General features: G+C 43.1%; 44 protein-coding genes (1 of these 44 running past the window's edge). 15 read left to right on the plus strand and 29 right to left on the minus strand.

Going from position 1 to position 46,545, the window contains the following annotated elements; translation table 11 throughout:
• Window positions 1-1,463, plus strand: partial view of a sigma-54-dependent Fis family transcriptional regulator gene (locus tag R7041_RS01720; RefSeq protein ID WP_206949661.1) — the 3' portion only. 304 nt of this gene lie to the left of the window's left edge; 1,463 of the gene's 1,767 nt are visible here — the last part of the coding sequence; its start codon lies off the left edge, out of view; its stop codon occupies window positions 1,461-1,463.
• 61 nt (window positions 1,464-1,524) lie between these two features.
• Here the strand turns inward: R7041_RS01720 and R7041_RS01725 are convergent, their stop codons facing one another.
• Window positions 1,525-1,662 carry a hypothetical protein gene (locus R7041_RS01725; RefSeq protein ID WP_005377165.1) on the minus strand — a complete coding sequence of 46 codons (138 nt, stop codon included), beginning with the start codon at window positions 1,660-1,662 and terminating at the stop codon, window positions 1,525-1,527.
• Between the two features lie 578 nt (window positions 1,663-2,240).
• Here R7041_RS01725 and R7041_RS01730 point away from each other — a divergent pair.
• Complete coding sequence (locus R7041_RS01730; protein ID WP_005377162.1) at window positions 2,241-2,444, plus strand: hypothetical protein; 204 nt, start codon at window positions 2,241-2,243, stop codon at window positions 2,442-2,444.
• 10 nt (window positions 2,445-2,454) lie between these two features.
• On the opposite strand, the gene R7041_RS01735 is transcribed toward R7041_RS01730, so the two are convergent.
• From R7041_RS01735 to zwf, 4 genes are all read right to left on the minus strand, one after another.
• On the minus strand, window positions 2,455-2,982 hold the full coding sequence (locus R7041_RS01735; RefSeq protein WP_033906174.1) for a hypothetical protein: 528 nt from the start codon (window positions 2,980-2,982) through the stop codon (window positions 2,455-2,457).
• 226 nt (window positions 2,983-3,208) lie between these two features.
• Entirely contained in the window at window positions 3,209-4,657 is a 1,449-nt protein-coding gene (gnd, locus tag R7041_RS01740) for a decarboxylating NADP(+)-dependent phosphogluconate dehydrogenase (RefSeq protein WP_005377160.1), read from the minus strand.
• Between the two features lie 38 nt (window positions 4,658-4,695).
• Window positions 4,696-5,412 (minus strand): 6-phosphogluconolactonase, encoded by a 717-nt coding sequence (pgl, locus tag R7041_RS01745; protein ID WP_017634562.1) that lies wholly within the window; start codon window positions 5,410-5,412, stop codon window positions 4,696-4,698.
• Window positions 5,409-6,911 carry a glucose-6-phosphate dehydrogenase gene (zwf, locus tag R7041_RS01750; protein WP_064368465.1) on the minus strand — a complete coding sequence of 501 codons (1,503 nt, stop codon included), beginning with the start codon at window positions 6,909-6,911 and terminating at the stop codon, window positions 5,409-5,411. The genes pgl and zwf overlap by 4 nt, the downstream gene beginning before the upstream one ends.
• Window positions 6,912-7,448: 537 nt before the next feature.
• Here zwf and R7041_RS01755 point away from each other — a divergent pair.
• Together R7041_RS01755 and R7041_RS01760 are read left to right on the plus strand one after the other, a co-directional pair.
• Entirely contained in the window at window positions 7,449-8,414 is a 966-nt protein-coding gene (locus R7041_RS01755; protein ID WP_005387160.1) for a helix-turn-helix domain-containing protein, read from the plus strand.
• Window positions 8,415-8,513: 99 nt separating this feature from the next.
• Window positions 8,514-10,649: a TonB-dependent siderophore receptor gene (locus R7041_RS01760; protein ID WP_064368466.1), complete on the plus strand. Its 2,136-nt coding sequence runs from the start codon at window positions 8,514-8,516 to the stop codon at window positions 10,647-10,649.
• A gap of 91 nt (window positions 10,650-10,740) precedes the next feature.
• Here R7041_RS01760 and R7041_RS01765 read toward each other — a convergent pair whose 3' ends face one another.
• Entirely contained in the window at window positions 10,741-11,427 is a 687-nt protein-coding gene (locus R7041_RS01765; RefSeq protein WP_017821355.1) for a response regulator, read from the minus strand.
• A complete protein-coding gene (locus tag R7041_RS01770) occupies window positions 11,424-13,043 on the minus strand; it encodes a sensor histidine kinase (RefSeq protein WP_033906179.1) in 1,620 nt (539 codons plus the stop codon). Before R7041_RS01770 ends, R7041_RS01765 begins: the two co-directional genes overlap by 4 nt.
• A 476-nt stretch (window positions 13,044-13,519) precedes the next feature.
• Here R7041_RS01770 and R7041_RS01775 point away from each other — a divergent pair, with 476 nt between their 5' ends.
• From R7041_RS01775 to R7041_RS01795, 5 genes are all read left to right on the plus strand, one after another.
• The gene (locus R7041_RS01775) at window positions 13,520-13,747 is read left to right on the plus strand and encodes a hypothetical protein (protein WP_005377125.1); all 228 of its coding nucleotides are present in this window, start codon (window positions 13,520-13,522) and stop codon (window positions 13,745-13,747) included.
• A 130-nt stretch (window positions 13,748-13,877) separates the two neighbouring features.
• The gene (locus R7041_RS01780) at window positions 13,878-15,293 is read left to right on the plus strand and encodes a TolC family protein (protein WP_206949660.1); all 1,416 of its coding nucleotides are present in this window, start codon (window positions 13,878-13,880) and stop codon (window positions 15,291-15,293) included.
• 3 nt (window positions 15,294-15,296) lie between these two features.
• Window positions 15,297-16,277: an HlyD family secretion protein gene (locus tag R7041_RS01785; protein WP_206949659.1), complete on the plus strand. Its 981-nt coding sequence runs from the start codon at window positions 15,297-15,299 to the stop codon at window positions 16,275-16,277.
• Between the two features lie 22 nt (window positions 16,278-16,299).
• Window positions 16,300-17,466 (plus strand): ABC transporter permease, encoded by a 1,167-nt coding sequence (locus R7041_RS01790; RefSeq protein WP_206949658.1) that lies wholly within the window; start codon window positions 16,300-16,302, stop codon window positions 17,464-17,466.
• A complete protein-coding gene (locus tag R7041_RS01795) occupies window positions 17,463-18,614 on the plus strand; it encodes an ABC transporter permease (RefSeq protein WP_206949657.1) in 1,152 nt (383 codons plus the stop codon). Before R7041_RS01790 ends, R7041_RS01795 begins: the two co-directional genes overlap by 4 nt.
• Window positions 18,615-18,915: 301 nt before the next feature.
• Here the strand turns inward: R7041_RS01795 and R7041_RS01800 are convergent, their stop codons facing one another.
• The 6 genes from R7041_RS01800 to aspT form a co-directional block, all read right to left on the minus strand.
• A complete protein-coding gene (locus R7041_RS01800; protein WP_017634569.1) occupies window positions 18,916-19,824 on the minus strand; it encodes a LysR family transcriptional regulator in 909 nt (302 codons plus the stop codon).
• A 142-nt stretch (window positions 19,825-19,966) separates the two neighbouring features.
• Window positions 19,967-20,395, minus strand: a complete 429-nt coding sequence (locus tag R7041_RS01805; protein WP_047102715.1) for a hypothetical protein — start codon at window positions 20,393-20,395, stop codon at window positions 19,967-19,969.
• Between the two features lie 17 nt (window positions 20,396-20,412).
• A complete protein-coding gene (locus R7041_RS01810) occupies window positions 20,413-21,582 on the minus strand; it encodes a patatin-like phospholipase family protein (protein WP_054579567.1) in 1,170 nt (389 codons plus the stop codon).
• Window positions 21,583-21,792: 210 nt separating this feature from the next.
• Window positions 21,793-22,650, minus strand: coding sequence for a pyridoxal kinase PdxY (pdxY, locus tag R7041_RS01815; RefSeq protein WP_005377109.1), 858 nt, complete (start codon window positions 22,648-22,650; stop codon window positions 21,793-21,795).
• Between the two features lie 125 nt (window positions 22,651-22,775).
• Window positions 22,776-24,371 carry a bifunctional aspartate transaminase/aspartate 4-decarboxylase gene (locus R7041_RS01820; protein WP_206949656.1) on the minus strand — a complete coding sequence of 532 codons (1,596 nt, stop codon included), beginning with the start codon at window positions 24,369-24,371 and terminating at the stop codon, window positions 22,776-22,778.
• 95 nt (window positions 24,372-24,466) lie between these two features.
• Window positions 24,467-26,182, minus strand: coding sequence for an aspartate-alanine antiporter (gene aspT / locus R7041_RS01825; protein ID WP_206949655.1), 1,716 nt, complete (start codon window positions 26,180-26,182; stop codon window positions 24,467-24,469).
• 426 nt (window positions 26,183-26,608) lie between these two features.
• Between aspT and R7041_RS01830 the strand changes: the two genes are divergently transcribed.
• The 6 genes from R7041_RS01830 to R7041_RS01855 all read left to right on the plus strand — a co-directional run bounded on the left by R7041_RS01830 (window position 26,609) and on the right by R7041_RS01855 (window position 34,825).
• Window positions 26,609-26,821, plus strand: coding sequence for a DUF1656 domain-containing protein (locus R7041_RS01830; RefSeq protein ID WP_005377106.1), 213 nt, complete (start codon window positions 26,609-26,611; stop codon window positions 26,819-26,821).
• Between the two features lie 10 nt (window positions 26,822-26,831).
• Window positions 26,832-27,695, plus strand: a complete 864-nt coding sequence (locus R7041_RS01835; RefSeq protein WP_005377105.1) for an HlyD family secretion protein — start codon at window positions 26,832-26,834, stop codon at window positions 27,693-27,695.
• Between the two features lie 13 nt (window positions 27,696-27,708).
• Window positions 27,709-29,064, plus strand: a complete 1,356-nt coding sequence (locus tag R7041_RS01840) for an FUSC family protein (RefSeq protein ID WP_206949654.1) — start codon at window positions 27,709-27,711, stop codon at window positions 29,062-29,064.
• Between the two features lie 302 nt (window positions 29,065-29,366).
• Window positions 29,367-31,022: a hypothetical protein gene (locus tag R7041_RS01845; RefSeq protein WP_064368471.1), complete on the plus strand. Its 1,656-nt coding sequence runs from the start codon at window positions 29,367-29,369 to the stop codon at window positions 31,020-31,022.
• 210 nt (window positions 31,023-31,232) lie between these two features.
• Window positions 31,233-33,272, plus strand: a complete 2,040-nt coding sequence (locus R7041_RS01850; RefSeq protein WP_206949653.1) for a carboxylesterase family protein — start codon at window positions 31,233-31,235, stop codon at window positions 33,270-33,272.
• Between the two features lie 101 nt (window positions 33,273-33,373).
• A complete protein-coding gene (locus R7041_RS01855; RefSeq protein ID WP_206949652.1) occupies window positions 33,374-34,825 on the plus strand; it encodes a phospholipase D family protein in 1,452 nt (483 codons plus the stop codon).
• A gap of 58 nt (window positions 34,826-34,883) precedes the next feature.
• Here R7041_RS01855 and R7041_RS01860 read toward each other — a convergent pair whose 3' ends face one another.
• The 16 genes from R7041_RS01860 to R7041_RS01935 form a co-directional block, all read right to left on the minus strand.
• Window positions 34,884-36,590, minus strand: a complete 1,707-nt coding sequence (locus R7041_RS01860) for an autotransporter assembly complex protein TamA (protein ID WP_206949651.1) — start codon at window positions 36,588-36,590, stop codon at window positions 34,884-34,886.
• 288 nt (window positions 36,591-36,878) lie between these two features.
• Window positions 36,879-37,343, minus strand: a complete 465-nt coding sequence (locus R7041_RS01865; protein WP_005377099.1) for a DUF2846 domain-containing protein — start codon at window positions 37,341-37,343, stop codon at window positions 36,879-36,881.
• A gap of 169 nt (window positions 37,344-37,512) precedes the next feature.
• Window positions 37,513-38,139, minus strand: a complete 627-nt coding sequence (locus R7041_RS01870; RefSeq protein ID WP_206949650.1) for a LysE family translocator — start codon at window positions 38,137-38,139, stop codon at window positions 37,513-37,515.
• A gap of 327 nt (window positions 38,140-38,466) precedes the next feature.
• Window positions 38,467-39,093, minus strand: coding sequence for a LysE family translocator (locus R7041_RS01875; RefSeq protein WP_206949649.1), 627 nt, complete (start codon window positions 39,091-39,093; stop codon window positions 38,467-38,469).
• Between the two features lie 129 nt (window positions 39,094-39,222).
• Window positions 39,223-39,576, minus strand: coding sequence for a DUF1428 domain-containing protein (locus R7041_RS01880; RefSeq protein WP_005377096.1), 354 nt, complete (start codon window positions 39,574-39,576; stop codon window positions 39,223-39,225).
• A gap of 97 nt (window positions 39,577-39,673) precedes the next feature.
• Window positions 39,674-40,279 (minus strand): hypothetical protein, encoded by a 606-nt coding sequence (locus R7041_RS01885; protein ID WP_206949648.1) that lies wholly within the window; start codon window positions 40,277-40,279, stop codon window positions 39,674-39,676.
• Between the two features lie 81 nt (window positions 40,280-40,360).
• Complete coding sequence (locus tag R7041_RS01890) at window positions 40,361-40,657, minus strand: antibiotic biosynthesis monooxygenase family protein (RefSeq protein WP_033907479.1); 297 nt, start codon at window positions 40,655-40,657, stop codon at window positions 40,361-40,363.
• A gap of 142 nt (window positions 40,658-40,799) precedes the next feature.
• The gene (locus R7041_RS01895) at window positions 40,800-41,087 is read right to left on the minus strand and encodes a putative quinol monooxygenase (protein ID WP_005377083.1); all 288 of its coding nucleotides are present in this window, start codon (window positions 41,085-41,087) and stop codon (window positions 40,800-40,802) included.
• A 186-nt stretch (window positions 41,088-41,273) separates the two neighbouring features.
• Window positions 41,274-41,867: an alanine--tRNA ligase-related protein gene (locus R7041_RS01900; protein ID WP_064368476.1), complete on the minus strand. Its 594-nt coding sequence runs from the start codon at window positions 41,865-41,867 to the stop codon at window positions 41,274-41,276.
• Window positions 41,868-42,009: 142 nt separating this feature from the next.
• Window positions 42,010-42,555, minus strand: a complete 546-nt coding sequence (locus R7041_RS01905; RefSeq protein ID WP_064368477.1) for a GNAT family N-acetyltransferase — start codon at window positions 42,553-42,555, stop codon at window positions 42,010-42,012.
• 253 nt (window positions 42,556-42,808) lie between these two features.
• Window positions 42,809-43,372 (minus strand): sugar O-acetyltransferase, encoded by a 564-nt coding sequence (locus tag R7041_RS01910; RefSeq protein ID WP_053306980.1) that lies wholly within the window; start codon window positions 43,370-43,372, stop codon window positions 42,809-42,811.
• Between the two features lie 143 nt (window positions 43,373-43,515).
• A complete protein-coding gene (locus R7041_RS01915) occupies window positions 43,516-43,929 on the minus strand; it encodes an RDD family protein (protein WP_054575060.1) in 414 nt (137 codons plus the stop codon).
• 141 nt (window positions 43,930-44,070) lie between these two features.
• The gene (locus R7041_RS01920) at window positions 44,071-44,679 is read right to left on the minus strand and encodes a pyridoxamine 5'-phosphate oxidase family protein (protein ID WP_005389306.1); all 609 of its coding nucleotides are present in this window, start codon (window positions 44,677-44,679) and stop codon (window positions 44,071-44,073) included.
• A 143-nt stretch (window positions 44,680-44,822) separates the two neighbouring features.
• Window positions 44,823-45,224: a DUF2007 domain-containing protein gene (locus tag R7041_RS01925; RefSeq protein WP_005377076.1), complete on the minus strand. Its 402-nt coding sequence runs from the start codon at window positions 45,222-45,224 to the stop codon at window positions 44,823-44,825.
• A 104-nt stretch (window positions 45,225-45,328) separates the two neighbouring features.
• Window positions 45,329-45,850, minus strand: a complete 522-nt coding sequence (locus R7041_RS01930; protein ID WP_005377075.1) for a GNAT family N-acetyltransferase — start codon at window positions 45,848-45,850, stop codon at window positions 45,329-45,331.
• 514 nt (window positions 45,851-46,364) lie between these two features.
• Window positions 46,365-46,545: hypothetical protein (locus tag R7041_RS01935; protein ID WP_318128588.1), on the minus strand; the 181-nt coding region annotated here is incomplete at its 5' end.

Here is a 46,545-nt window from a genome sequence, read left to right on the forward strand (position 1 = left end):
CTGGAGCATGCTGGCAAGAAAAGGTCAAAGGCACCAACGCGATTGGTACAGCTTTGGTTGAAGCAAAGCCCGTTTCTGTTATTGGTGATCAGCACTTTATCCAACACCATCGTTTTATTAGCTGTTCGGCTAATCCTGTTTTCGATCATCTTGGTAACCTCATTGGCGTATTAGATATTACAAGCGAGCAAAAGAGACATGACTTCTCAACGCAAGTACTAGTACAAAACATGGTCCAGCAAGTGGAGAATCAACTACTTAACTTGATTCCACAAGGGCATATTCGTGTGGATTTAGCGTGCGAAAAAGGTTTACTGAATAGTGGTTGGCAAGGAATTATCATTGCAAATGAAGACGGACAAGTTTTGGCTCACAATCAAGTAGCCTCTCAACTTTTTGCGCAAAAAAGTATCATTGGGCAATCCTTAGACGACATTCTATCCACTCGGGGAAATGAGCACCCTTTCGTTTTCAAAACAAAACCGCTTACCGATAAAGATAGCAAGGTCGAGTCTCGTGCTGTAGCGGCGTCCAATGATCTTCATTATGGCGACTCCGCTGTTGAGCACTGTTGGCAGCAAGCCAATCGCGTCATCGATAAAGACATCAGTTTGTTGATTCTCGGAGAGACTGGTGTTGGCAAAAACGAGTTTGTAAAAGCACTCCATAAAAACAGCCAGAGAAAAACGGGACCGTTAGTTTCCGTCAACTGTGGAGCGCTACCAAAAGATCTGGTTGAATCTGAATTGTTTGGCTACGTAGCCGGTGCCTTTACTGGCGCAAACAGCAAAGGCTATCAGGGAAAAATTCGCCAAGCGCACAAAGGGATTTTGTTTCTGGATGAAATCGCGGATTTACCCTTGGAAGCTCAAAGCCGCTTGCTCCATGTATTGCAAGATAAAACCGTGCTTCCCGTGGGTTCAAACCAAAGTATTCAAGTCGATACGCAAATCATTGCAGCCACGCATAAAGATCTGGAACATTTGGTCAGCGAAGGATTGTTCCGCCAAGATTTGTATTATCGCCTTAATGGCTTGATCATTGAGCTACCTCGCTTTGAGGAACGTGATGACAAACGACAACTGATAGAGAACATTCATCGACGTCACGCCGAATCTGAACAACAGCTTTGCCCTCACCTACTTTCTCTGATGCTGTCTTACTCATGGCCAGGAAATTTGCGTGAACTCGATAGTTTAATCAAAGTATCCGCCTTAATGGCGCAAGGTGAAGAAATATTGGAACTCACACACGTCCCAGCCCACCTAAGTAAGAAACTCAGCCAAGCTCAAGAAGGGGCAGCATCCGCTGAACCAACTTCAGAACTGCGTGCAACCGTCGAAGATAAGTTGCTCAAAACATATCAAGCCAATCAGGGGAACATTAGCAAAACGTCTCGTATGCTTGGTGTGAGCCGAAATACCATTTACAGAAAGTTGAAAAGCCTTGGCATATTAAGTTAATTCTACGACCTCAGATACAAAAAGAGCACCGTTGCGGTGCTCTTTCTCTTTGAAACCTAGCTTACAGGCCGCCTTGTTGTTGCGCCTGTTTTACTAATGCCTGACGTTGAGTTTCCTTCTCAGAGATCACTTGATTGTCCTTGTGCATTTCCTGTTCCAATTCTGCTGGAATGAAAACAAAGTACTTGTTAAGAGTCATCTTAGAACCTCAATTTGCTGTGTTAATTACCTTCTTGGTCGACGTAAACAAAACCAGAAAAACATGTTTTACTGGATCCTTGTTGCTAGTTTCAAAAAATAAAGGATGTTCATATAATAAACATCCTCCATGTGGGCGCTAATTATAGGCGTAGTTTAAAGGCTTACCTAGCACTCTTTTTCACCTTTTGTGCAATCTGAGTTTCGATCGAAAAACGGATTTAATTGCCCATAATTACTAAGGTATTGTTAAAAAGAGAAAAAAGCTTTTACTGTAACTGACGACAGGGATGAGCTTACGAGTGTAGTTTCACTTGCAATTGTGTATCGTAGAGTTCGAATACGATAATAATAACGCTACATGCCCTTAATCTGCGTAGTTAAAAACTTTGAAGTGATAGACAACCGAAGTCATATCTGTGCAACTCAGTTTAACGATTTGTCTACCAGTTCAATATTTCACCTTTTTTGAGAAATCTTTAGCCACTTTTTTGTGTGAAACGCCCCAAAAGAGCAGACAATTAAAAGTGTGGCATATGACCACAATTGTCTATCCCCACTTAGCTTCGGGAGGCGTTTATGAAAAGTAACAAACTTGGCCATGTGATGTCTTTCAGCAGGATGTTTTCCTTCATCGCATTCTTGACGGCCACATTCGCATGGATTCTCAGCATGTACGCCCTATTTACTGTTTCTTTAGTGGCTCTTGTGGTCAGTGCAATTCTCTACCTAAAAGACAGGTTTTATCAAAACAAGAAAACGACCACTGAAAAGAGCGCCTAGGCGCTCTTTTCTATTGGATGTCATTTCCGTGTGACTTGATATAGTTATCAATCCGTTCGAGTTCGTGAAAATAACCATACATACCAATACGATTAATTTCTGGTTCTATACAGTATTTTTCTTCTTTTACCATAGCTTCTACAAACATTCCGCTTGATGCAATTGTGAAAGGTGGACACGCTGAGTAACCATTACTTTCTGCAATATACTTCAATCGCCCAAATTCAAAAATTTGACCTGGAATAGCAACGATAAGGGACAAGACAATTGTTATAGTTATCACTTTAATCGGCACTTTGACTAACTGAGTCATTCGATCAAATAAAATATAGACCAATAATGTAGGGCATAAGAGTAAGCTTGCGATACTTAAAACATATGACGCATCAATGTAGAGCACTTGAAAACCACTACTGAGCTGAAGCGGTAGAGATTCGAAAACGAAATGATGATAAAGGCGATAGATAGAGTAAGTAATCAGTAATATGAACATAAGCAACACGAAAGCTGTGTGAAATGGATGCTTCTGTTGTGTCATTTCTATTACCTTATAGTTGAGGAGACGGCAGAGAGCTGCTTAGCTTCACTCTTCGAAGAGAAATATTAAACTGCTAGCAAATGCATGCTCTCCCATTTCTGAGAAGTGCGTGACGAATCAACGTTTAATGTAACTTTTAAATCTACCAATATCTTACAGACACAAAAAAGGATGCCACTTGGGCATCCCTTTATATCTTTATATTTAGTCGGTTTACTTAAAACGATTACACGTCGTAAGTTGTAGACGCTGTGTCGCCGCCTGTACCAGTCCAGTTAGTGTGGAAGAATTCACCACGTGGACGGTCAATGCGCTCATAAGTGTGAGCACCGAAGTAGTCACGTTGAGCTTGAAGCAGGTTCGCTGGTAGACGAGCTGTTGTGTAACCGTCTAGGAAAGATAGCGCAGAAATCGTACATGGCATTGGGATACCAGACTCTAGAGATTTCGCTGCTACTTTACGCCATGCTGCTAGGCTGCCTTGTAGGATGTTTTTGAAGTACTCATCAGAACCAAGGAATGCGATGTCTGGGTTCGCTTCGTACGCATCACGGATGTTGCCTAGGAACGCAGAGCGGATGATACAACCACCACGCCACATTAGTGCTACGTTACCGTAGTTTAGGTCCCAACCGTTCTCGTTCGATGCTTCGCGCATTAGCATGAAGCCTTGAGCGTAAGAGATGATCTTAGAAGCTAGTAGCGCTTGACGTAGTGCATCAACCCACTCTTGCTTGTCGCCTTCAACCGGAGTGATTGTCTTACCGAATAGAGATTCAGCTTCAACACGTTGGTCTTTCAGTGCAGATAGACAACGAGAGAATACAGACTCAGAGATAAGTGTTAGTGGAATACCTAGGTCTAGTGCGTTAATACCAGTCCATTTACCAGTACCTTTTTGGCCTGCTGTGTCTAGGATCTTCTCAACTAGAGGCTCACCGTCTTCATCTTTGTAGCCAAGGATGTCAGCCGTGATTTCAACAAGGTAGCTGTCTAGCTCAGTCTTGTTCCAATCAGCGAATACTGCTTGCATCTCGTCAGCAGACATACCAAGACCGTCTTTCATGAACTGGTAAGCTTCTGTGATAAGCTGCATGTCACCGTATTCGATGCCGTTGTGTACCATCTTAACGAAGTGACCAGCACCATCGTTACCAACCCAGTCACAACATGGCTCACCAGCGTCAGTTTTCGCAGCGATACCTTGGAAGATAGGCTTAACCGCTTCCCATGCTTCAGCAGCACCGCCAGGCATGATAGATGGACCGAAGCGCGCACCTTCTTCACCACCAGATACACCAGTACCGATGAAGTGGATACCTTTTTCACGTAGTGCAGCAACACGACGGTTTGTATCTGGGTAGTTAGTGTTACCACCGTCAATAATGATGTCGCCTTTGTCTAGCAGAGGTACTAGCGCTTCGATGAACTTGTCTACAACGTCACCAGCGCGAACCATCAACATTACTTTACGCGGCGTTTCTAGCTTCTCTACTAGTTCTTCTAGAGAGTATGCACCGATGATGTTCGTGCCTTTTGCTGGACCTTCCAGGAACTCGTCTACTTTAGCAGCAGTACGGTTGTGAGCAACCACTTTAAAACCGTGATCGTTCATGTTTAGGATAAGGTTTTGACCCATTACTGCTAGGCCAATTACACCGATATCACCTTTCATTGTTTCTCTCCAATTTTATTTCATCGACGAGCAGCGTCTTAAGCAATTTTTGCTGCCGCGTCTAAATCTAAATACCATTCCGTTAGGCCCGATTTCGCTTGAATCTTAGCCGCTGGGTATGGCAGTGCGTGTGCTGGTGAACTGTTAATTTCTTCAACAATGTCCGCTTTTCCTGCACCAAGCACTAAGTAACTAATGCGTTTCGCTGCTTCTAATACGCGTGCGGTTTTCGACACACGAAGTTGGCCCGATTCAGGATGCGACGCCACAAGAGATAGGTTCGCATCATCATAATTCGTTTGGCCAGGGAACAGAGAAGCTGTATGACCATCTGCACCAACGCCTAATAAGATCCAGTCAAACACAGGTGTGCCGTTTTCACTCGGGATCACCTCTGCCATCTCTTTTGCAAAGCGCTCGGCTTCTGCTTTAGGCTCATCTTCGCCACGGATGCGGTGAATGTTTTCTGCAGGAATATTTACTTGGCTAAACAACAATGTGTTCGCTTCACCGTAGTTGCTTTCTGCATCGTCAGGGGCAACACAACGTTCGTCACCCCACCAAAAGTGGAGGTTTTCCCATTGAATGGAGGTTGCGTAAGCCTCTGAAGCCAGTAGTTTAAACAGCATTTTAGGAGTGCTGCCGCCAGAAAGAGAGATGTGAACAGGTCTGCCCATTTCGCTAAACGCTTTCATATCGTTAGCTAGGCTTTCAACTACCTGTTCTGCTGTTTGGTAGATCTTATGGTTGATCATAGTTCACAGTAATCCGTATCTGTTAAGTTTTTACATGGGAAACGCCAAGCGCGACCATCACGCTGTAACAAGTCATCTGACTCTTTAGGTCCCCAAGTGCCGCATGCGTACCCGAAGAGGGATTGTGGATCTTGCTTAAAATCTAAGATTGGCTGTACGTATTGCCAACACGCTTCCACCGCATCACTACGTGCAAATAGCGTAGCATCACCATTCAAAGCATCAAGTAGAAGGCGCTCGTATGCCGTTAGCATTTGCGTTTCTTGCAGGTCAGCGTAATGGAAGTTCATTTTCACTTCTTTCGCTTCAAAGCCTGCGCCTGGCTCTTTCAAGCCAAAGCTCATTTGAATGCCTTCGTCTGGTTGAATACGAATGATCAGCTTGTTTTCTGGTGCGTTTTGACCAAACACAGGATGCGGTGTTTGTTTAAAGTGGATAACCACCTCAGTAACGCGTGTTGGAAGACGCTTACCAGTACGCACGTAAAATGGCACGCCATTCCAACGCCAGTTGTTGATGTACGCTTTCAAACCGATGTAAGTCTCTGTACGAGAATCGTCTGCAACTCCCGGCTCTTCACGGTAGCCGCGTAGGCTTTGCCCACGAACTTCAGACGCCGTGTATTGGCCTAATACTAGGTCATTGCGCAGAGCGTTTTCGTCTAATGGCTTTAAGCATTGAAGCACTTTTACCACTTCATCACGCATCGAGTCTGCATTGATTTGCGCTGGTGGTTCCATACCTACCATTGCTAATACTTGTAGCAAGTGGTTTTGGAACATGTCGCGCACAGCGCCAGAGTTGTCGTAGTAACCACCACGCTCCTCTACGCCAAGGAATTCTGCGCCTGTGATTTCAACGTAATCAATGAAGTTACGGTTCCAAAGCGGCTCAAACATCGCATTAGAGAAACGAAGCACAAGTAGGTTTTGTACCGTTTCTTTACCTAAGTAATGGTCAATTCGGTAGATTTGATGCTCTTGGAAGTGCTCGTGAATTTCTTTGTCCAGAATACGCGCCGATTCAAGATCATAGCCGAATGGTTTCTCAATGATCAGGCGTTTCCAGCCATCCTCTTCACTGTTAAGACCATGTGCTGCAAGACTTGCAGGGATCACACTGTATAAACTTGGTGGGGTTGCTAAGTAAAAAAGCATATTGCGTTGCTCGAATTGATATTCGTCCGCAAGTTGGTCTAAGCGAGAAGATAGCTTACCGTAATCTTGTGTGTCAGAAGTATTAATTGCTTGGTAGTGCAGATGGTTAATAAATGCATCAAGCGTTTCTGGCTCAGTCTTTTCCATTTCCTGAAGCGATTTTTTCAGCTTCGCGCGGTAAGACTCATCACTGTATTCAGTGCGACTTACACCCAGAATGGCAAAATTCTCTGGAAGCTGCTTGTTCGCGTAGAGGTGGTATAAAGCAGGAATGAGCTTACGGTACGTAAGGTCACCTGAAGCACCAAAAATAACGATGCTGCTGTTTTCTGGTATTACCATCATCTTTCCCTTAAAAACGAGGTACTTATTGTGTGCCCGGATACGGCTAGAGAATGAGCCAACCCTATCAATGGCACCTCAAAATAGAAAATTGGTCTTACCTATTACGTTGATAGGTAAAGTCTATGGGCCCAAAGAACCTCAAGAAGTTGCATTTCCGATTCTTGGAAACACGACGTATTGAGGTCATTTAAGTCACTTATGTCTCAAAAGTACACACTGTACTCGCTGGAGGAGAGTCCGACACGGGGCAATATTGTCTACGACTATTTGATTTACATCAACACTTGCCAGTGCAAACGTTTAAATAAGTTGCACAAAACGTCATAAGCGATTGTATTTTATTGATAAAAAAAGTTTCATCTGAACGCTCCAAAATTTAAGCAAAAACTCTAATATGGACAATAATTACTCATCCTTGCAATCCATTACAGTTTTATCGTGATCTGTGTTACTTACTTTTTATTTCATCATCCTATTGATAATGATACTCAATTAAAGATAATGAAATCACTATTAATGTGAAAGTAGAACGCCATGAAATCAAGCGCCATTAACCCACATCCCATAAACCGAATACAATCGGTGCTTGACTACATTCACACCAACTTAGACAGCACTCTGAGCGTAGATGAAATATCGAAAGCAAGTTGTTGGTCGCGCTGGCAACTGCAACGCGTATTTCAACAACACACTGGCGTATCTGTCGCTCACTACATCAGAGAGCTTAAACTTAGCCTTGCGGCTGAGCGCTTAATCCATACTTCTGACCGCTCGTTAGATATAGCGATAGAAATGGGATTTACATCTGAACACGCATTTAGCCGTGCGTTCAGGAATATGTTTTCAAAAAGCCCCCGCGAATATCGAAAAACGCAACAACTCTCCGGGTTGAGGCAACCTTTGACGCTGCGTAAGACACCAGAAGAAGAGAAAAAACATCAGCGCTTTATTGAAGTTCGAATAGAAACAAAACCGGCTTTTGAACTTGCTGGTTATCATGAACCTATTCACGGATTGTTTTCCGCTACGCCCGATTTCCAATCCAAAGTACCGTCACTTTGGTCACGTCTTTATTCATCTGAAAACCTTAACAATTCGGAAAGTAGTTACTTTGGCGTGATTGATGTGACTCAAGCGTATTCAAACAACCAACAACTTGAGTATTGGGCAGGTTATGAGTGCAGTCCAACAGCAAACGCACCAAGATCAACGAACTCTTCCAACTCGGGGTTAGACCTCTTGGCTGTTCCTGAGCAAACCTACGCCGTCATTACACACATAGGCAAAGCATCAGAGCTCGCCTCAACGCTGGAATGGTTTATTTTACATTGGCTACCCTACTCTAATTATCATGCTATCGATGGTTATGAGTTAGAGCTTTATCCAGAAGGTTATGATGTTGATAGCGAACAAGCACAAATGCAGTATTGGATTCCTGTCGAGCCAAACGACTCGCTATCTTTAAAACCTAAGAACAGAAGAATAAGTTCCAAAGATTAGTGTTTTGCACCAAATTGTTAACTTTTCCTATTTCTTTGAATATAGAATACAAATAACAATCATTATCAATAAATAGAAAAAGTAGTGGAATTTATAAATATGGAAAGTCCGATTCGATTTCATCGTTCAGCGGTTGCTATCGTCGTATCCGCATTGCTCGCTGGCCACGCCAATGCGACTGAGAGCGTATCCCAACACGAAACGATTACGGTGCTAGGAGAAACATACCGAAACACCGCAACTAAAACCGTTTTAGAACCGGAAGAAACACCGCAAGCGATCACGGTAATCACTAAAGATGACATGGACCTACGCGGCGTAAACTCGGTGAGCGAAGCATTGCGTTACGCGCCTGGCGTAAATACAGAATTGCGTGGCGGTGCCGTTTCCCGACTTGACCTATTCAATATTCGTGGTTTTATTAACTACACCAACTTTTATGATGGTCTTCCTTTGCTGTACAACGGTTGGAACCTTCAACCGCAGGTCGATTCCGTTGCTCTTGAGCAAATCGAGGTTTTTAAAGGGCCAACGTCTGTTCTTTACGGCAATATTCCACCAGGAGGTATGGTCAATATTATCGCCAAGGCGCCTCAGTCAACACCCTCACACTCTGTCTCGATTAGTACTGGGACTAACAGCCTAAAAGAACTGACGTTCGACACCACAGGACAAATTGGTGATTCTAATGTTGATTACCGTATCGTCGGCCTGGCAAAACAGCGAGATGGTCAAGCCGATACGTCTGAAGACGAACGTTATGTACTCGCCCCATCTTTCAATTGGCAAGCGACAGAAAGCACATTAGTGAACGTGAATGTTTACTATCAAAATGATCCATCAGCAGGTATCTACACGACTGTGCCTGCATCTGGCTCAGTGATTAAAAACCCACTTGGCTCGATGTCACCAAGCACCTATTTGGGGGATGAGGACTGGAACACTTACGAACGCGAAGTTCTGATGATGGGTTACAAAGTCCAACACGACTTTAACAACAATTGGCAATTTCTACAGAATGCCCGCTACATGACCGCCGATGCCTATCAGGAAAACACATATAACGGTGCACTTGAAGCGGATAACCGTACCGTTGGTCGAAATGCCTATTTAACCGATGAAAAGTCCAAATCCTTTGTGATTGACAACCAACTATCGGGCTACATTAAAACAGGAAATTTTGAACATAACTTATTGTTCGGGCTTGATTATCAGTATCTAGACTCAGATGTAAAATACAAAGACACGCTTGGGTATTCGCTAACTCAGGACATTTTTAATCCTGACCACAACAGCATTGATCGTAATGCACTGAATTTCCAATACAAACAAAACTTGGATATCAAAACGAAGCAGATTGGCGTTTATTTCCAAGATCAAGTTCGTTACGACCAACTTGTAATGATTGCAGGTCTTCGTTGGGATAAATACGATTCAAATACAGACGCCGTTAGCGATTATCTAGGAACAGTATCCAAGAGCAAGGAAGAGTTAGACGATACCAACGTATCTTTCCGAGTCGGTGGTTTGTATGAGCTAGACTTTGGTCTCTCGCCATACCTTACTTACTCGGAAAGTTTCGAGCCAATTGCGGGTGCCGACTCTTCTGGTAAAGCATTTGAGCCATCAACCGGTCATCAATGGGAGTTAGGCTTTAAATACGCCCCATTATCTGGTGATATCTCAGGTAACTTAGCACTCTTCCATATTACGAAGAAAAACGCGATCTTGACCGATCCGAATAATCCTTATGCACCGAACTATCAAGCGGGCGAAGTGGTATCACAAGGTATTGAACTTGAGGCAAAATGGCAAGCCACAGCACAAGCTGATTTCACTCTAGGCTATACATATACCGATATGGAGATTACCGAGGACAGTTATTACAACCAAGAAGGTAAAACGCCGGTTTGGGTACCTGAGCAAACGGCCTCTCTATGGGCAAATTATTTCTTTGAAGGAAATCTTTCAGGCCTTCGTACCAGTGCTGGCGTTCGCTATGTCGGAGAAGCACAAATTGATGCACAGAATAGTCAAAAAGTACCGGACTACACCTTGTTTGATTTGGCAGCAAGTTACGATTTCTCAACGGTATCTGAATCAATGAAAGGGGCTAGCGTCACGCTTTCTGCAAGCAATCTATTCGATAAAGAATACTATTCTTGTTACGACAAAAATAACTGTTGGTTTGGCGCTGAGCGCTCTATCGAAGCGAAGTTAGAATACAACTTCTAACCTCTTAGAGCGGAACAGCAGTAATTTGTAAAGCGATGGTTTCTACAATAAGCCATCGCTTTTTATTTTGCATAGAGCATCAATATAAACGCTACCGTGTCACTTTTTTATAGCACCTTTCTGGCCTACCAACAGAGCCATAGTTTAAATCAGCCTCTAGTTCACCAGTGCTGATAAGAAACTCAAGATAACGTCTAGCGGTTGTTCGACTCACTCCGATTTTTTCACCTGCCTCATCAGCGGTCAGCGCACTGCCATTTGGGAACAACTCTCTGATCTTGTCTAGGGTTACACCATCAATCCCTTTTGGTAATCGGTTCGGCAAGTTGTCTTGATTGGCGTGAGACTGCAGCATTTTATCAACGAGGTTCTGATCCAAACTCTCCACGATGTCTAGTTGTTGGCGTTGGGACACATACTTTTTCAGTGCGGCATCTAAGCGTGGAAACATCACTGGTTTTAACAGGTAATCGACAACGCCACCCCTCATCGCCTGTTGTAACGTATCGACATCCCTTGCGGCTGTAATCAAAATGACATCACACGTTTGGTTACTTGCACGCAGTGTATTTAGTATCTCAAGCCCTGTGCCATCGGGAAGATAGACATCCATCAATAGTAAATCTGGCTTAAGAATGTCGAGTTGCATTTCCGCTTCCATTCTCGTGGTCGCAATTCCAACCACTTCCAAACCTGTCAGTTGGCTTAAGTATTTGTGGTGCAGCTCAGCAATAGCCAGATCATCTTCAATGATCATTACGCGAGTCGCCATACTCATAATTGTTCTTCCTTGGGTAAGTACACCGTTATTCTTGTCCCATAATTTGTATTGGGTATCATCTCAACATGGCCGTGATATCGAGTAGCAAGCTGATTGACAAGGTGTAACCCAACACCTCGATTTTGACGAGATTTCGTCGAAACGCCTTTTGTAAATAATGTTTGTGGATCCACTGTTTTTGGGAGGCCACAGCCATGATCTATCACCTCAAGTATCACTTCATTTCCGTAATCGCTAACGGACACATCAATGTTTCTGCGTTCTGACGCAACATTTGATTCATCGCGAATTGAAGTTAACGTGGCATCGAAAGCGTTATCAATCAAATTACCCAAAATTGTGACAAGGTCTTCCGAATTTAGCCACTCAGGTAGGGGCTCCAGACGACTGCCTTCCTCAACCACCAGTTGTAAGCCTAACTCGCGAGCACGTTCAGTTTTTCCAAGCAACATACCTGCAATTAGCGGGTCCTTAACGGTATCTCTTAAAAACTCAATCATTGCTTGATAGTGTGCGGTTTCTTGTCCAATTAACTTTTGCACCGCATCAAGCTCACCCATTTGTACTAGCCCACTAATGGTGTTGAGCTTATTTCGATGCTCATGGGTTTGCGAACGTAACAAATCTGCATATTCCTTGGTTTGTGATAGCTGCTCGGTTAGATCATTAATTTCATCCCTTAAACGGAAACTCGATACCGCCCCCACGATTTTTCCATCAACATAAATTGGAGAGCGATTTGCAATCAGGCGCTTATGATTAAGGAATATTTCAATATCATGATCTTCCTGCCCGCTTTCTAATACTGTATATAGATCGCTATCACGCAGCGTGTCAGTCAAAGGTTTATTGAGCGCTGATTCTCTATCAATACCGAGAATCTGGCAGGCACTACGATTTATCGAGCGAAGTATCCCTTGGGCATCAATGCTTAACACGCCCTCTTTGATGGTGCTCATCGTCACTTCTAATTCGCCGTACAACCGCCCTATCTCTTCAGGCTCAAAGCCTAAAATGGCGCGCTGAAACTTTCTCGACGCATAATTGGATACAATGGCATTAGCGACGACAACTACGATGACCATTAAAATCAAAAAGGCCAAAAATGGTTCGATGCGGTCTTGCAGTCGGTCGAGCAAATAGCCAACCGAAACCACACCAATGATGTTCCCTTGCTCGTCAAAAATCGCAGCTTTACCACGAACTGAATAACCTAACGAGCCCTGTGCCGTCGAAACATAAGACAATCCCCGTTCTAGCGCTCGACGATTGTCGCCACCTCTCATTGGCTTGCCCAACCGCTCATCAACAGGGTGGATTAAGCGTACTCCCTTATGGTCGCCAATAACGATGAATGCAGCACCTATGGCTTCGGTTAATTCTCGAAAGCGAAGTTGGTATGGCTGGGGGTTTTGGGTTTCGATCATTTCACGAACAACCGCTGAGTCCGCTAAAAAACGGGCAACACCCAGTGCTTTTTCTCCCATTTCTTGCTCTTGATTGATTTTGAGATAAGTGAACCCCGCGGCGACAAGCAATAACAGCTCTATCAACCCCGATAGCGTCATGATAATGAGCATCCGCTTACGAAAGCTGATGGTTTTCCAACTCATTGATACATCCTTGTGATTCACTCTTGAGCGTAACGTTAACACTCAGTTAACAGCATGACGTTGTCGCGGTGATAAATCTGTGAGGAAGGCAAACAAACCGCAGAGTTTACGGTTAATTAATCGACGAGCTGAAACATAAAATTACAACCATTCACCAAATTTAGCATTCCTCTCTGATACTCAATTCCATACATAAATTGCCCTTAAAATCATGATCGCGATCACATCGATTTTAGCGGTTTTTGAGGCGTTTTTAGACTTTACAACGTATAATTTTTAATCAACGAAACCAATGAGAGTTTCGGTTTGAAAGCAGTGAAGCTGGAAGTCTATTAAAAGCTCAACATTGACGTCAGTGGTTTGGACACAAATAAAACAAAATACAAATACTGACTATATGACAAACACTTAGACACCATCTGAAAACTGGAAAACTATAAACAGAGGTGCATTTATAGTTAGAAGGAACACCAAACATGGAACGCGATACCTTTGGAATATGCCTGAATAAGGCGATGCTGTCAGAGAATATGTATTCAACATTTACACACGTCAGGGCTTATGAAAAAAACGGAGGCGGTACTTCTGATCTCAAAGTCCTGTTATCGTTCCCTCAAATGAGTGGAAAAGATCTATTGAATACGATGCGAGGTTCTCGTCAGCTAGAGTGGAGAGCGGAGTTTCACTGTCCATATACGAAATAAATTTGTAACATCTCCCGCGCCCAGCACAAATATAACTGGGCGCATACTACTGCCCAATTTTCCCTCCTACTTAACACGCAGTTACGAATCCTTTATATTAGAGCTAATACTCTACGACAAAGCAGCCATTATGAAAAAAACAGGAAAGGTTTGGATACTGGGCTTACTTAGCAGCTCGATTTCCCTTGCCTGTCATGCGGCACCGATCACTTTTGATACCGCATGGCAGCTATTGCTAGAAAACAACTATTCTCTCAAAGCTCAACGCTCAAACGTCGAGAACTACCAATACCAAGAGAGTGCCACCAGCAATCTCAACTTACCTCAGGTTACTATTGGCGCGAATTACACGCGTTTAGATACCGATATCACGCTTTCGGGAAAACAGCTCCTAGACAGCACAGGAGCACACATTAACGTACCTCCTGCTTTTCAGCCTATTTTTGGTGCCTTAGCTAATACCACTTCGACCATAACCGAGCGCGATATTTTCTCTTCGTCTATTCGTGCGATTTGGCCAATTTTTACTGGTGGTCGAATTTCTGCGGCTCAATCAGCAGCAGAAGGCAAAACGGATGAGGCGAAAAGTCAGCTTCTAATGGAACAACAAGCGCGTTTTGAAGATTTATCGAAGTACTACTTTTCTGTCGTACTGGCAAAGGAAGTACTCGCAACGCGGCAAGCGGTTGAAGCAGGGCTAAAAAAGCATCGAGATTTTGCCATTAAGCTTGAAGAGCAAGGACAAATCGCGCACGTTGAGCGCCTGCAAGCCGAGGCTTCTTTAGATAAAGCATCTGTAGAAACACGTAAAGCAGCCAGCGATTTGAGTATCGCTCAGGCTGCATTAGGTAAATTACTCGCACAAGATGATGCCGTAGAGCCCGCTGAATCTTTGTTTATCAACGACAGTCTTCCCCCTCTTACTGCTTTTGTCGATCAAACGTTGCTTACCTATCCGGGGTTAGAACTTCTGAGCGCTAAACACAAACAAGCCTCTAGCTTAATCAAAGCAGAAAAAGGGAAATACTACCCTGAAGTTTATCTTTACGGCGACTACAGCTTGTATGAAGACGATTCTCTCGCAAGCCAAATGAAGCCTGACTGGTTAGTTGGTGTTGGTGTCAGCATTCCACTGATTGAATCATCAGGGCGAAGCGAAAAAGTCAAAGCCGCTCAAAGCGTCGTCTCGCAGGTCGACTCATTAAAGTCCCAAGCCAAACAAGACTTATCGCTGTTAGTCCAAAAGACATACTTGGAGGCTCAGCAAGCCATTGATGAAGTACAAGGGCTCGCATCTAGCATTGAACTCGCTAACGAAAATCTGCGCTTGCGTGAAAAAGCATTTACTCAGGGTCTGTCGTCTTCTCTGGATGTTGTGGATGCACAACTTTATGTCGCGAGTATAGAAACACAACGTTCAGCGGCGCGTTTCCGCTATTTAATATCTTTAACCAAGCTACTCGCATTGAGCAGTGAAATGAACAGCTTCGAACAATATCAAAATACCGCTTATATCCCTGCTTCAACATCCAAAGAGGTGAAATAAATCATGGCAGCTAAATCACTAAAACCCGTTTTACTCTCACTTTGTGCTTTGGGTGTTGCCTCTTGGGTTGGGTATCAATTTTACCAAGCCTATCAACCAGAACCGATCCGCTTACAGGGATTAATTGAAGCCCAGCAATACAGCATTTCCTCAAAAGTCCCAGGGCGTATTGATGAGGTCATGGTACGTAAAGGCGACGATGTAGAGAAAGGTCAGCTTATTTTTACCCTTCATAGTCCTGAAATTGAAGCGAAGTTAGAACAAGCAAAAGCAGGTGAAAAAGCGGCGGACGCCTTAGCTCAAGAAGCTGAGAAAGGCGCACGTGAGCAACAAATCCAAGCAGCAAAAGATCAGTGGATGAAAGCCAAAGCCGCTGCGAATTTAATGGAAAAAACCTACAATCGTGTGAATAACCTTTATAACGATGGCGTGGTTGCAGAACAAAAACGCGATGAAGCTTTAACTCAGTGGCAAGCAGCGAAATACACAGAAAGTGCCGCGTTTCAAATGTACGAAATGGCAAAAGAAGGCGCTAGAAGTGAAACCAAAGTGGCTGCGGCGGAAAAAGCGCGCATGGCATCAGGTGCCGTAGCCGAAGTAGAAGCGTATGCGAAAGATACTCAGATCTACAGCTGGTTCGACGGCGAAGTCTCTCAAGTTCTACTTCAAAGTGGTGAATTAGCACCTCAGGGCTTCCCAGTAGTTACTGTGATAGATACAGAAGATGCATGGGCGACACTGAATGTGCGTGAAGATTACCTTCAACACTTTACAAAAGGAGCAACCTTTGATGCCTATTTGCCTGCCTTAAACAAAAATGTTGAGTTCAAAGTAACGCATGTTGCCGTTATGGGTGACTTTGCAACGTGGAGAGCAACCGATGCTTCTCAAGGTTTTGATCTTCGTACCTTTGAAGTAGAAGCTCGTCCAGCTCAACCCGAACCTGAACTGCGTATGGGAATGAGTGTTGTCGTTGAACTTTAATCACAACCACTAGGTTAATGCTATGACGATTAAGATTTCACAGCGGCATATCTTACGACGAGACAAGTGGTTGCTTTCGTGCCTTACTTGGATACCGATTTTGCTCGCGATGATGATTTGGGGAGTATTCTCTGCGGGCATTGCCCGGGATCTGCCAATCGGTGTGGTTGATCTACAACATTCCCAACTTTCTCGAAAGCTCATTCAATCTTTGGATGCGTCGTCGAGTCTGGCTGTTAACTATCACTACACCAGTGCAAGCGAAGCAAAAAATGCGATGATTGAAGGCGATATCTACGCTTACGCGGTCATCCCATCTAAGTTCGACCAAGATATTCTCCAACACCGCCAACCTCAACTTTCTGTCTTTTACAATAGTCAGTACATTTTGGTAGCGAAGCTTATCAACTCTGCCGTTGCGCAAGCACAAGGCTATTTCGACGCTCAGGTTGAAGTAATGGGAAACTTGGCTAAGGGTAACACCACAACGTTAGCAGCGGCTGGACAAGCTGTACCCGTGTCGACACAAATAACCGCATTATTTAACCGTAACAATAACTACGCACAATTTTTGGTAACGGCTATCGTGCCAGCCATTTGGCAAATATGTATTGTAGTAAGCACTATTTTGATTCTTGCCGCGCACTTTCGCATTTATGGTGGAAAGAATGGATTTGCATTTTTGGGCGAAAAGCCATACGCCAGGCTCACTACCCTATTAAGTCAGTACATTCCGGTCTTTATGGCGCAAGGTGCGTTGTTCTTGTACTGGTTTTGTTCCGTGCTTGATTGGCCAATGGAAGGCAGTTTTGTGGTTATGCTACTAGCACAATTGGCGACGGTTATCGCCTGTATCATTATGGGAGCGTTGTTCTTCTTCTTGTCGATGGATCCCGCACGTGCGATGAGTTTTGCTGGCGCGTTTACGGCTCCAAGTTTCGCGTTCATGGGAATTACATTCCCAGTTTCTGACATGAACACGCTCGCTTATGCATGGCGTTCATTATTACCGATTACCCATTACATTGAAGTACAAGTGAGTCAAGCAAACTATGGAGCATCGGCCGCGCAATCTTTAAGCTCGCTATGGCCTATGATTGGTTACGTTATGCCTCTGCTCATTACCGCAGCCTTGATGGGTAAACATCGAACAGCTTCATCAACACGCCAAGCGAAGGAGGCGGTATGACATTGTGGCAACTGATTAAAGCGGAACTTAAGGCCGTTCTAACCAATCCAGTCGTTACGTTGACCGTGTTTGGTGGTGTCGTATTTTACTCGTTTTTATACCCTTTGCCTTATGCACAACAAACGCCTCGTGAACAACCAATCGCGATTGTTAATCTAGATGGTAGTCAGACGAGTTTAAAGCTGGAACGTATGGTTGATGCCACCCCACAAGTCAACGTAGTCACTCGACTTCATACGATTACCGATGCAAAGCAAGCATTTTTACAACGAGAGATCACCGGTTTTTTAGTCATACCAGAACACTTTTACAAAGACCTAATGCTAGGTAAAAGCCCGACTCTGGCCTACGCTGCGGACGCCTCGTATTTTCTCGTGTACGGAACCGTGGTAGAAGGATTGGCCCAAGCGGGAGGCACATTAGGGGCCCAAGTGAAAGTCAGTAAAATGGTGATAGATGGTGTGCCCATGAGTATGGCTAGCCATAATTACTCTGCTATTAAGCTTAATATGAAACCGACGTTCAACCCAACCATGGGTTACATCGAATACGTAGTGCCGGCAGTATTTGTTCTGATTTTACAACAAACGTTGATCATGGCGGTTGGATTGCAAACGGGAACACAGCGTCATGGTCGTGGCTATTGGTCACAAGTATCAACGGGATCGCTGCTGCTTGTGAGAACGTTAGTATTTGTGGCAATTTATTATTTACTCGGCGCCTATTATTTTGGTTTTAGCTTCGAACGCTTAAACGTAAACCATATCGCCAACGCGGGCGAATTACTGGCTATGTTGTTACCGTTCTTTTTAGGTTGTTGCGGACTAGGCTTCTGGCTAGGTTACTTATTACCTCGGCGTGAACTTGTCACCTTAGTCGTCCTAGTGAGCTCTATGCCGCTCATTTTCTTGGCTGGTTTTATTTGGCCGATTGAAGCCATACCTACTCCCTTACTATGGATTGCTGATTTAAGCCCAAGCACTTGGGCGATCAAAGCTTTCTTAGCACTAAACCAAATGGGGGCAACCTGGCAACAAGTCGCTCCACATTGGACAGCACTTTGGGCACTCACTGTGCTTTGGGGTAACGTTGCGTACTGGATTGCTAAGCGAAGTAACAAGCCAGTTGTAACAGAGAGCTTGGGGTGACAGCTGACATTTTTTATTACTATAAAAAAAGCCGGGTAACTAAACCCGGCTGAAAATCTGCGTCCTTGCAGCGGACATATGGTAAAAACACTTTTTGCTCTGGGCTTACCCATTGAGCGAGGTTAATTGAGCGAGGTTAGATTAAGCCAAAAACTATGGACTCCATACTCTCATATAGAGGGTTATATCCTTCCAATAGACATTAGCTCTTCGCTAGAACGATAACGTTTTTCAGACACAAAAAAACAAGACTCACATTGAGTCTTGTTGTTGATAGGGATGAGCAGGATACATGTCGCCGCTAAGTCATATCACGGATTATTTTCTCTCGGTATTCTGTAACGACCTTCATGATTGAATTTTTTACATCACCGACTTGCTTAGAGGGTTGGCACCATAGGCCAAAACCAAACTTAAAACCTTCCAATAATTCAGAAGCTTCCACTGGCTCTATATGATTATTAGAAAACTCCGAATGGGCAAACGTTCTGGGGAGAATCGCCCATCCTAAACCTGCTTCAACCATTTTCACTACAAGGGCCAATTGGTCGACCTCTTCATGGTTCGAACTTACGATGACTTTTTCGCCCATTCCCTCTTCAATAAGAGACCGCAGTACAAATTGTTTACTATTCCTCAAGGCTGTCAATACTCGATCTGGTGCCATAGAAGCGAGTTCACCACCTTTCTGGACGAAAGGAACAAATTCAAAATGACCTAAAAACGTCGCATCCAGACTATGTATTGCTCGACTATCATGCACATTGACAATACCGAATTGATAATCACCATTCTGTAAACCCTCTTTAATTTCGTTGCGATTACGAACAAGAAAGTTAACTCGCATCATCGGAAAATCTGCTGCTAATTGAATACGAAGCAATACAAGAAAACGGTGTGGTATAGCGCTTGAATAGGCGATACTAACATTCTCTAACCCACCGTAAGCTAGACTTAATGCGACTTTATCGAAAGTACGTGCTTGTTCGATGGTTTGCTTAGCATAGTGGTAAAGAAGATGACCATCTTCTGTCGGTTCTACCGAGCGCCCCACTCGCTCAAACAGGTTGACCGCCAGTTGGTCTTCAAGATTGGTAATCACCTGCCCTATTGTGGTTCGGTGCTTATTGAGTTTGACCGCCGCCTTACTAAACGAAAGCTGTTCATAAACGGTTACGAACGCGAGAAGTTGTTCAAAACTAAAATTCATAGGTTGTGCTTACTTTTTAGAGTTATCTAATTAAATTACCACAAGATCGTAGAATTGCTACTTGGTAACGGAAACAATCTGCGTTTGAATTCCTTCTCGACGACACAAAAAAACCTACTAGCTTCAGTAGGTTTTCTCTAACTTAGTTGTACTCAACGACACGAGCTAAATAGTTGAATTCTCCTGAGTCACCATGGTAATCGCGGTAGACATCGACACTGAAATATTTAGGTTGATCAGCGTAAATGTGGTCAACGACTTTTTGCTCAAGTGACTCCAACGTTTCACCGACCTGAGAGTACACGAACTGCTTGTTCACTTTTTCCAATTTACGTTGTTTCGCTTCTTTGTGTGACACATAGTTGTTGATCTCTTCCCACTTTCCCACGAACTCGACCGCCACGTAACTCGAGTTCTCGTCAATCATAATAAAGGCTGCACCTTCTTCTTTGATTGCAGACAGTTGCTGCATATCACTATCCACTTTTTGCTGGTCAAGATGGGCTCCACTTTGGGCGAATGCAGTCGCGGAAGCGGTAAGCATCATGAGTGTAAGAACGGCTTTTTTCATTGTATCGTTTTCCTGTATTAAGGGAGTTCAGTTACCCAAAGTTGCCCTTGGGTGGCTTTTTTGAATCCATATTCGTAAATCGTCAGCAAGTAGCGGTGATCGAACATATCTTTCGTTACTTTGGCGTATCTGAAATCTTGATCAATGTAGGTAAACTGCATCTCGATATCGTTGATTTCACTGATGTATTTCATTCGATAGAGATCACCACGAGTTTGCGCTAGCGTAAGGCTTGAGACACTTTTCGATACCAAGTCCAAACCTTTGTCTTTTAGTGGACGATACGGCGCTTTTAACGCACCATTGCGAATCACATCCAACTGAGGCGCTTTTTCTAACCCCAAAGCATCTGAGATTTGTTGATAGTTGAAGTTAGACGGATTAAAGAACACCTGCGCTGCGAGACCACCATCTACGTGTAACTCCTCAAGAGTTTCTCCATCATGTTCAACATCGATAAATTGTGGAGGGAAAACACCAGGGATCGATGCGCTCGCAGCAAGCACCTTGTAAATCAGTTCAGATTTGTCCGCTAAATCACTGTTCGCAATCGCACCAATATTCCAAATCACCAGTTCGCCTGAATCAAAATGGGTACTGCCAATAAAGAGGCGTTTACCATTGCGGTGTTGCTGCGCCATCGCCTCGATCATGGGCTCAGGGTAAGCGTCTGCGATGAAATCATAGAGGTTCTCACCATCGGTAAACGCGTCCTTAAACAGGGTATTTAAGAAGTTCTTCTTACCCAAAATATTCTTATCATTGATGTTGAGCATGACTTCTTTCATCTTTGGCATCGCATCACCGCCAATGAAAACAAAAGGAGCGATTAGGGCACCAGCACTGACTCCAGTAATGATGGCATAATCTTTTAGCTCCCCCTTTTCCTGTAGCCCCATCAAAACGCCGGCCCCGTATGCGCCGTTTACGCCACCACCCGATAAGGCCAAAATATTGAGCTGTTCACCCTCTACTTTGATCGGTGTGGTTTGATTGTGCGCTGAGTAGAGAAAATCCGGCGCTTCATTGGCCCACATTCGAAGTGGCTCATTTGGTGTCGAACTCGCGATCTCGACATCTTTATAGTTGCTTTGAGAAACACGAACATCCAGCGTATGGGGTGAACTACAAGCTACTATCAGCAGCGAAAGTACAACCGTCACACCAGAGGAAATTAAACGATTCATAATCAGTCTCATTTAATGTTCTCTGGCGTATGACCAGAGACTCAGTTTGAAGTTAATTGGGTCAAAATGAAGTCCGTTTCGTTGTGTGGAGTTACTATAGCTAGGCACGGCTAAACCCCATAATCGCGATTGTAGGATGCTATCCATCAAAGCAATTATGCCAAGTTTCTATATGCTAACTTTACGCTTCTCCGTTAATTAGGTACTGCGCTAAGCAATTTTCACGACGTTGAACTCATGCGTCGGTTCGACAAATTCGTATTGGGCATTGATCGTCTGTAGCTCCCATGTGCCATAGCCTTTGGTGATCTCCAATACACCGTAAACGGCGTTATGTGTATGACGAAAGGCTGCGACAGGAGACATCTTCTTCACCAAACAAGAAGTAAAAATCGCAGAAATCAAATCACCGACACCGACTGGCTGCATAGCAAATTCAACACTAGGGCGTTGGGCCAAATAGCTTGCTTTCGGCGTGGCTAAAATCATACTGAAGGCGTCATCTGTTAGTGCATGCAGGTGTTTCACCAATACCATTTTCGGTCCCAGCTCTAGGGCTTTTTTACATGCAGTGACCGCATCATAAAGAGAGTCAATTTTCACACCTGTTAACTCGCTCAGTTCAAACTGGTTAGGAACAATCACATCAGCGATGGGCAACAAGCTATGGCTTATCGCTTCTTTGACACCGTCTGCCACAATGCAACCTTTGTCTGGATCACCCATAACTGGGTCACACACATAAAGCGCGCTGTGGTTACGCGATTTGACTAAACTTACCGCTTCGGCCACCGCTCGACATTGCTCTGCGCTGCCTTGATAACCGGACAGTATCGCGCCACATTCGCCTAACTTCTCAATGTTATCTAAGCCTCTCATTAGAGAATGAATTTCATCTGCCCCAAACTTCTGTCCAGTCCAACCTTGCTGGTACTGAGTGTGATTTGAAAACTGAACCGTGTGAATTGGCCATACTTCGAGGCCCATTCTCTGCATTGGGAAGACTGCAGAACTGTTTCCGGCGTGGCCATAAACCACATGAGATTGAATAGAAATAATGCTTTTCATAAGTCACTCTTAATAGGGAAGTTTGTTAGCTTGGCGACTAAATAAACACAATGCCGCGCACTGTGCTTATTTGGTCGGAATAGCCTCGACAACGCCGAGGCTTATTCTTAATCAGGCTGGATTCATTAGCCTTTGAATTCAGCAAAGTACTCATCCAACACTTTGCGTGTTGCACGACCGATAAGCTCGTATTCGTGGTGAGTAAGGTTTGCTAGCGAAACTCGAACTGATGCATGCACTACATCGAAGCCTTGGCCTGGAAGTAGGATAACGCCGGTTTCATGTGCAAGGCGGAACAGGAAGTCTTTGCCCTTCTCGCTCGCTTTGAACCATTCAACGAATGCTGGTCCGTACAATTTGCCGCCCAGAGTGTCGAGCTCAAGCAGTGTGTAGTAGTCCACACGATCTTTGTTTTCTTCAATTTCTACACCCATGTTTTTGTACAGAGTTTTGTAACGCTCGCGAATGATGCGTTTACATGCTTCTTTGTAGTTTTTCTCTGAGTCCATCAGACAATTCAATGAGAACAGCGCCATTTGAACTTGTTGAGGAAGCGACAAACCTGCTGTGTGGTTAAGCGCTACGCTACGGCTGTCGGCAACGATACGGTCAATAAACTTGATCTCACGAGGTTCCGGAGTCAGCGTTTTGTAACGATCGTCCAACTCAAGTTGACGCACTTCAGGAAGGCTACGCATTGCATCGTCAAACACGTTGTTGTGTTGAATCGCAATCGAGCCTAAACGCCAGCCTGTTGCACCGAAGTACTTAGAGAACGAATACACACAAAGCGTGTTGTATGGCAGTTTTGCAAACAGTGAGACAAAGTCGTCCGCAAATGTGCCGTATACATCGTCAGTCACAATGAACAGGTCGCTACGTTCGTTGTTCACAAAATTTGATAGGTTATCCAGAGTCTCATCCGAGAACTTCACAGACGCTGGGTTTGCCGGGTTAACAACACAAAGCAGTTTGATGCCTGTATCTGCAAGCTTTTCGATTTCAGACATCGGCAGTTGCCATGTTGTCTCATCCAGACGTAGTTCAACGATTTCCAGTTCGTATTCACTCAGTTCTGGAATCTCTAGGTAAGGCGTAAAGATTGGAGTGATTAGCGCAACCTTTTCACCTTTCTTCAATAGACCGTTGTTGAACATAGTTTGGAAGGTGTACGTCATAGACGCCGTACCGCCTTCCGTTGCAAACAGATCGAAGTCTGTTGTCATTGGCATTGGGCCGTACATCTCTTCTGCAATGTATTGCTTCACAACGGTTTCGATGTTCGTCAACATACGTGGTGGCACTGGGTAGTTACATGCAAGGTATGCGTTAACCAGTTCATTCAAGAATGCTTGTTTCTCTAGACCCAAACGGTCTTTTGCGTAGCTCAGCGACTTTTCCAAGAACTGTACGCCTTGGTCTTGTTTATTCTTGCTTGCAAACGTATCGAAGCGTTCAACAATGCCCACACCATCTGGAATGCCACCGAAACCACCATCTAGGTATGAATAAGTGCGCTCGGCTTCCAATATTGCGAACTCACCCAAACGAATGAACGCTTTACGTGGTAGTGTCGCAAGAAAATTAGGATTACCACGACCTGCATCTAATAACGCGCGGTCAGGAACAGTTTGTGCCACTTCAATTAGTTTATCTTTTAATTCAAATGGGCTTAAATCTGCAAATTTTGAAAAATCAATTGTTGTGTTTTGCGTAGTCATAATATTTACCTGAATCTATTATTTAGTAAAATTTGGATAATACTTCCCCTACCGCCTATTTAATTAGGCGATAAGCGTGTTCGAATTTATTTAAATTACATGCCTGCGTTTAAAGTAATAATGCCGACAATAATTGGACCCCATAGGGTAAGCAGTACATTGGCGACTGCATAAGTCACAGTGAATGAGAATACTGGCGTTGCGTTACCTGTTTTTTCCATTAAAGCCGCGAATGCTGGGTTCGCACTTCGTCCACCTGTCACACAGCCAAGTGCTTCAACCGGGTTCTTAATCTTCAATACAAAATATGAGAAGAAGAACGAAATAATCTGAGGGATAATCGTTACACCCATGCCAAGGAACAACAGAGACATACCGTGTTCTTTGATGGTGTCGACCGCTTGAGGCCCCGCCTCAAGGCCAACAATGCCTACAAATGCTGCCAAACCGAAATCTCGAATAAAGTTCGCGGCACCCACAGGAAACTGAGCAACATGCGGATTGCGGCTACGCAACCAACCGACGATCAAACCTGAGATCAAACAACCTGCACCAGAACCGATAGTGACGGGAATACCAGCAATCTTAAAACTGATTAGACCAATTAATAGGCCCACCACCATGCCCATACCAAGCACGATTAAGTCAGTCACGTTTGCTGAGCCCATTCGCTGACCAATGTTTTTCTCAACGCGATTGATATCTTTTGCGGTACCTGTAAGCTGGATGACGTCGTTTTTCTTCACCACAAGATCCGGCGTCATTTCAATTGAGTTGCCTTCACGAATATAGTCTGTCACATAAATACCGCGCATAGAGCCTTGGTTCGAAGCCTCTTTAATCTCTTGCAGCGACTTACCAATCAGTTTGCGGTTGTCTGCGATCAGTTGACGGTTTTCTTCAATAACTTCATAGCCTTCTGGAAGTGCAATCTCGTTGTCAGCCAAACCATCTTGCAGCTTATGTACCGCATTACGACGACCAGTTACAACAATGACATCCCCTTCTTTCAGTGCTGTGAATTTGTCCACTTCTAGCACTTTGCCATCACGTTGAATCAATTCAATACAAGCAGCTAGAGCGTGTTGGTTTAACTGAGCTAAGGTTTTGCCTGCTAGCCCACCATCTTTGCTCACTTTAAATGCTCGTGTAACCAGCGCTGTGATAGCGTTGAACTCACCCGGCGCTAAATCACGCTTACCATTTGAATTTTTCTCTTCTAGCGCAATCGCTTCTGCTCGGATATCCCACTTCATCAGTGTTGGGAATACCCATGTCACCATCAGAATTGGACCAAGCGAACCAAAGATGTACGTAACCGCGTAGCCTACTGCGACGTTGGTCTGCATTAGGTGCTTCGCTTCTTCTGTCACACCACCAAGACGTGCGATCGCATCACCCGCTGTACCGATGATTGCCGATTGAGTCAAACCACCAGCTGCAAGGCCTGCTGCCGTACCTCTGTCTAGATCAAACATCCAAGCTGCTGCTAGTACACAAAGCAGGCCAGAAACCGTCATCACTACAGCAGAAAGTAGAATGTTGATGGTTCTAAAGTTCAATGCTTTAAAGAACTGCGCACCACCTTGATACCCTACTGCGTAAATAAAGAGCGCAAAGAAAATGCTTTTTACGCCGGGATCAATATGAACACCAAATTGCCCAATAATTACACCCATTAATAATGTTCCCGCAACACCGCCAAGAACAAATCGACCAATGGTAATTTTACCTACCATATAACCGAGAGAGAGCGTAATAAAGAGAGCAACAAATGGTGCCATGTAAAAAAGGTTAGAAATAATTTCCATGACAATTTTACTCTTACTAATAAATATAAAACTCAAATAATCTAACGAATAATCTGTCACTCATATTTGTTGGATTATTTAATTTAAAAAGCATCTCGTTTGCTTCGAAGCGAATATTAGAAACAAAACCTCACAACTCGTAATCCCATTTGAAGGATGAAACCATCACTTCGCATATTCAAACGCAAACATTGAACAATAATTGTCGAAAATTTAATAACTTAGTGGTCTGAAATGAACATCAAATAAATTGGAAAATAAATTTATTTTTATTTTCACTGTCCAAAAAGCTACTTTGTTGCGCTATTCCCTCTATATAGCGCATAACACCTTTCTCTTGATGGATTAGATCCTACAAAAGCGATTATCACTGATGCCATCACTTGCCTTATCTTTACATTCATCAAGTTAATAGAGAAAAACACCATGAACTCAATGCCACATGAACTTGTGTGGGGCGAAGTTTACTTCCCTCCCTTGTTGCTGGTTATTGCATTGGCTTACATGCTCACCATTTTGGTTGGAACCGTTGCAACAAAACTGGGACTCCACAAATACGTTGCATTTCCTGCGCTCGCTGAGCTAAGCCTAATTGTGATTTTTACTGGCGTTATTGGTCGATTCATTACCATATTTTGAGGCAAATTCCGTGATAAAACGTTATCTCATCACACTGCTATTACTGTGTTCCGCTGGCACCGTGATTTTCAGCTACTACCAATCATACTCTGACAACCCTTGGACTAGAGATGGCCAAGTTAGCGCGCACATCGTTTCTATAACCCCCCGCGTAACAGGACAAATCATCCAAGTCTACGTCGAAGACAATTCGCAAGTGAAACAAGGCGATTTGCTGTTTGAGATTGACCCAAGCATCTATAAAGCGGCGTACCACAAAGCGCTAGCAGCTCAAAAGCAAGCCATTGCATTACTAGCAAAGGCCAAAAATGAAGAGCAGCGAGCACTTAAGTTAGAAAAGCGCACACCTGGCGCTGTACCTGTACTGACATTGAATAACCTAGACAATGCGGTGGAGACAGCCGTTGCCAACGTAGAACTCGCGAAAGCCAATGTTGAAGAAGCCAAGCTAAACCTTGATTACACAAAAGTTTATGCGCCAACGAATGGTTATATCACTAATTTGAACTTACGTGTCGGCTCTCAAGTCGTCGCTAACTCCCCAGTCGTGGCTTTGATTGATGAAGACAGCTTTTGGATCGAAGGATATTTCAAAGAAACGGATTTAGTTGGCGTTGATCCACAAGATAAAGCCTACGTGACCTTAATGATGCACAATGAAGCTGTGTTGGAAGGAAAAATCAAAAGCATCGGCTACGGTATCGCAAAGCAAGATGGCAGCACAGGCAACGATCTCCTGCCAAACGTCAATCCGAACTTCCAGTGGATTCGTTTGGCTCAACGTATTCCAATTAAAGTTAAATTAGATCACTTACCGAAAGATTTTCAACTACGTGTTGGTATGACGGCCTCTATCAAAATCATCAAACAATAATGCGGTGGAATGTATGTTTAATGCCTCAACCAAAGAAGCAATCAAAGCTGCGCTGTCTATCGTTATCGCGATCTGCCTTGCCTTATGGTTTCAATGGGAGAAACCGTATTGGGCAGCGATCGCAGTCGCGGTAATGGCATTAAATGAAAGCTTCGCTCACTCGATAAACAAAGGTCATAATCGCTTATTAGGAACCCTCCTTGGCATCGGTTATGCCTTTTTCCTCATCACGACGTTTTCTCAAGATCGCTTTTTGTTTCTCACCTTCTTCACCTTGTTTTTAGGTGCGTGCATTTTTATGTCGAGCGACGAAAAGTATGGTTATGTGTTCTCTATCGGTTTTGCTGTGTGCTCCATCATCGCATGTATGGGAGGATTTGATAGTCAAGCAACGTTCCACTTCGCTGTTCTTCGCATGCAAGAGACTATTCTTGGTGTGATCACGTTTTCTTTTGTGTACCGATTAGTCTGGCCAGTCAGTACAGAACAAAACTTCATTCAACGTTTTGAGACCAGCAGAGAGGCGATGCTTAACGCTATGAAATCGCCCAATGATATAGATACTGAAGCTCTTGAGACCAACAGCGCCAACATAGAAAAGTTGTTCCAACTGGTCGGTTTACCACTTACTGGCAGCTACCACTTGAAAGAACATCGTCAGCTATGGCGTGCGCGTTTAAATGAGATGGCACAAATCCAAGACCGATTGCTAGAACAAGCAGATAAATCGCAAAGTCGTGAGATCGATTGGCCAACGCTAACGCAGCAACTTCAAAGCTTTGATATTAAAAATCCAAGTACGTCGCTCATTGGTCACGTTGCTTATGTCATGCAAAGAGAGAAAAACACGGTTTGGCATCACGAGCATCGAACGTTTATCCAGCATTTGAATGAAGACGGCAGAAAGGTATTGCAAGGTGTATCCATGTTCGTCACTTCTTTGTTGATCTGGATTTATCTGCCCGTACCCGGAGGTTTCATTTTTCCGATGCTAGCAGGCGTGTTCTCTTCAATCGTTCCTACTATGCCACCAAGCATTATTAAAGATGCATTTTTTGGTGTGATAGGCACTGGCACGGTGATTCTATTGCAATACATTTTCATAATGCCAATGATGACCGAGCTTTGGCAGCTTGGGCTATTCTACTTCATCAACATCATCGTAATTTGGAAGGTGTTTTCCACACCAAAACTGATGGTACACAGAATTCTAGGTATTAACTTATTGGTTGTCTTGACATCAGGAGCGCTCAATTTAACCCCAGCGTATCGAATTGAAACGCCCTTGCTGATGCTGGTAAACATTATGATCATTTTGATGATTGCCAAGTTGTTTACTGATCTGTTTCGTGTTCGCGTTACGGTCTAAGCGTCACCTCCGTTCTTGAAACTAAAGCCCTGCATTGCTTCTGCTATGCGGGGCTGTTTGTTTGTGAGCTAGCCATTATTCCTCCGTAACCCATAAAGCGAGGATAGTATCCATCAAAAGCGATTAACGGTATTTCTCTTCACCTCATAAAATCCTCTCATTGATTCACGAAATGCAATCGAAAACTCCGCATTCACAACGTCAATCACAGCAAACACATCTATCTAACTGAACAAGAAGTTCAGTGACACATTAACTGTCTGAGTCTCGAAGGTTTGAGACTATTCAGAGTGGAAACTGTCATGAGTTTTTTTGAATTACGCGCCGGCAAGACGTCTTCTCTTACTGTGCTCGCGAGCGCACTAATGCTTACTACCCCCACTTTTGGCTTCGCCGCTGAAGAGACGACGACCTACAACGAAGTAATCGAGCAAGGCCGAGCGCTGTTCGACAAATACGGTATCAGTCATGATTTACCAAAACTGGCCATCAGCTCTCTAGTTCAAGGCGAGCATTTGGTCGAGCATGCCCACCGAAGTGTTAAAATCGGTGATAGCGTTCGCGATTCGTCCGTCTACTTGGTTAAGAACACCGATAACAAAGGCAACATTGATCTGCGTATCAAGTACAACCCTGAACAACTCGATGAAAATGAAAAAGTACTTGATGAGATCGAAGCTTTCACACGAACAGAATACCGCCTTCGAAACTACGCGGAGAGTTTTGATCCGTCATCAGTAAGAGCCAAAGAGGATCAGAATGGTAATGTGATCATCAGTTTTAATTACTCAAAATACGGTCTTCCTCAAGATATCGCCTACTTTCGCTTTTTAAGCGTTGATATTGAGTTGGTTAATGGTGAACCGAAACGTATGGTCATTACCAACGATAAACCGTTCACACATCACAACTACCAAGTGGATTCTTACGATCAAGAGATCCTCTTCCAGAAATTAACATCAGGCAAAATTGCGATTGCCAGTAAAAACACCAAGATAGTTGGTTCAAAGAAAAATAAACCCCTCGAAATGATGAGCAGCGTAAAACCGGTAGCGATTTATGAAGATAAGCTTGGCGTGCAAGTACTAGACGAAAAACGCTTGAATGAGGTCTCTGATCCACGCATGCAAGAAGCCAGTGTTAAGCTAGACCGAGTTTTTCCTTTAATGGGTGATATGGTTCGTCGTCAAGGTATCGATTTGCCTCTGCCGTTTGGTGTGTCGCTAGCGTATCGAAATCAAGATATGAATATTCCATTTAATGATTTCACGATTGAAGGCATCGGCCTTAATGAACTGTTTGATCCAGAAGACAGTGTCGGCATCGTCAGTGCTGAGAGCATGACGCTTCGTGGCGATGTAAACATCCTGCCATTTTGGAATGTATTTGGTTACATCGGGAAAGTTAATGTCGATGCCAATGTTAATGCCGCTTACACGGGTGAAGGTGGTCAGTACATAAAAGATAAGCTGAACGATAAACTGCCAGGATTAGGTGATAAGTTTTGCGATGGTTTATCTGCACTTTGTAGTCGCGGACGCCTAGACGTGCCGCTGCATTTGGAATATGACCTTCGTGGTATAGGTACAACCCTTTCGGTTGGCTATAAAGAATTCTTTGCTTCTGTCACTGGTACCTATTCGCAAACTCGCTTAAAGGGCTTAGATGATTGGGGCGATGGTATTGTTACTGTACAGCCGATGTTGGGTTATCAACTTGTCGATTATCGCACGCAGTTCTTTGTCGGAGCAGAATATCAAGGGCTGGACGCTCGAATGGACGGGCATGTAAAAAGCGGTGATATCGAATTCGATTACGACATTGGTGTAGATCTTAATCAATGGGCGTTTTTGACTGGTTTCAATAAGCAAATCGGCAAAAACTACAACCTGACCTTTCTCTATAACAAAGGGGAAACTCGAGAGTCAGTGACCTTAAATCTTGGTTACCGTTTCTAGCTCTCAGAAAGAGCCCGCCCCTATACGATGGTAGGACTGCATCCTACAAAGGCGATTACTGAAACTGTCGCCGATGTCCTACCATTTGAGCCATCAATACAACAAGCCATCCAACCATTCACGGATTAATGCCAAAGCGTCAGGACGTCGCTTGTTAGATGCCGTTTAACATTTTCGGTGTACGCACCAAATGACTTTTTGGACATAACAATGACTTTACTCAATCGCTCAACTTTAGCCATTACCATCACTCTTGCCTTAGCAGCTTGCAGTGATGACTCTGGTAAACCTAGCGTTCCTAACGGCCCGAAGCCACTACAACCCTTACCACCAGAGCAAATCGCTTTGGAAATTGGCGATGCAACCATTCAAGCGACCAAAGAGTCCCTTGTCATCACGCCTCTTGATGCGGATGAAAAACTGGCAGCGGTAGAGGCGTTCAAAGGTATCCAATTTGCGCAAGCAGACCGCTTTCAGCACAGCATTGCGGTCCCACTTGAAGGCGATATTGATGCGACTCAGTTCGGTGATGCGTGCCCGCAGTTAAAAACCACGGCACAAACGCAATCAGAAGATTGTTTGAACCTAAACATTTGGCGACCAGCAGGGACAGAAGCGTACGCAGATTTGCCAGTGTATGTCTTTATTCACGGTGGAGACTTTGAATACGGCTCGGGCTCAGAACCGCTGATTCATGGTGATATGGTGGTTGCACAAGGTGCTGACGATGGTAACCCGTTTATTGCAGTTACTTTTAACTATCGCTTGGGCTTGTTGGGCAGTGTTTGGGTCGATGGTTTGGACAACCCAGAGGGCGGTAACTTTGGTCTAGGCGATCAAAAACACGCGCTTGAATGGGTTCAACAAAACATAGAGGCATTCGGCGGCAATCCGCAAAACGTGACACTCATGGGTCAAGGTGCAGGTGCCATGTCGGTGGGAATTTTACAGCAATCAAAAGGCGATGCTGCAATCGCAGGTGAGCACTTTCAACGTGCCATCATGCAAAGCAACCCTTACGGCTTTGAATATAAAAGTTACGATGTTGCCAAGAGCCAAAGACCAGAGCAAAGCGTTGAAGATCTTGCGTTACTACCACTTGAAGAGATCATGAAGGTACAAAGCGAGATGCTTGATCCTATTCAACGTCTTAAGAACTGGGTACTGACCGCCGCGAATATTCCGGTTATCAGTCCAACACGCGACAACAGCCCATTATCTACGTTGATGCCATTTGCGCCTTACATCGAGCATCGCCCACCAGCGTTTCTTGTGAAAGAAGTACCAGGCTATCACTTTACTGAGCAAGCCATTGAGAGTGAATGGATCGTACCGACGGTAATTGGCTCAAACAGTGCAGAAAGCAATACTCTGGGCATGCTGCCGAGCCTGACATTTTTGATCCCAACTATTATTGAAATCTTGAGCCAAGAAGCGCCAGAAATCATTGAAAGTGGTGACGAAAACTTAATCGTCGAATACATGGTGGAGTGGCTAGAATCGGAAACGAACTTAAACCGTTTACGCACCGAATATCGTTCATTACTCAACGATTCAGCTTCAATTGAACTCGATCTTTCTGACTTATTGGAACTGCTACCTAGCACCGCTTATGAGGCGATGACTAAGTTGTTCTTCGGTTTGGGGAACTCCGATTCAACCACGGAGTTACTTGCTCTGGCTGACTTCTTCCCTAACCATGAAAGCGAACTGAATGGCGCGTCCAAAAACATGCAGCAATTCAAAACCACGTTGCATGATTTGCTCTTCACGGGTCCAAACCGTCATAAAGTTTCAACTGAAGAAGCAACAGGAGCAACGCCAAGCTTCTACTACTTTGACTACAAACCTGGATTCAACGTATGGACTTACAACACCAAAGGTGAAAATGGCGATCTCGACGTTGGCGATTTACTCAAAAGCATCAGTTGTATTGTGGGCGCTTGCAATGCATCGGAATTACCATTTGTGTTTAATAAAGCATTAAAACTCGATGGTTCAAGTGTTCGTCCAGGTAGCAAAGACAAAGCAATGATGAACGAACTCTCTCGTATGTGGTTTAGCGAACGTTTATTTGAGGACTTCCAATACAGCAGTGCGACTGACCGAGTATTGCTGATCGATAACGATGGCGGCATTCAATCCACGCAAGACTGGGACAATGCTCATCACTCAGGCATCGATCCAAAACTGCGCCAAGGTCGCCTCAACGGTCTCGAGGAGCTTGGGCTGATTCTGAGTCACATGTAACGTCATCTTCAGTCACTAAAAACTCGTTACCGAATACCTAAAAGCCAGTTCGCTGGCTTTTTTCATCCTTATTCCTTGAACATAATTAGGAAGGTTTACTCATGTTTCCTAACGCCCTTCGTGCCCTGCTACTCTTTATCTTCGGCGCGCTGTTGGTTGGTTGTGCCCAGCCCTACCCTCAAGTAGAACCGGATTTTGAAGCCAATTGGCAAACTACTCAGCATCAAGCCGAAGTTTACTTAATTCCTACCGCTCCAGAAGCCTTTGCTCGTCGTGTTGAGCTGGTAAGAAATGCTCAGCAAAGCATCGATATGACTTACTTTTCTTGGGAGAGTGACACACTTGGTTTGATGCTACTCAATGAACTCAAACAAGCAGCAGATCGAGGTGTGCAAGTTCGACTCACTCTCGATGACTTATTAGTGTTTAACGAGAAATGGCTTGCTGATCTCAGCGCTCACGACAACATTCAAATCCGTTTATTCAATCCGTTTGATTCACGTAAGTCAGGTTGGATTGGTCGCGCCGTCAACTTCTCTACTCACCAACAACGTTTGGACAATCGTCTGCACGAGAAGTACTTCAACGTCGACCATCAATGGATGATTCTAGGTGGACGTAACATTGGCGACGACTATTTTGGTTACAGCCGCAAAGCGAACTTCTTTGATATGGACGTCTTGTTCAAAGGCAGCATTATTCGAGCGTTCGACCAGAACTACCAACAACTTTGGAACAGCGAGCATGTCAGGCCAATAGAAAACATCGTTAAAGTTACCCCAAACTATTCCGCGTTTACTAAAGCGCTTAATAAAGGTGAGAAAGACAAAAGCATCATTCTGGCTGAAGTTGAAAAACAGGTTAAACACCTGACCAGTCCCGACTTCATCACTGCGCAAGTCACCCCCGTCTTCGACTCATTAAACAAGTTAGAAAACAACAAACCCTACTTTAGAAAACGTGCAGAACACCAAGTTTGGCAACAAATAACCTCTGCACCCAAAGCAGTAATATCAACGCCTTATGTGGTACCAAGTGATGGTGAATTTGCCTTTATTGATACCTTGATGGAGCAAAAAGCGGACATCACGTTAATGACGAACTCGTCTGCATCTAATGATTCTGGCTTTATTCCGGCTTATTACGAGGAGCATCGCCAAACTTTGTTGGATAAGGGCGTTCATATACTTGAGTACAAAAACCAAGCGAAAAATGATGACCATTACTTCCATGCGGATACTTATTATCACAACAAGACGGTGATACTCGATGATCGGCTGACTTATATCGGCTCATCAAACTTCGACCCAAGATCGGATTTCCTCAATGTGGAATTTGGTGTGTTGGTCCAAAGCGAAGCCTTTGCAGAACATGTCATGCACTACTTAACCCGACAACAAGATGAACTGTTTTGGCGAGTATCTCGAGATAGACAAGGCCAAACTCAGTGGCAATCAATGAATGAGATCCATACTAAGAATCCAAACTATGGTGGATGGCATAAGGCGCCTAACTGGATATTCAAGAAACTGAATGGTGAGTTCGAACTCTAAACAATCAAGACTTAAAAAGGCTCTCTATCTGCAAGGATGAGAGCCTTTTTAAGTCCCGCTAAAACTGCGTGCCTAGCGAAAAGTGAACGCGGAATTGGTCTCCTTGAGGAGCATCTAAACCATAAGCAAAGTCCACTTTGACGGGCACATACTTTGAATTCCATATCAAACTCAGCCCTGTACCGCTTTTCCAATCCACCCTATCGTTGAAGGCATCACCAACATCATAAAATGCCCCAAGCCACAATTGGCGGTAGACCTGATATTGATATTCCAACCCAGCAGTAAACATGTAACGAGCACCGGTTAAATCGCCATTTTCGTCTCTCGGAGAGATGGATTCATAACCATAACCCCGAAGATTGCCGTCACCTCCCGCAAAGAAACGTAATGATGATGGGATATCGCTCAAAGTGTCAGCGACATTAATACCGACATTGGAACGAAAGTGAAACTTGTGTTTTTCACTAATATCCCACGACAGCACACTGTTGCCTTCAATGCGCAGCAAACGAGAATCGGAGAAAAAATTGGGGTCCGAGTATTCCAATGAGTAGACGTGACGGTGATTTACTTCTAATTGATCGTTCTTGCGATCAAGCAGTGAAAATGTCACCCCAGGTAATAACAACTGTGATTCGTTATTCTCCGACGCTTGTCGATAACTCTCTTGCAAATAACGAACGTGCATGGTGCTTTGCCAATCACTGTCTAACTGCCAGTGTTTTTCAAACGATAAATCATTAGAAAAACTCGATGTGTCTCGATAGTCGACATGCTTAGATTCAAACTGAATCCCGTAGTAATCCGTTAGAACATTTTGTGTGGGAATTTTGTAACCAAGTAATAGCGATTGTTCCGGTTTGGAAGCGTACGCTTGTGCCTCAAAACTGTGTCCACGTGCGTTGTACCAAGGCTTGGTCCAGTTCAGCGAAGCGCGCAATCCCAAGTCTGTCGAATACCCTCCACCGACCTGCACAATATTACGTGAATTCGGCTCTGCGAGCACTTCTATCGGCACCTTATGACCATCGGATGTCTCCTCGAAATCCGCTTTCACAATCACACTGCGAAACCAATCAGTACTGGAGAGATCGGCCTGATATTGACTCAATTTCACAGTGTCAAAATCGTCGCCCCGCTCAAACGTTCTCATCGCTTCTATTCGTGCTGTTTCGATACCCGACGTAAGAACAGAGAGCTCTCCAAATTGGTAACGAGAACCACTAGAGAAATGCAGATTCACATGGGCTTGATTCAAACTTGGAATGACTTCCAAAGACGATTCGATAAAACGTCCATCTAAATAACCTTTTTGCTGAGCCAATGAAATCAAGTTTCGCTTTAGCGTGTCGTACTCAGAATGAAGCAACGGCTGCCCTTGTTTAAGTTGAGCTTGATTAATTAGTTCGATGAAATCTTGATCGTTACTGGCCTCTCCCGACACAGCAATATTAGATTTTTTGACCAACATAACCTCCCCCGCGTCAACCTCAAGCGTGATGAGATCATTCTCTGATCTCTGAACATTGAGCTCGGAATGATAGTAGCCATAAGGGTTTAACGCATTATTAACCATCTGCGTTAGTCGATTTGAGGTAATGTTTGAAACAGAGAGTTTCGTTAGTGGTGTAAGGTGACTTTCAAGATTTTTCTCTAATATTGGTGTTAGCCCTTTGATTTTAAATTGCGCTCCGAGTGCATGATGTAAAGGTATAGAAGCTAAAACTGATATACCTATTATTTGTTTAATGAGAGGAGACACACCGCTACCTAGTTTAGCAATACACTCGACAAGGTTAATGATGGAATGGCATATCTGTTAATCGCGTTTGTAGGATTGCTCCCTACGAAATCCTCTCGAAAATTCACGTTTCACAAGTAGATTCTTTGAACAATAAGTGGGCTCAAGCTAGGAGGTGGCAAATCATGCGGTCTGAAATAGGTATACTGTTTGCCAAAAATACAAAACCCAACGCTGAATGGATCTCATCAAGCGTTGGGTTACATTGATAATGTGTTTTTTAATCTAAAAAGCGGTCTGTTTGTAAAACTAGATCGAAGAACAGTTTCCTTTTTCTGCCATGTCGACTTTTAGTACTTCTGCTTTACCTTTGCTTTCGTCTACGAGTTCTACGCCCGCACCACCAACAAATACACCCATTTTAATGTATTGATTAACGAAATAATTACGGCCCTCTTCCGTTAAGATAGTTAAGTGATTTTCAGAAAACTCAGACTCTGTACTTACTTGATGTTCTTTATTGCCTTCGACCTCATGGTAGAAGAATACACCAGGAGCGGTTTCACCAATACATTCCCCATCGACGTAAACATACTTTTTAAGCGCTGCTCCGACAAAAGCATCTTCTCGGTAAATGTAAATCCCTGCGTTCCCCTTTTGAGGTGCTTCAAATGATTTCATTTGATTTGATACTGTCGAATCAACAGTAGGAACAGAAGCACAACCTGACAAACCCAAAAGGAATGCGGAACACAGAATTACTTTATTTTTCATGTTATTAACCTAGCTACGATAAAATCGCGCCAACCATACTATAAATAAATACGTTCACTTATTGGTATTTTTGAAATTTGTGATTCAACCTATGCAATAGCACTCATTTAGCGTATAGATTGAGCAAACATTAGCCATATAATAATCACGAGAATAAAATGCCCTGTATCTAACGATCACTAAATGCCACTTTACTCGCTAGACTGATAAGTAGAATACCTGAAACACCTTCAAGAGTTCTTGAATAACGCTGAGAGTGTGGACGACTAAATACCCAATTACCCACAGAGGCGTACAAAACGTTACATGTCGTCGCAAGTACGCTGAACAGCAAGCCAAGTACTAATAATTGCATTGATGTTGAGCTTGCAGACGTATCAATAAATTGAGGCAGAAACGAGAGAAAGAATAGCGCTACTTTTGGATTCAAGACGCTGACGATAACCCCCTGAACAAACACATTTTTATTATTATCAACATTTTTGTTTTCAACGATTTTATTTTCTCCACGCCACATGGACAGTAATGACTGAACACCTAAATAAACTAGGTAAGCGGCCCCTAACCATTTAACAACGCTAAAAGCCAAAGATGAACTCAGAATTATTGCTGACAAACCTAAACATGCCGCTAGTGTATGAAAAAAGTAACCAACACCAAGCCCCAGAGCCGCTTTCAGCCCAGCAGATAATTTACCTTTTATTGTATTGGAAACAATATAAATTACATCAGGTCCAGGAATCATGTTGATAGCGAGACAAGCGACAACAAATAATAATAGTGAGTTTGAATCCATTCTTTTCTCCAAATTAACGTCTTGCGGGATAACATTTCATCGAACTACAAGTAATGCAACGTCCAGGTTTCAATTGGTTATATTTAGTATTAACAACACGTTACTAATACTACAGCACTGCGCGAAGAGCACAATCATGAACAGTGATACGAATTAAATTATGGGCCTTTGTTAGCCCTTTGAATGATAATATTTAGCATCGTTTGGTTGTAAGCTTTTTCTAGCCAGCAGCTCTTATGGAAGTTAACAAATCGGCTACTTAGTATACTTAATAGACCGTCAAATCAGATAGATTATCTATTCTTATTTCTTCAAGCCTTTTTTGCTTCATTTTCCTGCCTCACTAAGCAGCAACTTAATACTTGCCACACCAAAAAATAACGCGAACACGCCTTCAAAAACTGCTTTGAATCTGAGATAGGTTTGCCTGACCTTTTTATACGCGAAAAGAAAAGCATAGCCAAAGAAAACCAAAGCACTAACCAGCCCTACAACAAAAATGACCGACAACAATTCCAACGGACTGGCCGTAGGAGGAACCCCTATCGAATAAAGCGCACCAAAAAACAGAATAGCCTTTGGGTTAGTTAAGTGAATTAACACTCCGGTTAAGTAGTTACCCTTCTTTGTCGTTACGTATGTTTTGGGTAACTTTAGCTGCTCGATGTTGCAGGCAGAATGTACGGACTTTAAAGCCAAATATAAAAGATAAAATGCCCCACAATATCTAAGAATTTCAAAAAGCCAAACATTGCTATAGAGTATGGTTGCGAGACCAAAAGCGGCTGAGGTTGACCAAAATAAAGACCCCGTTAAAACACCTGCAGCCAAATACCCTCCAAAGCGTCGACCGTGGTTCATTGACGTGCCTGCTATCGCAAGAGTTGCAGGTCCGGGGCTAACGATGGCAGCGATAGCTGATACGACAATCAGTGAATAATTTATCTCTTCCATTTTTACTCTAAGCCTCCAAATGGAGTTTTATCAACACTTATCGCGGAATACTCTATTGAACGTACATCAGAAGCGTAATACTGATTAAAACACCAAGTGTTACGAATCGAGTTGAGATTCTTTGGTATTTTACTGCTCCAAAATAACATCAAATCCGCCATAAATGAGACGCTTTCCATCAAAGGGCATTGGGTTATTGTCTGGACTCATTCGAGGATCAGCCATGATCCGCTGCCACCCTGAGTCCCGAACTTCTTTTGAAGGCCAGACTACCCACGAAAACACAACGGTTTCGTTGCTTTCAGCGTTAACTGCCATGGGAAATGATGTGATCTCACCATCTGGTACTTCACTCCCCCACGTCTCAACAACCTTTAAGGCCCCAAACTCCCTGAACATTTCTGCTGCTATTTTTGCGTGTGCGATATACTTTTCTTTATTCGCTGTCGGTACTGCAGCGACAAACCCATCAATGTATGACATAAGTAAACTCCTTTCATTGGAGTTATAACCATAGCTCAATAAAAAGAATGCACATGATGCCAAACCATAGAAACAGGTACGTAATACAGCTTGAGAGCTACATTCCTAGCTTGGACTTTATATGCATATTTGAAAGGTATGTGTTTGGATCAAGCTTGGTTAGCATATTTATAATCTCCAAAACACTCGAATACTCAATACGTTCCTCTTCAGCATGCCCGATCCCACCTATTGTAAAGTGAGTAAAGCGGTAATCACGATAAACGTTTTGCAGCTGGCTAGAAATATCTTTGAGTAATCTTTTACTGAGGGCGAATGCAGGGTATTCACTACTTTCTGAAAGCTCTGCTGTAGAGCCAATAGATACAATATTGCATTTATCGTTAAGTGAACCTAAAGCGTTAAGCTCATTGACTAAATTAAGATACCCAATCGGACCAACATTCATAAACTCAATCAGTTCGTTTGTTGTCAATTCTAAAGACTCTCCCCACATCGACGCCAAATAAACTATGATGTCAAACTCTACACCTTTGAAGCACGTATAATCTGGCTTTTTACCGGGATCAACGTCAATACAAACAGAAGCGACTCCCTCCTCAACTAGCTTTGATCTAGAAATCGCATAAATTTCTGTACCCTGTAAGTTCGTAGCCAAGAACCTTCCTAGACCCTTACTACCTCCAACGATTAAAATCTGCATAACCCTATTCCTTGGTTAAGGTTGTCTTTCATATTGTCCGCCAAACTGTTCATTAGGCATCACTTTAACGTTTCTATTGCCCTACTTAGTTCTATCTTCAATTTCATCGAATGGTTCAACTGAAATACGCTCTGCAATTTCACTCATCTTCTTCATTTTTTCTGGGTTACTAGTTCCCCAAAACCGCTCCCAGTCTTCACGTGTTCGCCACTTGGCAATAGTTAAAACCTTTTCCGGTACATCGTAAGAACGAAGCATAAAACTACCAAGCGCCCCTTCTACTGACTGATGAATTGAATCTGTCGTCGAACGCCATATATTTTGAAACTCATCCATTTTTTCACTTGGCACACGCCATTCATACACAACTCTAAACATAACACCTCCATTAAAATTTCTAGATTTAATACGGCAAAGTATCAGGAACACTAAGCTAGGTTAATAGATGAATAAAGCAACATAGTAGAGGTAGAGCAACCTGAAAAGCAAAGTGTAAACGCTCTAAATCACTCCGATTCGATTAGTCATGCACACATTCAAAGATTTCGTATTGACGTTTAACATTGGCAGTTACTTTTCCCCAATGTGAGGCTTGAACTCTTTCCTGATGTTGCTTAAAAGAGGCTTTGTCGACGAACTCTTCATAGACATCAAAACGAAAAGGATTAGTCGAGCTTTGAGTCACAAGAAAAGTAAGGCAGCCCGGCTCTTCTAACGTGAGCCTTTTGTGAGTTATTAACGCATGTTTTACTAATTCTAAATCCTTTTCCGGAACTAAAATAAAGCCTTTCAATGTTACTTTCGACATATAATCCTCTCGCCCCTGTAACCTTTCGTTAAGAAGTAGCCAACACGCCCTCAATCTCAACCATCATATCGCAAATGTGAATCTCACCATGAATTAAAATGCCACGTGTTAGGATTCTATTTCTAATGCCCTATCGACTTACGAGCATAAGGTTATCCCTACCCTTTCTTTGCCTTTACCGATGTTCTAGCGTTTTAACTGAATTTGGCCGACTTCTGATGTGCGCTTTAAATGAGTGCCACCGCAAGGTACTTGCGCAAACCCATCCACTCTCCAATACCTTCTTTCACTCTCTTGATCGGAAAAGTCACTAATAATAACTGAATCAGAGTTAATCAAATCTTGCACATCAGTTTCAATTTCTTTCAATAACGGACCAATATTTTCAGACCACTCGAAATCTATGCGACTCTTATTTTCAGAAATATGCGCGCCTATCTTAACAATGCCTTCCCGACGCTGATAAAACATCTCGAGCACCACTTCAGCCGCAAAGTGTAGCTTCATTAAGGCGTATCTACGCTTCCAATCAATACTCGTAGTTACAATGTCACCAAGAGTAAAATTTGGAGAGGATTCCAATGTGTAAATAAGTCGAACACCTAACTTTTGAGCAATCAAAACCGGAATACCATTAATCGTTCCTTTATCACTCTCTTGGCCTCCAGACTCTGCAAAGAAGATAGTCTGGTCCAATTCAACCTTATTTCCGTCTACATTGGTCACTCTTGAGTTAAGTTCTGTTTGGTAGGGATTAACCCAAAATAATTTCTCGCTCATGCTGCTATCCTTGCAGTAAGTCCTATCCTTGATAGTACATTCAGTGACCACCAAGTCAATTCAAGAAACCTCGCCGTCAAGTGTAAGGCTGTGTATTGAGTACGAGCAGGCTAGATCTATTAGATGCTTTTAAGGCTGGGTACTAAACGCTGTCCAGGGGTTTAGCTAACAACCCGTAAATAGCTGAATCTGAGACTACTCCATTCACTTCCCAACGCTGCCTAAGGAAACCTTCCTTTATAAAACCTAACCGTTCCAAGACTTTACCTGAAGAAGCATTGTCTGGATCTATCTCAGCCTCGATTCGACGTAGATTCAGTGTTTTGAATGCGTGTTCGATTAATGCAGTTCCCGCCTCTAATACCATGCCTTTACCCCAGAAATGACGACTCACGCCAAAGCCAATTTCTGCGCGCCTAGACTCTTTCACGTGATTAAACAGCATTATCTTACCCAGAAGTTGGCCATTGCTCTTTAGGAAGATGCCTAGTGTCACTTCTGTATTGCTATTCATGGCCTGTGTACTCTTGGCTATAAATGTCCGCGCTTCTTCAATTGAAACCCAAGGGCCAGAGTTCCAATATTTCATGACCTCATGGTCTGAGAAGATGTCAAACAATTCGCTTGCATCATCTTCAACTAGCTCTCTTAGAATTAATCGTTCCGTTTCAATCTTTGTTACTAACATTTAGGAGTCAGCCTTTTGGTTAGTTATTGGTGACGAAAATCCAATAAAAGTATGAGACACGTAATACAAATGATTTCGTATGAGACTTTTAAACAAGCTCAACGCACGGTAAAAGCGCCACGTGTAACGACTCTATATTGAAGCAAATTTTAGACATTCAAGTGCGTCAACAAGTAACCGTTGAACGCATCAAAGCTTGGGGTGAGTTGATCATAAGTCCTAAACTCAGGCTCAAAATAGTCCATATACTTTATTATCGCTTAGTGACGATTTCCTTCAGTACTCTGGCTGGGTTACCACCAACAACGACATTGTCTCCAAAACTCTTTGTAACGACTGCGCCAGAGGCTACTACCACGTTGTTCCCAAGTGTTACGCCAGGGTTGATTACGGCATGGCCACCTATCCAACAATTGTCACCAATGTTTATGGGCTTTGCTAGCTCTAAACCACTGTTCCTCTCGATAGGATCTAAGGGATGAGTCGCAGTATAAATGCCAACTTGCGGCCCAAGTAAACAGTTATCACCAAACTTAACTTCCGCAACATCCAAAATCACACAACCAAAATTAGCGTAGAAATTATCTCCAACGTGAATGTTGGATCCGTAGTCGCAATTGAAAGAAGATTCAACATGAATATCGTCACCTGTTGTGCCGAACAAGTGCTTAGTTATTTCAACTCGCTTTTGTTTATGCTCAACAGAGGTCGCATTCAATTTTTCAGTTAGTAACCTAGCGCTCAACCTTAACTTTAATAACTCTTCATCACTTGGGTCATAAAGCTCACCTGCTAACATTTTCTCTTTTTCTGACATAAAACTTGGACTCCAATACCAATTTTCTTACAACGCTACATTAAGTATGTGAGTAACGCTACCACCTAAACGAGGTTATTTCACCACGAAAACAAAGCCCAACTTGAACCCAAGTCCTCAGCGCTATCAATTTTTTCAACAAGTTAGTGAACTACCACCACCGTTCTCACTAACTTATCACCGAGCCGTTGCCTCTTTTTACCAAGAATGAAAATTGAGTCAATAAAACCGAAGAATGGAGTAATAACATTTCGAAAGAGCGACTGAAAAATATTGCACTTTTTACCCGTTCTTGCACTTATAACTGCAATGCCCAAAAGTTTTTTACCCACACTTTGACCATTTGGTAAACAATCAGAAAAAAGGTAATACGATACAGTCGCAGTTACTGCTGTAGCGCGCACAAGCTCTTTTTCAATACCGATTTCTAAGCCGACCCATAAAACGAGAGTAAAAATGCTAAAACTGACAAAAAGATCAATCATTTGTCCAACACACCTAGCTCCCGGACTAGCCAAAACGTAATTTTCTAGAGTAAATTTTTCTGCATTTTTCATTTTAAAATTTGGACTAACAATTGCTTATTGGTGAACTAACATTATTGAGACAGTAACATCCCCACTAAACCTAATCCATACTTCCGCAGAGCACGGTCGAACCTGATTTTTCTATCTTTTCAATATATTACCACGCATGTTCTAAAGGCTAGATTGGTAATATTTCAACATCTCTTCTTGATTAAGCGCTTTACTTTCTAACTTTTGTTGATCTTTAAAGATTTGAGCTAATGAAGGGAGAATTGAGCGATTTACTTTATAGTCATCAGACCAAAGTTTCCCTCTCATCACCGCTTTTGCACAATGAAAGTACATACTCTCTATGACTATTTTGATAACAACCTTAGGATCTTTACTTCCATCGGGGCAAGCAGATATCAAGTTGGCGTCGGTGTGAATACTTGCGATTCCTTTAATACGGAGCACTTCATCAATACCATTTACCATCAATAACAACCCTACCTTGGGGTTACTAATGATATTTTTTAGACTATCGATACGATTGTTCCCCGAGCTATCAGGGAGCAACAATGTTGATTCATCTAAAACTTTTACGAAGCCAGGCTCCCCTCCTTTAGGAGAAAGATCGATATACCCTTGTGAATCAGCGGTACTTAGAACTGCAAAATGGCAATTATTAATTAATGTAATCGCATGAACATCCAGCACAGGCAGAGCTTTATTTTTAGCTCTCGCACTTGGCTCTGCGTAAATTTCTTTTAACTGCTCTATTGTTTTAATTTCACTCATTCAATGTTATTCCTTCACTATCGTATAATGCTTTGCTTGTAAGCAAGCAGTAACTCTGACTTCTTGTATAAGCACTCGACATAACTCATCGTAAAAATACTACGAGTACAAATTATCTCTTTAATACCTTGTTATCTAAAGATTTAAAGTTTTTCACTAAACTCCCCACACTGCTTACACTTATAACCATGCTTGTAAAAAAACAGTGGAAAACCCAGTAAAATAAAAACTAAGAAAGCTGGGCGTTTACCTTTTGTAAATGCAAATAGATCTTTACTACCACATTTAGGGCAAACGTCTTTTTCTTCATCAACGTCAACTTCATTTCCCAATGATTCTGAGAAATCGCTACTAAGTATTTGTTTCGCATCTTCTGCATCACTTTCGGCCACCATCAGACGGACGCCGCCAATTGCATTTGAATAAAGCCACTGAGTATTTACCGTGTGCTCGTCAGCGATGTAACTTTCTATTCCGACACTATCTAGGCTTGCTCTCGCAATATGAGCTTCATGAGGAAAAGAAAACCTTGCTACTACAATCACATATTACTCCTTGTGGGAAAGCGCTCCCGTAAGGTATAAGAAACGCTAATTGGAAATGCCACGTGTAGTATTTCTTTTTGAACAATTTATTAGCCCACTACAGACTAATACATATACCCTAACCAATCTATATGACCAACAGCCCAAGTTTTGCCGCTGATAGGTTTAACATATAAATCATCTAGTTGCTCTACAGCAACACCGTAATTTTTATGTTCATGAACGCGCAACCAAGAACTTAGAGAGTTAAGGCGCTGATAACCATTAGCCACATAAAAACGCTCCAAATCGGAGACTAAAATGATGAAGTCGACATCTTTAGTGGACGCATACTCGCTGAGTTGAGACAACATTGTTGTGCCAATACCTTGTCTTTGAACTTTGCTCTCGACACAAAAGTCACTCACACCTAATACTTTATAAATTTCATCACCAACGCGAACAACTCTGTAGTCTAATCCCATGTAACCAACTAACTGATCACCTTCGTAATTCAGAACTCTCATATGCGGGAGTTGCTTATAGTAAGAGCGAGTAACTTGATGTTCAGGAAACGACTGGTTTCTAAGAGCTTCAATTGCATTATGCTGTGCTTTAGATAACTCGATTTCTGGGTAAATATCCATATTTGACCTTTGAGTATTAATGACCTTTTGGAGTTGAGCAACGCAATACCGAACCTTCCGCATACCGATTTAATCACTGAGCTCAACGCACAGTTAAAATGCCACGCGTTGCGAATCACTCTTAAACAGTTTGTTAGCAATTTAACTAAACGAAGCCCCAAAACCATCAAAGGTACATTAAAACTCCCAACCTTTTGTAACCATAAAGTCTAACCATTGAGCAAGGATGTCTTTGGTTACCGTTGTCGGGTGAGAATATCCTTCAACAAACCATGAACGGTTAATAAACCCCTCACTTCTGATCAATCACTCATAGTTTTCGAGAGCATCGTTTAGTTGAATGGCTGATGCTTTATTTGGACATAAGTAACTAAATTCTAGAACTAACTCTGTTTCGTTGATGATTCCGTTACTTATTAATGAACTCCAAGTCTCACTGAGCATGTTCAGTTGACTTTCTAAATTCGATTGATAACCACTCAACTCCAATTTCTCCCTGATTGCTAACGCCCTGTTAAGGTGTGAGCAACGCATTACCGAAGCGAACGCCTACCACCTTAAACACTAAAGTCAACGCATAGCAAAAATGCCACGCGTTGCGAATCCCTCTTGAACAGTTTGTATGGATAATAAGTACTCCAATCGGGTAAGGTGAGACCCAGACTTTAGCTGCAACTAAAGTTCTTCTATCTGGT

The sequence above is a fragment of the Vibrio sp. 1751 genome (assembly GCF_033339895.1).
Classification (GTDB): domain Bacteria; phylum Pseudomonadota; class Gammaproteobacteria; order Enterobacterales; family Vibrionaceae; genus Vibrio; species Vibrio alginolyticus.

What these genes read in the sequence shown, in the direction of transcription:
- R7041_RS01725 (WP_005377165.1), bottom strand. Translation starts at nt 1,662, where the DNA reads ATGACTCTTAACAAGTACTTTGTTTTCATTCCAGCAGAATTGGAACAG.
- R7041_RS01730 (WP_005377162.1), top strand. Translation starts at nt 2,241, where the DNA reads ATGAAAAGTAACAAACTTGGCCATGTGATGTCTTTCAGCAGGATGTTT.
- R7041_RS01735 (WP_033906174.1), bottom strand. Translation starts at nt 2,982, where the DNA reads ATGACACAACAGAAGCATCCATTTCACACAGCTTTCGTGTTGCTTATG.
- gnd (WP_005377160.1), bottom strand. Translation starts at nt 4,657, where the DNA reads ATGAAAGGTGATATCGGTGTAATTGGCCTAGCAGTAATGGGTCAAAAC.
- pgl (WP_017634562.1), bottom strand. Translation starts at nt 5,412, where the DNA reads ATGATCAACCATAAGATCTACCAAACAGCAGAACAGGTAGTTGAAAGC.
- zwf (WP_064368465.1), bottom strand. Translation starts at nt 6,911, where the DNA reads ATGGTAATACCAGAAAACAGCAGCATCGTTATTTTTGGTGCTTCAGGT.
- R7041_RS01755 (WP_005387160.1), top strand. Translation starts at nt 7,449, where the DNA reads ATGAAATCAAGCGCCATTAACCCACATCCCATAAACCGAATACAATCG.
- R7041_RS01760 (WP_064368466.1), top strand. Translation starts at nt 8,514, where the DNA reads ATGGAAAGTCCGATTCGATTTCATCGTTCAGCGGTTGCTATCGTCGTA.
- R7041_RS01765 (WP_017821355.1), bottom strand. Translation starts at nt 11,427, where the DNA reads ATGAGTATGGCGACTCGCGTAATGATCATTGAAGATGATCTGGCTATT.
- R7041_RS01770 (WP_033906179.1), bottom strand. Translation starts at nt 13,043, where the DNA reads ATGAGTTGGAAAACCATCAGCTTTCGTAAGCGGATGCTCATTATCATG.
- R7041_RS01775 (WP_005377125.1), top strand. Translation starts at nt 13,520, where the DNA reads ATGGAACGCGATACCTTTGGAATATGCCTGAATAAGGCGATGCTGTCA.
- R7041_RS01780 (WP_206949660.1), top strand. Translation starts at nt 13,878, where the DNA reads ATGAAAAAAACAGGAAAGGTTTGGATACTGGGCTTACTTAGCAGCTCG.
- R7041_RS01785 (WP_206949659.1), top strand. Translation starts at nt 15,297, where the DNA reads ATGGCAGCTAAATCACTAAAACCCGTTTTACTCTCACTTTGTGCTTTG.
- R7041_RS01790 (WP_206949658.1), top strand. Translation starts at nt 16,300, where the DNA reads ATGACGATTAAGATTTCACAGCGGCATATCTTACGACGAGACAAGTGG.
- R7041_RS01795 (WP_206949657.1), top strand. Translation starts at nt 17,463, where the DNA reads ATGACATTGTGGCAACTGATTAAAGCGGAACTTAAGGCCGTTCTAACC.
- R7041_RS01800 (WP_017634569.1), bottom strand. Translation starts at nt 19,824, where the DNA reads ATGAATTTTAGTTTTGAACAACTTCTCGCGTTCGTAACCGTTTATGAA.
- R7041_RS01805 (WP_047102715.1), bottom strand. Translation starts at nt 20,395, where the DNA reads ATGAAAAAAGCCGTTCTTACACTCATGATGCTTACCGCTTCCGCGACT.
- R7041_RS01810 (WP_054579567.1), bottom strand. Translation starts at nt 21,582, where the DNA reads ATGAATCGTTTAATTTCCTCTGGTGTGACGGTTGTACTTTCGCTGCTG.
- pdxY (WP_005377109.1), bottom strand. Translation starts at nt 22,650, where the DNA reads ATGAAAAGCATTATTTCTATTCAATCTCATGTGGTTTATGGCCACGCC.
- R7041_RS01820 (WP_206949656.1), bottom strand. Translation starts at nt 24,371, where the DNA reads ATGACTACGCAAAACACAACAATTGATTTTTCAAAATTTGCAGATTTA.
- aspT (WP_206949655.1), bottom strand. Translation starts at nt 26,182, where the DNA reads ATGGAAATTATTTCTAACCTTTTTTACATGGCACCATTTGTTGCTCTC.
- R7041_RS01830 (WP_005377106.1), top strand. Translation starts at nt 26,609, where the DNA reads ATGAACTCAATGCCACATGAACTTGTGTGGGGCGAAGTTTACTTCCCT.
- R7041_RS01840 (WP_206949654.1), top strand. Translation starts at nt 27,709, where the DNA reads ATGTTTAATGCCTCAACCAAAGAAGCAATCAAAGCTGCGCTGTCTATC.
- R7041_RS01845 (WP_064368471.1), top strand. Translation starts at nt 29,367, where the DNA reads ATGAGTTTTTTTGAATTACGCGCCGGCAAGACGTCTTCTCTTACTGTG.
- R7041_RS01850 (WP_206949653.1), top strand. Translation starts at nt 31,233, where the DNA reads ATGACTTTACTCAATCGCTCAACTTTAGCCATTACCATCACTCTTGCC.
- R7041_RS01855 (WP_206949652.1), top strand. Translation starts at nt 33,374, where the DNA reads ATGTTTCCTAACGCCCTTCGTGCCCTGCTACTCTTTATCTTCGGCGCG.
- R7041_RS01865 (WP_005377099.1), bottom strand. Translation starts at nt 37,343, where the DNA reads ATGAAAAATAAAGTAATTCTGTGTTCCGCATTCCTTTTGGGTTTGTCA.
- R7041_RS01870 (WP_206949650.1), bottom strand. Translation starts at nt 38,139, where the DNA reads ATGGATTCAAACTCACTATTATTATTTGTTGTCGCTTGTCTCGCTATC.
- R7041_RS01875 (WP_206949649.1), bottom strand. Translation starts at nt 39,093, where the DNA reads ATGGAAGAGATAAATTATTCACTGATTGTCGTATCAGCTATCGCTGCC.
- R7041_RS01880 (WP_005377096.1), bottom strand. Translation starts at nt 39,576, where the DNA reads ATGTCATACATTGATGGGTTTGTCGCTGCAGTACCGACAGCGAATAAA.
- R7041_RS01885 (WP_206949648.1), bottom strand. Translation starts at nt 40,279, where the DNA reads ATGCAGATTTTAATCGTTGGAGGTAGTAAGGGTCTAGGAAGGTTCTTG.
- R7041_RS01890 (WP_033907479.1), bottom strand. Translation starts at nt 40,657, where the DNA reads ATGTTTAGAGTTGTGTATGAATGGCGTGTGCCAAGTGAAAAAATGGAT.
- R7041_RS01895 (WP_005377083.1), bottom strand. Translation starts at nt 41,087, where the DNA reads ATGTCGAAAGTAACATTGAAAGGCTTTATTTTAGTTCCGGAAAAGGAT.
- R7041_RS01900 (WP_064368476.1), bottom strand. Translation starts at nt 41,867, where the DNA reads ATGAGCGAGAAATTATTTTGGGTTAATCCCTACCAAACAGAACTTAAC.
- R7041_RS01905 (WP_064368477.1), bottom strand. Translation starts at nt 42,555, where the DNA reads ATGTTAGTAACAAAGATTGAAACGGAACGATTAATTCTAAGAGAGCTA.
- R7041_RS01910 (WP_053306980.1), bottom strand. Translation starts at nt 43,372, where the DNA reads ATGTCAGAAAAAGAGAAAATGTTAGCAGGTGAGCTTTATGACCCAAGT.
- R7041_RS01915 (WP_054575060.1), bottom strand. Translation starts at nt 43,929, where the DNA reads ATGAAAAATGCAGAAAAATTTACTCTAGAAAATTACGTTTTGGCTAGT.
- R7041_RS01920 (WP_005389306.1), bottom strand. Translation starts at nt 44,679, where the DNA reads ATGAGTGAAATTAAAACAATAGAGCAGTTAAAAGAAATTTACGCAGAG.
- R7041_RS01930 (WP_005377075.1), bottom strand. Translation starts at nt 45,850, where the DNA reads ATGGATATTTACCCAGAAATCGAGTTATCTAAAGCACAGCATAATGCA.